A 57,671-nucleotide genomic window follows, 5' to 3' on the forward strand; every position below is an offset into this window, starting at 1 on the left:
TTTAGAGATGATTAGCAACATTTCTTTTCTTAGCGGTAGACTTAGGATACCCAAAAAGCTTATAAATTACACCTCTTTGCGTATTGAATGGTTTATTGCTATCACTTTATGGGGTTTTTCTTGATTTTGGGGTGTAGCATTCTATTACGTCTTGAAGAAGCGTTTTTCATTATCTTTTAATTTTGTTTTTTGAGTCGTTCAATCCAATATTCTGGTGGTTTACTATAGGCATTCCCTTTTTTGGGAAGTCTATATCCGGCTATGGCTATTAAAAATAGAAAATACTCCAATGAAAAATTGATTCACCGCTCTAACAGAAGTTTTCAATACCGTAACCCCAATTACACCCAATTTGCTAAAAAAAAATAATAGTGTTATAAGTATGAACGAACAGTATGATCCCTATGAAAACGTAGTTTAAGAATGTATTTACAATACCCTTTAATATAAATATAAACTAAAACAAACGATTAAAAACTCCGAATTAGCGCAGGAAATGACAGCACAAGCCGTGTATATTTACAATAACTTAAGAACACATTTTAGCCTGGATTTAAGAAAGCCAGCTCAAGTACATAAAAATTCAACAATCAAATACAGAGCCTATCGAAAAAATGATGTAAATTTATCTGAACTAATTATTTAAAAGTAATAGTTAATCAACCAAAAAAAACCGTAAAAAAGGTCAACCTATTTCAGTATAATCCAGAATTGTGAATCCTGATAAAATGACAAATTACTTTATCTCTAAAAGTAGCGGACGATTGGAAACGGGAAGTGAGGTGATTTGGAAATTTCCAGAATTTGAGGAACAATTTCCAATAACATGTTAAAACTGATAAGTATGACGCTATTTCATTTGTTTGGGATCCCGAGACCACTGTGAATATAACATTAGAAAATATGGCAGACGGAAGTACTCTAGTGAAAGTAAACGAAAATGGAAAAGAATTTAGTGAAGACAATCTGAAATGGGCCCTGGAAAATTCAGGAGGATGGGCAAATTTCTTAGCTTGCTTGAAAGCTTACCTGGAATATGGAATACAACTCAGAAAAGGAGCTTTTGACTTTATGCGAAAATAACCGAATAAAAATTAAAATAAATGAAAGTTACCGCTAAAAAGAACGAACAGATTGCCAAAATGACCTTTGCATCGGTTTACCCACATTATGTGACCAAGGTTGAAAAGAAAGGAAGAACAAAACAAGAACTTCATCAAGTAATTGAATGGCTCACCGGTTATGATGAAAATAACTTGCAGTCACTTATCGAAGAAAAAGCCACCTTTGAAGCCTTTTTTCAAAAAGCAAATTTGCATCCCAATGCACATTTAATTAAAGGTGTTATTTGCGGCTACCGAATTGAGGATATTGAGGACGAGTTCGAAATTTACAGACAAGTTCGATATTTAGACAAATTGGTTGATGAATTGGCAAAAGGACGAAAAATGGAGAAAATCTTAAGGGAAGCTTAAAATAAGCTGCGTTGTTATAAAAGTATGCTTTTAATCATGCCAAATGTTTCATTGAAAATTGAGAGATGAAAGGATAGCGTGTTTTGAGCTTGGAAAAACTATCAAGACCAACTATAAGCAATTATAAATCTGAATTACTAAAATAACTACTTGTAATTTAGTGTTATTTTTGAAAGCGTTCAAATTAATGAAATTAGTATTTAATAAATCGTACAAAATGCTAACCATAACCAATATGCTATGCGTATTGACACCAATTGTAGTATACGGTTTATAGATATATGCCTATAATTCAGGCCAAAGCCAAACCGAACGCATTCAGATATTTAAAAGTTACTTACCTCAATGGCTAAGAGGAAGGTTTAGGGCTAACTATTTAGGTTTGCTTTTCTGTACCATCGCATTAATTCTTAGCAGCCTTGCCAAAAAAAACATCAATAGGTTGTATCTTATCATTAACACTACAGTGATAATTTTGAGTATCGTATTTTTTTGCTTATTTCTTTTATCATTAATTTAAGGCTTTTGATTTATCCTAAAAAAATCAGGTTATCCCTTTAGTGTTTTTTAGCATAATTACTGAATGCGTCTACCTTCAAAATCTAATTATATGATAATAAGTGGAATTATAGGATTTTAATCGATTAGCGTTTTAAATAGTTAGGAAAGAATTAAAAAAATTCCCTATTCGCGTAAACACCAATAGGGAATTATTTTAGCACATTAATTAACCTTCAATAAGTCAATTCTTTTAAAAAGTTATCGGGTTGATAACGCTTAATTTTATCTAAACTTTTTTGCACAGCCGTATTATCTACGCGGTGATTGGTGAGCTTATTGTCTAAATAATCGCCATAAGCCGCCATATCAACAAATCCGTGACCCGATAGGTTAAACACTATTGTTTTTTGAGCGCCTTCAATTTTGGCTTGCTCTACTTCCCGAATAACTTGTGCTATAGCGTGGGTTGATTCTGGTGCAGCAACAATTCCTTCCGCTTTAGCGAATAGTATTCCAGCTTCAAAACAGGTAAGTTGATCAATAGCTTTTGCCTCAATAAAACCGTCTTTTAAAAGCTGACTACATAAAACACTAGCGCCATGGTAGCGCAAGCCACCAGCGTGAATTCCTGCCGGTACAAAATTATGACCTAAGGTATACATTGGCATTAATGGAGTATAGCCTTGATTATCACCAAAATCATACCTGAATTTCCCTTGTGTAAGCTTTGGGCAACTACTGGGTTCTACCGCTACAAATCGCGTATTGGAAGTTCCTTGCATTTTTTCCTTTAAAAAAGGAAAAGCTAAACCAGCAAAATTAGAACCTCCACCCAACGGGGCAACAATTACATCGGCTTGGGCATTGTCCATTGCCAATTGTTTTTGCGTTTCCAAACCAATTATAGTCTGGTGCAAAAGCACGTGATTTAACACCGAACCCAAAGAATATTTTGTATCATTTTCTTGCACGGCTCGCTCTACTGCCTCAGATATTGCTATACCCAAGCTTCCGGTATGATTTGGATCGTCTTCTAAAACAGCTCTTCCCGCTTGGGTGCGTTGCGACGGACTAGCGTATACATTTGCTCCAAAAGTATTCATCAAAATTTTTCGATAGGGTTTTTGTTTAAAACTTACATTCACCATATATACCTCACACTCCAAGTCAAATTGTGCACAGGCATACGCTAAGGCCGTTCCCCATTGTCCTGCTCCGGTTTCGGTGGTTAATTTTTTAATTCCCTCTTCTTTGTTGTAGTAAGCTTGGGCAAGCGCCGTGTTAGGCTTGTGCGACCCACTTGGGCTAACGCCTTCGTACTTGTAATAAATTTTACCCGAATAACCCAATGCTTTCTCTAAACCACTAGCCCGAAAAAGCGGAGAAGGCCTGTAAACACGGTATTTTTCTAAAACCTCATCGGGAATATCAATATAGCGTTCCTGACTCATTTCCTGTGCTATCAAGGCTTTAGGTAAAATGGGTTCTAAAGCTTCTGGCGCCAGTGGTTCTAAGGTTTTAGGGTCTAATGGAGGTAATGGTTTCTGTGCCATATCGGCCACAATATTATACCATTGCTTAGGCATTTCGTTTTCGGGTAGATAAATCTTTTTTGTCATAAAATAAAAAATTAAAAATTGATAAAATAAAAAAGCCCGTCTGTAAAAATTTACAGACGGGCTTTTCTCTCGAAGAGATTATAACTTTAATATATACCAATAGCAAAGTAGCACGCCTGTTTTAAGCTGTGCCACCACCACGTTGTATTTAAAGTTAGTTTTCTCATTATGTGTGCAAAGTTATTTAAACTTTTTACTTTCAAAAAATAATAAAGGAAAAAAAATTTAAGCATAATTACTATTTTCTCGTACAACTTTTTAATTATCAAATATTTAAATCATCAAAAAAATCACAGAAATCAGCAAAAATATTTCGTTCTTAAATATTTAACATGATTTTTCAGTTTGTTTTTTACAGATTTTAATTTGTTTAAATTAGCTTTGTAGCCTAAACAAAACGAAATGTACTTTATAAACTTACATCATCATCATTTTCATATTTGCTCATCAGGCGAAGTGAAAAGGGTATGTTGTATGTAAAGCAAACTATATTTTTTAAACAAACCGTCTGAGTAAATCAGGCGGTTTTTTTTTTGATTTACTCAGACCTATTTATCCAAAAAACAATGAGTAAATTAAAAATTGCTATTCAAAAAAAAGGTCGCTTGTATGAAGAATCCATTCAACTTTTAAAAGAAAGCGGCTTAAATTTTAAGGAAGGAAACAATCAGTTAAAGATTGTGGTTGAAAATTTTGCGCTAGAAATTCTACTGCTTCGCAACGCCGATATTCCAGAATATGTTGAAGATGGCATTGTTGACCTCGGTATTGTAGGCGAAAACATTTTAATAGAGCAGCAGGTCGATTATGATGTTTTAAGGAAATTGGGTTTTGCCTCCTGCAGACTCTCTTTGGCTATTCCCAAAGCTGAAAATTACAACGATATTTCTGCTTTAACTCAAAAGAGAATAGCTACCTCCTATCCCAATACCCTTCGCGCTTACTTAACCAAAAATAATATTCAAGCCGAAATTCACACCCTCTCAGGTTCAGTTGAAATTGCTCCCAACATTGGTCTAGCCGATGCAGTTTGCGACCTGGTTAGCTCTGGCACAACGCTATTTAATAATGGCTTACGTGAGGTAGAAACCATTCTTAATTCTGAAGCAGTGCTGATTAAGTCTCAAAAAATCAATTCCGTAAAACAAAAAAGCATAGATAAATTGGTCTTTAGAATGGATGCCGTTTTAAGACCTAAGAAAAGTAAATATGTCTTACTTAACGTACCCAATGATAAAATTAATGCGGTAAGCCAAATTTTACCCGTTTTAAAAAGCCCCACGGTTTTGCCTCTCGCCCAGCCAGGCTGGAGTTCGCTGCACTCTGTTATCGACGAAAATCAATTTTGGTCGGTTATAGATCAGCTAAAAGCTGCAGGTGCCGAAGATATATTAATCATCCCCATCATTAAAATGGTTTTATAATGAAAGTTTTATATACCCCCACAATAGAGGAATCGCAAAAAGCTTTACAGCGACCGTCGCAACAAACTGAACAACAAATTGAGGATACGGCAAATATTCTTCGGCAAGTTCGCGAAAAGGGAGATCAAGCCATCCAATTTTTTAATGAGAAGTATGACAATTCCCGTCAAGCGGATTTTAAAATAGAAAAATATCAAATTCAACAAGCGGCAACACAACTAGATGAACCCCTAAAACAAGCCATTCTAAAAGCTTATGCGAATATTAAAAAATTTCACGCCAGTCAGTTATCGCCAAAGAAGAAGATAATAACAAGTGCGGGAATAGTGTGTTGGCAGGAAAATAAACCTATAGAAAATGTAGGCCTTTACATACCGGGAGGTACCGCTCCCTTGTTTTCAAGTATTCTAATGCTGGGTATTCCTGCTCGTTTGGCCAATTGCCAGCGTATAGTTGTTTGCCACCCCATTAAAGGTAATGCCAGTATGCATCCCGCCGTAGCTTTCTGTCTCGATTTACTAAATATTACCGAAGTATATAATATTGGTGGTGCACAAGCTATTGCTGCCATGGGTTACGGTACCTCAAGCATTAAACGAGTAGATAAAGTCTTCGGTCCTGGAAACGCCTATGTTACGCATGCCAAGCAAATTTTACAACAAAATGGAATAGCTATTGACATGCCTGCCGGCCCCAGCGAAGTGCTTGTTATTGCAGATGAAAGCGCTAACCCAGACTTTGTAGCGTCAGATTTAATTGCCCAAGCCGAACATGGGCCAGATAGCCAGGTGGTGCTATTAACCACAAGTAGAGCAATTTTAAAGCAAACCTTAGCTGCCTTAAAAGAGCAAGTTGAAAAATTACCAAGAAAAGAAATAGCCGAAAAAGCTTTGCTTAATAGCGTGGCTATTTTAGTAAAAGATCTGCCTACGGCCTTTAAATTGAGTAATTTTTATGCCCCCGAGCACCTCATACTGGCAATTGATGAAGCGGGGCAATATTCCGACAAAATTAGCAACGCTGGCTCGGTTTTCTTGGGGCATTACAGTTGCGAATCTATGGGCGATTATGCTAGCGGCACCAACCACACGTTACCTACTTTTGGTTTTGCCCGAAGCTATAGCGGCGTATCTACTTTGAGTTTTTGCAAGCAAGTCACTTTTCAAGAGATCACTAAAAAAAGCATTGAAAATCTTGGTGATGCGGTTGCTTTAATGGCTGAGGCTGAAGGCTTGGCTGGTCACAAAAATGCAGTCGATTTAAGAATAAATAACCTTAAATTATGAATGAGATAGAGAAACTTATCAGACCCGAATTGCGTAACTTAAAACCTTACTCTTCGGCTAGGCACGAAAGCAACCAACAAGATTTAATTTTGCTCGATGCAAACGAAAATCCGTTTGGAGAACTCAACCGCTATCCAGATCCTTATCACACCCAACTTAAATCGGCTTTAGCCAACTTAAAAGGTTTGGCTACCAATCAAGTTTTTTTAGGCAACGGCAGCGACGAGGTCATTGATTTATGTTTTCGGCTTTTCTGCACCCCCAAACAAGATAGCGTTATGGTTTTTACACCCACCTATGGTATGTATGAAGTCTTAGCGCAGATCAATGATATCTCAGTAATCAGAGAGCCTCTAATTAACAATCAATTGATCGACATAAAATCCGCGAAAGCGAGTATTGAAAGATATAAGCCCAAATTGCTTTTTATCTGTTCGCCTAACAATCCAACAGGATCCTCAATACCGATTCGGGACATAGAAGCATTACTAGATTTTTATTCGGGTGTTTTGGTGATAGACGAAGCCTATATCGATTTTAGTAAAGAAGAAAGTGCTTTATCTCAATTAAGTAAAAGGAAAAATCTAATCGTCTGCCAAACCTTAAGTAAGGCTTACGGTTTAGCCGGAATTCGTTTAGGGATAGCCTATGCTTCACCAATGATAGTACAGTGGCTAAATAAAATTAAACCACCTTATAACATCAGTACTATAAACGCTCAAGCCGCTTTTAATAGGCTCGCCCAAAAACAAGATGTTCAAAATGAAATAAACTTAATTCTTCAAGAAAAAGCACATCTAGAAAATGAACTAAAAAAACTGGAATGCATCACGTATGTCTATCCTAGCCAAGCCAATTTTTTATTGATAGAAACACCCAAGGCTGAAAAATTACACGCCTTTCTTCTATCAAATAATATTCGGGTACGCGACCGCTCAAGCTTGATCAAAAATTCTTTACGGATTAGTATTGGAAGTCCACAAGAAAACAAACAATTACTCAAAACACTTAAAAGCTATGAAAAAGAAAGTATTATTTATAGATAGAGACGGCACTTTAATATTAGAACCTCAACCCGATCAACAAGTTGATAGTCTTGAGAAACTCAGTTTTTACCCCGGCGTATTTACCTATTTAGGAAAAATAGCTCGCGAATTAAATTATGAATTGGTAATGGTAACCAATCAAGACGGTTTGGGAACCTCTTCTTTTCCCGAAAACACCTTTTGGCCCGCTCATAACAAAATGTTGACCGCTTTTAAAAATGAAGGTATTGAATTTAAGGCGGTGCATATTGATTCTAGTTTACCCCAAGAAAATGCACCTACGCGCAAACCTAATACGGGTATGTTGCAGGCTTATATTTATGGTGATTACGATTTAGAAAATTCGTTTGTAATAGGCGACCGTATAAGCGATATTGAATTAGCAAAAAATTTAAATGCTCAAGCCATTTATTTAGGTGAGCCTCAAAACCAAGCAGCACTTTGCAGCACTTCTTGGGAAACTATTTATCAATTTTTAAAGAAAAAACCTAGAAAAGCTTCAAAGTCGAGAATTACCAATGAAACAAAGATTGAAATCGATTTAAATCTAGATCAACCCGATGAGACTAGCATCCAAACAGGTATAGGCTTTTTTGATCATATGCTTGAACAGATTGCAAAGCACGCTCAAATAGGTTTAAACATTCAAGTTAATGGCGATTTGGAAGTAGATGAGCACCACAGTATCGAAGACGTAGCCATTTGTTTAGGCGATTGCTTTTTAGAGGCTTTAGCCGATAAAAAAGGAATTAACCGATATGGTTTTATGTTACCTATGGACGATTGTTTGGCACAAGTGGCAATCGACTTTGGTGGTAGACCTTGGCTATTATGGAAAGCCGATTTTAAACGTGAAAAAATAGGCGATATGCCTACCGAAATGTTTATGCACTTTTTTAAATCTTTCTCAGATGCCGCCCGTTGTAACCTCAACATAAAGGCCGAAGGAGAAAATGAACACCATAAAATTGAAGCTATATTTAAAGCTTTTGCACGCGCATTACGAGCCGCTATAGATAAGAATGAAACGTTTAATATACCCAGCACAAAAGGAATTTTATGATTGTTATTTTAGATTATAATGCAGGAAACACTCAATCTGTTATGCACGCCATTAATCGATTGGGCTACAGCTGTAAGCTCAGTAAAGATTTAAACGAAATTCAACAAGCCGATAAAATAATTTTCCCTGGTGTAGGCCAAGCTAGCGTGGCGATGAATGAACTTAAGCAAACGGGAATTGACAAGCTTTTACCGCAACTAGAACAACCGGTTTTGGGCATCTGTCTAGGCCTTCAATTAATGTGTACGCATTCAGAGGAGAACAACACCCTAGGTCTTGGTATATTTCCTACTAAGGTAAAACAATTTAACACTCCATTACCGGTGCCGCATATGGGCTGGAATAAACTTCAATTTAACGACCAGCCATTATTTAGCGGTCTAGACCAACAGGCCTACTTTTATTTCGTGCACTCTTATTACGCCGAGTGGTGTGATTTCACACAGGCTACAGCCACCTATGACCTTTCGTTTAGTGCCGTTTTACAAAAAGACAATTTTTACGCCACGCAATTTCACCCCGAAAAATCGGGAATAGCGGGTGAGCAAATTTTAAAAAACTTTTTATCACTATGAAAATTATACCTGCTATTGATATCCTTAACGGAAAATGTGTCCGTTTACAAAAAGGAAATTACAGTCAATCAACCACTTATAGTGACAATCCGGTTGCTGTTGCTCAATCTTTTGAGGACCAAGGATTCACCCATTTGCATGTAGTCGATTTAGACGGCGCGAAAGCGAATAAAATCATTAATTACAAAAGCTTGGAAGCTATTTGTAAAAACACCCAATTGCAAGTCGATTTTGGAGGTGGAATCAAACGAGAAGAAGACATTCAAATGGCTTTTGACGCCGGTGCTCAGCAAATTATTGCCGGAAGTATTGCTGTAAAACAACCCGAAGTATTTTTATCTTGGCTAAAAACCTACGGCCCCGAAAGAATTATTTTAGGTGCCGATGCCAAAGACCGAAAAATTGTCAGTATGGGCTGGCAAGAATCAAGTGAATTCGATGTGGTAGATTTTATAAAATCGTTTAAAAAACAAGGTGTACAGCACGTTATTTGTACTGATATTAATAAAGACGGAATGCTCACCGGCCCCGCCTTTAATTTATATGCAGAAATTTTAAAAGAATCCTCATGCCAACTTATCGCCAGTGGCGGGGTGCATTCTATTGAAGATATTAAAAAGTTAAAAGCTTTAGGTTGCGCAGGTGTTATCGTGGGCAAAGCAATCTATGAAGGACAAATTAACCTTAAAAATCTAAGCGAATTATGTTAACTAAAAGAATTATCCCCTGTTTAGACATTAAAAATAATCGAACTGTAAAAGGGGTTCATTTTTTAAACCTTATAGATGCAGGCGATCCGCTTGATTTGGCAAAATTGTATGTGCAACAGGGAGCAGATGAACTGGTTTTTCTAGATATCACAGCCAGTAACGAAGGCCGCAAAACCTTGGTAAATCTTGTTCAAAAAATTGCTCAGGAAATTAATATTCCTTTTACCGTAGGTGGCGGCATTAGTAGTGTAGAAGATGTACGCAGTCTTTTAAAGGCGGGAGCCGACAAAGTTAGTATTAACACCGCAGCATTAAATCGACCCCATTTAATAAAAGAAATAGCCGATCAATTTGGCAATCAATGTGTGGTGGTAGCGGTTGATGTAAAAAAAATCGACGGTAATTATTTTGTCTTTAAAAATGGAGGACGAATAAACACCCACATTAAACTTGAAAAGTGGTTGCATACTGTTGAAACTTTAGGTGCGGGTGAAATTTTATTAACCTCAATGAATCAAGACGGAACCAAAGACGGATTTGATATAGAATTAATGCAACTTGCCGGCATGTGCGTCAACCTACCCTTAATTGCTTCGGGCGGTGCGGGCAGAGCATCGCATTTTGCCGAGGTATTCAAAAAAACGAAAACATCGGGAGCCTTGGCAGCGAGTATTTTTCACTTTGGAGAAGTGCCTATTCCAGAATTAAAACAAATTTTAAAACAAAAAAACTTACCTATACGATGAACAATTTAAACTTTGAAAAAACAGGCGGATTACTACCCGTTATTGTTCAAGATTACCGTAATTTACAAGTGCTAATGTTGGGGTATATGAACCAGGAAGCGCTTAATATAACACGAACTACCAAGCAAGTTACATTTTTTAGCCGCTCTAAAAATAGGATTTGGACCAAAGGAGAAACGTCTGGAAACACACTAAGCGTAAAGAAAATTATAAGCGATTGCGACCAAGACACGCTACTCATTTTAGCTAAACCCAACGGACCTACCTGCCATACAGGTAGTCAATCATGCTTTGCTACACAAGGGAATTTTTTATATGAATTGGAAACTATCCTTGAAGACCGCTTGAGATCTGACGACCAAAATTCGTACACCAAAAAACTTATGGATCAAGGCTTGAACAAAGTAATTCAGAAATTTGGTGAAGAAAGTGTAGAGCTGATTATTGAGGCTAAGGATCAAAATAAAAATTTATTTTTAAACGAAGCAGCCGATATGCTCTATCACTTTTTAGTGCTTTTGCAAGCCAAAGAAACTTCGCTAAAAGAAGTGGAAGATAAGTTGATTGAAAGAAGAAAAAAGTAATTTTTTTAGCGAAAATTTTGGCAGTTCTAACGAACTGCCAAAATGTGCTATTTGATAACCAACAAAGGCATTTTACGGTGATTGCTAAGCAGCTCATTGGTTACGCTTCCTATAAATAAACTTTTAATTGCGCTACTTCCTTTTGCTGTTACTACTAGGCAGTCACATTTTGCTTTATCTGCAAACTCCTCAATACTATCGGCTATAGAAGCATTTTCTCTATAAACATAGGTAAAAGGAACCTGAGCATCAATTTTATATTTTTTAACAAACCAATCTACCTTTTCCTTTAGATGCTTCTCGGTTTTATCAATAGCTTTTTCAGTGTTGATATACGGATAAAAGGAGGAGGGTATATTATAAACATGCAAGCCTTGAATCTTTGCTTTTACGGTTTGGCTCCAAGCCTCGCTCAATTTAAAACATTGTGCCGAAGCGGCGCTAAAATCTGTAGGTACCAAGATACGATTTAAGGTAAATGGCGTTTCCTCGGGTACCAGCATCAAATCCGCTTTAAGCATGCGTACCAGTTTTTGATTCATGGCTCCAGTACCTTGTAGTGCATTTTTATTACCCGAAATTAACAAGTCGATTGCATACTCACTAGATAAATGACTTAGGATCCCTTCTGTATAATCATCGCTAGTGAGCAAGATAGAGTAAGGTGAATCACCTGTATAATGAGTATCAACACTATTTTGCATACTCTGCTCTACAATATTATCTATAGAAATATCATCATCGAGCAAATCCTCATATAAATCATTAATTTTATAGTGCTTAATGTTGTGGGCTAAATACACATGTTTTATAGGCAACACTTGGGTTAAAAAACTCACATAGCGCAGTAATACCGCATCCATTTCGGTTAAATCGAGGGCCAACATGACCGTCATTTCTTTTTTCAACTCCTTCATGATAATAGACTTAATGCTTTAAGTTTTAATAGTGCTTTCGTGATCATCTTGGTTTTGTGTATTGTCGACTTCTAGTCGTTCTTTATTCTTCTTATCGCGCTCTTTATTGATAAGTTCAATTATATTTTTACGATAGGATTCTTTTTCTAACAATTGCTCCTTTCTCCTTGTCTTTTCATAATCTTCATTGAGGCCCTTGTATAAAGAAGCACACATCATTACCAGCATAAAAGCAAAAGGAAGACCTGATATGGTCACTACCGTTTGTAAAGCGTTCAAGCCACCACCATACATCAGTACCGAAGCGATTACACCAATGGCTACCGCCCAAATTACGCGTTGAAAAGCAGGAGTTTTTAATTTACCTCCCGATGTTATACTATCTACCACCAAAGCACCAGAATCGGCAGAGGTAATTATAAAACTACAAATGAGTACCACTCCCAAAACCTTAAGTAACATAGCTAGCGGAAATTTATCAAAAAACACATATAAGGCAGTAGAAATATTATCATTAACCGCCGCGATCATAGCCGTGTCGCCCAAAAGTATATCGCGCATAGTAGTTCCTCCAAAAGCACTAAACCATAAAAAGGTAACCAATGCTGGTAAAATAAGTACGCATAAAATAAATTCTTTAATAGTTCTTCCTTTAGATATTCGTGCAATAAAGGTACCTACAAATGGCGACCAAGAAATCCACCATCCCCAATACATTATGGTTCTTGTTTTTTGCCAATTGGTTCCTTGTAAAGACTCCGTCCAAGTTGACATATCTATAAAATTAGTGAGGTAACTACCTAAATTCTGAATATAGGATTTAAAGATAAAAGTAGTAGGCCCCAAAACCACCACCAAAATAAAAATTGCACTCGCTACCCGTACATTGAGTTTACTTAACATTTGAACTCCCTTATTTACACCACTAAAAGCAGATAAAGTAGCTGCAAGTGTAACACCTACAATAATTAATATTTGGTAAAAAAGCGAGCTTGGAATTCCAAAAACGTGGGTAAAGCCCGAGTTGATTTGCCCTACGCCAAAACCAATGGTGGTGGCTAGACCGAATAAAGTGGTAATCACAGCCATCACGTCAATAACATCTCCCATCCATCCGTAAATACGATTCCCTAAAACTGGATAAAAAATACTGCGCAAAGTAAGCGGCATTTTTCGGTTAAAGGTAAAATATGCCAGTGCCAAACCAACTACCGAGTAAATTGCCCAACCGTGAATACCGTGATGCAAGAATGAAAAATTTATCGCTTCTTGTGCTATTATCGCCGGATTTTCTCCTGCCAAACGCGGCGGATTTAAAAAATCACGTACCGGATCGGCTATACTAAAGAGAACCAAACCGTTACCTATTCCTGCGCTAAATAGCATTGCAAACCAGGCCCAAAGACTAAACTCTGGTTTGGCTTTACTACCGCCAATACGCACACTACCAAATTTACCAAACGCCATATACAAACAAAAGAAAATAAAGAGATTCACCGCCAAGGTATACATCCACCCCCCGTGCGCCGAAACCGCAGTTTGGGCAAGGTTATAATAGTAAGATGCCTTCTCTTCAAACAATAAGGTAAATCCTACGATGGCTATTAAAATTGACATCGCCGCAAAAAAAACAGTTTTGTTTACTAATAGACCCAAAAATTTGCTTGCGCTTTCTCTACGCGTTACTTTAATTGACATAGTTTTAATTTATGATTATTGATAAAAAAGTAACTGGACAATTGCAAAGTAAATTTGACATTCGATATCCCAATTAACCTAGGTAGGGTACTAAAACGCGCACAAGGAAAAAAAAATTAGTGATAAATTATTTAAATACTGCTATCATTCGTTTGTATGGCGCTCCCCTTACGGGTCAGGCTTTTCGCTTCAATCTTTTTGTATTTACAAAAAGGATTTACGCTACAATCCTTAGCGCAAAGGCGTGGCTAATCTAGATTTTCAAGTTCAAAAAGATCTTCTACTCTTACTTTAAAAACCCGCGCCAACTTTAAAGCTAAAATGGTAGAAGGCACATATTTTGATTTTTCAATTGCATTGATGCTTTGCCTGCTCACCTGCACCAATTCCGCCAATTGAGCTTGGGTTAATTCAAATTTTGCACGGTATATTTTAATTTTATTCTTCATGCTGCAAAGATTTCTGTTGGACGTATAAATTCAGGTGAAACTTAAGGTTATAAATTAGCAAAACACCCAACAAAGCAAATAAAGCAAAATAGTAGAAGGCCAAACCATACAAAAAGAAACTACCTAATATCAGTAATACATAATTGATTAAAACAGCCGAAAGTAGACTAGAAAGTCTAGTTTTTGCAATATACTCATCTTCAATTTTTTGTTTAGAAAATCCACTGAAAAGCAATCCTAAAATAAACAGCACCAGTATAATTTCATCAAAAATATTATTTTCAATAAAAGCAAAATATTGAGTATCGGCTAAAAATTCAATATCCCAAAGAGCCCATACTTTAACCGTCAAAAAACTAAACTCCCAATCAAAAACCAGTGTTCCTATAAATAATACCAGCGCCACAATAAATAAAGTAAATCCCAGTTTTTGATAAACCGATGGGAATAAATATGTTTTCATAATTATTGAATTTAAAATGTAAAGCTAAAATTACAAATTGTAAAGCAGACTTTACAAAAATAAGTATTAAATTTTATTTTAATATAAAAGCTATTCAGTTAAAACAGAAACTCAAAATTCTTAGTTACCTTAGTAAAACAAAAAGAATATTATGAATTATCAAGAAAAAATGCTACGCGATAACGCCTTAAAGGGCAAAACCATATTGGTTACAGGAGGAGGCAGCGGCTTAGGAAAAGCTATGACCCGTTACTTTTTAGAGTTGGGCGCCCAGGTTTGTATTACTTCTAGAAACTTAGAAAAATTAGAAAATGCCGCACAAGAGCTGAGTGCAGCAACCGGCGGAACTTGCCATGCAATTGCCTGTGATGTACGTCACTATGACCAAGTAGAACAAATGATACAAAAGGCCATTGCTAAAATGGGTAGCATTTCTGTTTTGCTAAACAATGCTGCGGGAAATTTTATTTCGCCTACAGAAAGGCTTTCTTCCAACGCCTTTGATACCATCATAGATATTGTCTTAAAAGGTACCAAAAACTGCACTTTGGCGCTAGGTAAACACTGGATAGACCAAGGAGAAAAAGACAAAACTGTACTAAATATTGTAACGACTTACGCCTTTACGGGCTCTGCCTATGTGGTTCCTTCGGCAACGGCCAAGGCTGGAGTTTTAGCGCTCACTAGAAGTTTAGCGGTGGAATGGGCTAAATACGGCATACGTTTTAATGGTATTGCTCCAGGCCCGTTTCCTACCAAAGGCGCTTGGGATAGGTTATTGCCTGGTGATTTAAAAGAGAAATTTGATTTAGCCAAAAAAGTACCTTTAAAGCGCGTTGGCGAACACCAAGAATTGGCCAACTTAGCCGCTTATATGGTATCTGATTTTTCTGCTTATTTAAATGGAGAAATCATCACAATAGACGGAGGAGAATGGCTAAAGGGAGCCGGGCAATTTAATTTACTCGAACAAGTACCAGACCATATGTGGGATATGCTTGAAACCATGATAAAAGCAAAAAATAAAAAATCATAGTAAAGTGTTAACAACTTCAATTTTTAAATGCTAGAATAAATTGTATTTTTACCTTCTAAAATCCGATTTTATTAATGGGTAAAATTATTGCTATTGCCAATCAAAAAGGAGGAGTGGGAAAAACCACTACCTCCGTTAATTTAGCTGCTTCTTTAGGGGTTCTAGAGAAAAAGGTTTTGTTAATCGATGCCGACCCACAAGCAAATGCTAGTTCTGGTCTAGGTATAGATATTGAAAGCATAGAGTTAGGCACCTATCAGCTATTAGAACATACCGCAAAAGCCGAGGAGGCGATTTTAAAAACCGATTCGCCCAATGTTGATATCATCCCGGCCCATATCGATTTGGTGGCTATTGAAATTGAACTGGTAGATCAAGATAAGCGTGAGTATATGTTACAAACGGCTATCAGGCATCTCAAAGAGCAATATGATTATATTATTATAGATTGCGCCCCTTCTTTGGGTTTGCTTACGCTTAATGCCTTGACTGCCGCAGATAGTGTTATCATCCCTATACAATGTGAGTATTTTGCCTTAGAAGGTTTGGGCAAACTTTTAAACACTATAAAAAGTGTGCAACGCATTCATAATCAAAACTTAGATATAGAAGGACTTTTACTTACCATGTATGATGCACGCTTGCGTTTGAGCAATCAAGTGGTAGATGAGGTTAAAAAACACTTTGACGAGATGGTGTTTAAAACCGTTATTCAACGCAACGTTCGCCTTAGTGAAGCGCCAAGTTATGGCGAAAGCATTATAAATTACGACGCTGCAAGTAGAGGAGCTAGCAATTATTTAAGCTTAGCAGAAGAAATTATCAATAAAAATAAATAGCAGTATGTTATGGCAAAGGCTACCAAGAAAAAAGCTTTAGGAAGAGGATTGTCTGCCTTACTTAACGATCCAGAAAACGATATAAAATCGGTTAAAGATAAAAATGCCGACCAGGTGGTAGGTAGTATTGTTGAACTGCCGCTAGACACTGTAGAGGTAAATCCGTTTCAACCACGAACCAGTTTTAATAAAGAAGCCCTTCAAGATTTGGCGTCTTCTATTCGTGAACTTGGCGTTATTCAACCTATCACGGTAAGAAAAATTGATTTTAATAAATACCAACTGGTTTCTGGAGAGCGTCGTTATCGCGCATCAAAGCTAGTAGGACTTAAAACCATACCAGCCTATATTCGAATTGCCAACGATCAAGAATCGTTAGAAATGGCGTTGGTAGAGAACATTCAAAGACAGGATTTAGACCCAATAGAAATTGCTTTATCCTACCAACGGCTATTAGAAGAAATCGATTTAACGCAAGAACAATTGAGCGACCGTATAGGTAAAAATAGGTCAACAATTAGTAATTATTTACGATTACTTAAACTTGACCCAATTATTCAAACCGGGATGCGTGATGGTTTTTTGAGCATGGGCCACGGTCGTGCGCTTATCAATCTAAGCGATCACGAAGTTCAGTTAGGAATTTACGAGAAAATTATCAGTGAAAACTTATCGGTACGTGAAACCGAAAAGCTAGTTAAAGAAAGTCAAAGCGGTAAAACCAAATCTAAGCCTAAGCCACCTAGTATTCCACAACATATCAAACAAGATGTAAAAGAGTTCTCTAGCTATTTTGGTGCAAAAGTAGATGTTAAAATGACAAAAAAAGGAAATGGTAAATTGATTATTCCGTTTTCTTCACAAGAAGATTTTGAGCGTTTAGCAAAACTCATTCAAGGTGAATAACAGATTGTTTTTTATACTTATCGTTTTTGTACTGGGGTCGCTCAGTGGCTTTAGTCAGACCGACAGTCTGAGTATTAATCGAGCCCAAGAATTAAAAGAATCACCAAAAGAATACGACCCATTGGCGCCATCTAAAGCCGCTTTTTATTCGGCTGTTTTGCCAGGATTGGGGCAGGCTTATAATAAAAAGTATTGGAAAATACCTTTGGTCTACGCCGGAATTGGTGGCGGTATCTATTTTTATATAGAGAACAATAAAGAATATCACCGGTACAGAGATGCCTATAAACGCAGGTTGGCAGGTTACGAAGACGATGAATTTCAAGGCGTTCTTCAAACCGAGGCTTTAATCGATGCACAAAGGCAATTTAGAAGAAATAAAGAAATATCTATATTGGTTTCGGCGGCTTTCTACATATTAAATATTATTGATGCCAATGTAGATGCCCACTTAAGTCAATTCAACGTAAGTGAAGACCTCAGCCTTAAACCTCGCTTTAATATCGATGAGTTTACAGGCAAATCGGCTTACGGACTCTCATTAAATTACAAGTTATAAATGAAAATTGCGCTATTAGGATACGGAAGAATGGGTAAAACCATCGAAAAAATAGCTACCGAACGTGGCCATGAAATCGGTTATAAAACCAATACCAAGTTAGATGAGGAGATTTTAAAGCAGCAAGATATTGCCATCGATTTTAGTATTCCAGAAGCTGCTTTTGATAATATTACTACATGCTTTAAACTGGGCGTTCCCGTAGTAAGTGGCACCACCGGATGGTTAGACCATTTAGAAGAGGCGCATAAAAGCTGCTTAAAGCATAAAAGCGCATTTATTTATGCGTCTAATTTTAGCCTGGGGGTGAATCTTTTTTTTGAGTTAAATCGAAAATTAGCTCAATTGCTCCAGCCCTACCCCAATTACAAAGCTAGCTTAACCGAAGTGCATCATACTAAAAAATTAGATCAACCTAGCGGTACGGCCATTAGTCTAGCCGAGGATCTTATGGCTCAACAAGCATATACCGGCTGGCAGCTCACCAATGACAATCAAATTAAAAGTGGCAGCCTAGCAAAGCCCTTAGCTATCACCGCTATACGAGAAGAGAATGTTCCTGGTACGCATTGGGTCAACTACAAGAGTGAAATAGATGAGATTAGCATCAAACACAAAGCGAATTCACGAGATGGCTTTGCTTTAGGCGCAGTTGTAGCCGCAGAATGGTTAGAGGGAAAACAAGGTATTTTTAATATGCAAGACGTATTAAATCTACACGAAAAAAAATAATTAGTAAAAGAATTAAAAGTTAGAATATGAGTTTATTTATGTGGTTTGTGTTTTTCTTGGTCGTACAATTGGTGCACGGCTTAGGAACTTGGAGGATGTATAAAGCTGCGGGCCAAAACCCGATTACTGCGTTTATTCCTGTTTATAATGCCGTAATACTGTTAAAAATAATCAATCGGCCTTGGTGGTGGGTGATTTTGCTATTTATCCCCATTGTAAACCTCATCATTTTCCCTGTGCTTTGGGTAGAAACACTAAGAAGTTTCGGGAAGCATCGTGTAGCAGATACTTGGTTAGCTATCTTAAGCTTGGGCTTTTACATTTACATCATCAATTACAGCGCAGATTTAAAGCATATTAAAGATAGAAGTCTTAAACCTAGAACAGAGGTAGGAGAATGGGTAAGTTCTATCCTATTCGCCGTTGTAGCCGCAACCATTGTACATACCTATTTTATACAACCTTTTACCATACCTACTTCCTCTTTAGAGAAAACACTACTGGTAGGTGATTTTCTTTTTGTTAGCAAGTTTCATTATGGAGCCAGAACTCCAAAAACTACGGTTTCATTCCCTATGGTACACGACACTATTCCTATTTTAGGCGTTAAATCCTATACCAATTGGCCTCAACTCCCCTACTTTCGTTTACCCGGATTTGAGGAAGTAGAACGAAATGATATTGTAGTTTTCAACTGGCCGGTAGACACCGTTCCTTATTTTGGTTATAAAGGGAAAGCCAGTTATTATAAACCCATCGATAAAAAATCAAATTACGTTAAGCGTGCCGTAGGTGTTCCCGGCGACAGCTTGTCTATACGAGACGGAAAAATATATATTCAAGGAGAACCGCTGCAATTACATGACCGTGCCAAGCCGCAATACTCTTATATCGTAAAAGGCAAAGGGCAAGGCTTTTCTTTGCGTTATTTATATGAACAATATGATATTACAGATCCGGTTGGCTGGTATAATCAGAACAACCGTGAATATTACTTTAGTTCATTGTCTGAAGAAGCGCTACAACGCTTTAAAAATCATCCTAATGTCGCTTCGATAAGAAGAAATATTGATCCTGCCGGTCAAGCCGAAGCTGGTATTTTCCCTCAAGACCCTAATTTCGCTTGGAATAAAGATCAGTTAGGACCAATTTATATTCCACAGGAAGGTGCCACAACTCCCATCACAACAGAAAATATAGCGCTATACAAGCGTATTATTGAAGTTTACGAAGGAAGCGAATGGGGTACTCCACAAAACATACAAGTAAAAGGCAACCAAGTTTACCTTAACGAGAATCCGATACAAGAATATACTTTTAAGCAAAACTATTATTGGATGATGGGAGACAATCGTCACAATAGTGAAGATAGCAGGTACTGGGGCTTTGTTCCTGAAACCCATATTGTAGGAAAACCGGTATTCATTTGGATGAGTTGGGATGGCAACGCACAAGGATTTATGAATAAAATTCGTTGGGAAAGGTTGTTTACTACCGTTGGCGGATCGGGCGAACCAGTTTCTTATTTCTATTACTTTGTAATAGGCCTTATTCTTGTGATTGGTTACAATACTTTTAGAAAGAAGAAAAAAAGCGAGTAAAATGGTAGAAAACGCTCTCGTACATCCGGTTTATTTTGGCTCTATCGCACAATGGAGTTTAATGCTGCAGGCAAAAAAAATAAGTTTTGAAGCTTGCGATAATTATCAAAAACAAACCTACCGGAACAGGCAGTATATTTATGGAGCTAACGGCAAGCTACTACTCAATATTCCTATAAAACATACAGGCGATAAGCACAAGCGAAAGCTAACAAAAGAAGTGGCGATAGAAAATAGTTTTGCCTGGCAAAAAAACCACTTTAAAAGTCTTGAAGCGGCCTATCGCTCTTCGCCATTTTTTGAATTTTATGAAGATGAATTTATAAATTTATATAACAAAGCTTATACTTCATTGTGGGAATTTAACCTCGATGCCATGCAAGCCATTGCCAATTGCCTGCAAATTGATTGGAACCCAGAATTCACAGCTACATATCAAATAAAACCCACGAATGCGGCTCAGTTTGACGGTCGCTATTTGGTAGATGCTAAGGGCAGCCCCCAGTTTAAACTGAATGCTTACAGCCAAGTATTTGAAGAAAAACATGGTTTTATTCCCAATCTATCGATAATTGATTTGCTATTTAATGAAGGGAATAACGCAGCTAGTTATTTGTTAGCAACCGAATTATCTAAGTAAAAAGTAGATTTAATAGGATAATGATCGGATAGCTGTTCGCTGTAGTTTTTAAAATCTATAATCTTAAAAGCGGGCGAAGTTAAAATAACATCAATACGAAGAGGTATAAAATCAAAAACAAAGGTTTTACCAAAACCTTCTCCTGCCATTTTAAATGCGTCATTAAAATTTTCTGACAAACGGCGGTAGACATAAGAAAAAGCCGAATTATTAAGATCACCAGCCACAATACTAGGGTAATGGCTCTGGTTTACCAATGCTAATATCTGTTCGGTTTGCTGCTGTTGTTTTCTAAAACTTCGCCCCACTCGGGTGATTAATTGCTCCCGATTTTCTTTTTGTAACTCTTTTACACTAGGATTGATCTTTAAACTTTCTAAGTGTATGTTAAAAACCCTGATGGTATCCTCTTTAATGACCAAATCGGCGTATAGTGCATTGTTTCCTGTATTCTTAAAATCGGCTGAAGCCCGATTAATAATAGGGTATTTTGAATAAATAGCCTGACTCGCTTTTCCTTTCAAAACAGGCAAATAACTATAGGCATATTGTGATAAGTCTGGAGCTTCCTGATGATTATACTCCTGAAACAGTAAAATGTCAGGATCTTCTTGTGCTATAAATTCTCCTATACGTGCTTTTAAATTGGGTTGAGGCAACCAATCATAAACATTAAATTGCCTTACATTAAAGGTCATAAGACTTATAGCCTTTTGCGGATCTACTTCCGCTTCAAGCGACCTGATTTTATATAAAGACAACAAGTGGTTAAAACCGATTAGAATAATAAGTAAAGAAAGGAAAACTTGACGTTTTAACCCTAACAACCAGTAAATAACAAATATAAAATTAAGAAGAAAAAGAATGGGTAGACCTAAACTGAGTACAGCCAAAAAAGGAAAAGTTACTGGCGGAATATAGGGCAATAAATAGGCAAGCAACAGTGCCAAAGCCACAAGGGTATTGATAAAAAACACCAATTTATTAAAGACACTGAGCCCTTTCATATTATTCTTTACCTACTTTAAACAGGAAATCTTTTTCTTCCTTGGATAAACTTTCATAACCATTCTCACTTATTTTATCTAAAATAGCATCTATTTTCTTTTGCTTATCCGTCTTTGATGCTTGCTTGGCTTTAGCGGTATAAGTGTTTCTCGGATTTCGGTATACTTTTTTAAATGGTGTTTTGTTGCTAGAAGATGCAGATGAAAACCATCCGGCTACAGCATCAAAAATTTTTTCAAACCATAAGCCAATATCATTGCCTTTATTCAATTGTTTGGTATAAGCATACCCCAACAAGGCACCCCCTAAGTGCGCGATATGGCCGCCCGCATTACCAAAAGGAATTCTGATCACATCTAGAACTACAAAGACCACCGCAATATGCCAGAGCTTTACATTACCAATTAACAAGAGACGAATTTGCATTTGAGGAGCTTGTGTGGCAACCCCAATCAAAATTGCCATAACCGCAGCCGACGCACCGATTAATGGCACATTGCCCAAGTTTGAAAACACCGGAAATAGATTATAGCTCAAGGCAAAAAGCAGCGCACCACTTATAGCGCCTAAAAAATAATAATTCAATAGCTTTTTCGGAGCAAAAAAGGTAAGAAAAAATCGTCCGGCAAAATGCAAAACTAGCATATTAAACAACAAGTGAAAGAAGCCAGCGTGTAAAAATGCGTAGCTAATTACACTCCATGGTTTATACAACCATGATTCTATTTGAGTAGGAAAGCTAAACCAATTAACAAAAAAGTTACCTGAGAATTGAAAAAGAAAGGCTAGGGTTTGAAATACAAATTGCAATACAAAAACCCCAATATTTAAGGCAATGAGTTTTTCAACTACATTAGCCGTCTTGTACTTTACACGCAATTGATCTCTCCAATCCATCTAATTCCACCGGTTAGCGTTAAACTGATTTTTTTTCCAATACCACATCATTATAAACCCGATCACGGCTCCCCCAATATGCGCCCAATATGCTGTATTGCTAGGCCCTAATAATGTACTACCGGTCACCGCCGAATAAACATTGATGGCAAAATAGCCCCCAATAAGATACTTGGCTTTTATAGGAATAGGTATAAAGATAATATACAAAGGTAAATTAGGATAAATCACTGCGAAGGCAGCCAGCGCTCCAAAAATAGCTCCACTAGCTCCTACCATCGGAGTATAATAATTACTGAGTAAATCGCTCGAAACATTTTGAGGCAAGGCACTAAAAACCTGTTGTGTACTGCTGTAATTGTAAATCATTTCTTGTATTTGATTTACCGAAAAACCGGCTTCTAGCGCAGCGTTAAAAGCACTGTTGTAATCGATATAACTAAACAAAATTTGAAGTCCGGCTGCTCCTAAACCGGCAGAAAAGTATAAAAACAAAAAACGTTGCTGCCCGATACTCTGTTCTAATACGCTACCAAACATATACAAAGCAAACATATTAAATAGGATATGACTTAAATCGCCGTGCATAAACATATGGGTAAGCAACTGCCAAACCTGAAAATTCACGTTTTCTGGAAACCAAAGCGCAAATAAGCGATAGGCTAAATCACCTAAAAATTGACTCCCGAAAAAAAATAAAACATTGATTATCAATAAGACTTTTACCGTCTCTGTTATTCTTCCCATTACCTGAAATTTTTCTCTAAGTCTTCAACTTCTAAACGTACGAAAACTTTTTTATTATTCGGACAAATTTGTGGTTCTTTACACGCAAACAGGCTATTGATTATAGCCAATTGTTCTTCTTTAGCCAACACACTGCCATTTTTTACTGCCATACTGCGCGCCATAGACTTGGCAAAAACATCGGTTTGTAAAAATCCGCTATCGGGGATTTCATGCTCAAAATCAGCTAAAAGCTGATCTAATAGAATAGAAACTTCACTCTCATTAATAAGCGTAGGAATACCACTAATACTCACCTCGGAGGTGTCTATACTATCAAAAATAAAACCGATTTGCTCTAGGTGTTCGCGTAAGTTACTCAGCATATCTACCTCTATAGCGTTATATTGTAAAGAAAGCGGAAATAATAGTTGCTGACTTACTGCAGCCTTTACCGTTATATTGCGCAATAACTCTTCATATAAGATACGCGTGTGAGCCCGGTTTTGATCTAAAAGCAACATACCATTCTTATAAGGACAAACAATATATTTTTTTTGCAATTGAAAAACACTATCACCGCTCAAGTCTTGCTGTTGCTGCCCGAACAGGTTACCCGTAACTTCTTCACTTTCAACCTCGATTTTGGTTTCGGGTAATTGCTCATCAATCTGTGTATATAATGCCTCCCAAGCTGCATTCTTTTTAGCCGTGTGCCGATTAAACGCCATTGCCTTGGCTGCCGATTGACTGGCCGCTTGTTTTTCGGTGTCAAACGGATTAAAGTTACGATCAACCTCTATTTGTGGAACCTGTACTTCTTTCTTAGAAAGATCATAAGGGGTGTCTAAACTCGAATCCCTTTCAAAATCGAGTATAGGTGCAACATTAAACTGCCCTAAACTATGTTTAATCGCACTGCGTAAAATTGCATACAAAGCGTGCTCATCGTCAAATTTAATTTCGGTCTTAGTAGGGTGTATATTTATATCAATGCGCTTAGGATCGATGCTTAAAAATAAAAAATAAGAAGGTTGGGCTTTATCGGGCAACAAACCTTCAAAAGCGGCGTTTACCGCATGATGCAAATACGGTGACTTGATAAAACGGTTATTGACAAAGAAAAACTGCTCGCTACGGGTGCGCTTGGCATAGGCAGGTTTTCCTACAAATCCCTCGATATTAATCAGTTCGGTTTCTTCTGAAACAGGAACTAATTTTTCATTGGTTTTACTACCAAAAATATGTACAATGCGCTGACGAGCATTTGTCGCTGGTAAATTAAACAATTCATTACCGTTGTGGTGCAAACTAAAACCTATTTGTGCATGAGCAATAGCCACGCGTTGAAACTCATCAATTACATGACGGGTTTCCACTTGGTTAGATTTTAAAAAATTACGTCTAGCAGGAATATTAAAAAACAAATTTTTAACGCCTATAATAGTCCCTTTTTGGGTAACACAAGGCTCTTGAGATTCTACCTCACTCCCTTTTATTTTAATACAAGTACCTAGCTCATCTTGCTCTTGCTTCGATTTTAACTCAACTTGCGCAATGGCCGCAATTGAAGCCAGCGCCTCACCGCGAAAGCCTTTTGTGGTTAATTGAAAAAGGTCTTCGGCACGTTTAATTTTAGAGGTGGCATGCCGTTCAAAACTCAATCGTGCATCGGTAGCACTCATACCCTTTCCGTTATCGGAAACTTGTATTAAGGTTTTACCAGCATCTTTCAAAACCAAGCTAATTTGAGTGGCTCCTGCATCGATAGCATTTTCTAATAATTCTTTTACTACAGAGGCAGGCCTTTGTACCACCTCACCTGCTGCGATTTGATTGGCCACATGGTCGGGTAGCAATTGTATTATATCTCCCATAAATTATTCGGGTAAAAATATAGATAAGTCAAATTCGATAAATAATAGAAATAGGAATATAAGAATAGCTACAATAAGCAAAATGCGTTTGCGACTGGTTTGATCTTCGTCTTTTTCTTTTAATTCAGCTAAAGCGGATTTTACATTTCCTACAAAGCCTAAAGGATTGCCCGTAGTCTTTCTAAATTGATCGTATTTAGTTTTTATTTTATACGGACTCCCCTCCCCTTTATCATCATAATAACGGGGCTTATAACTAAATTGCTTGTTCTTTCTTCGCTTTAAAATTCCCATAACCTAGTCTCTTTTCAAAGGTAAAGAAAATCAAAAACAATACCGAATTAGCCAAGCTAAACTTATAAACATAAAAAAAGCCGATTAGGGTTCTAATCGGCTATTTTCTAGGGAGAATAACCTTTAAAATTTGGCTTGTTGACGCAAAGCTGCCATTTTGATGGCTGCAATGGCCGCTTCGCTGCCTTTATTTCCGTGTTTACCGCCAGAACGGTCTATGCTTTGTTGCTTGGTATTATCGGTCAATACACAAAAAATCACCGGAATATCACTTTGAATATTCAGGTCTTTTATACCCTGTGTTACACCTTCGCAAACAAAATCAAAATGCTTGGTTTCGCCTTGAATTACATTCCCAACCGCAATAATTGCGTCTAACATATCATAGGATTGCTGCATCTTTTTGCAACCGTAAATCAATTCAAAACTACCGGGTACATTCCACCGCACAATATTTTCTTTGATGGCACCATTATCGATTAAAGCATCGAATGCTCCTTGAAAAAGATTCTCGGTGATCTCGCTATTCCACTCTGAAACAACAATCCCAAACCGAAAGTTATTCGCGTTTGGGATGCTTGCTTTGTCGTATTCAGATAAATTTTTACCTGCTGTTGCCATATAATTATTGCATTGCTTTAGCCTGACCTAAATAAATGGCCACTTCGCTAGCTTCTGCAGAATCTTGATATTCTGCATCAATTTGATTTAAATATTTTTCGGCTTTCGCACCGTCTTTTAATTCTAAGGCTGTAATGGCCGCCTTTAATAAAAACTTAGGCGTCGTAAATTCATTTTTACGTAATTTGGCTGCCTTTTCATAATAATCTAAGGCCTCTTCTGGCTGGTTCAATTGCATAAAGGCGTCACCAATGGCACCTTTAGCCAAAGGAGCTATAATCTCATCATCGCTTGAGAATTTCTCTAAATGATTAATCGCTTCTTTATACTCTCCTGTATTCAAATAAGCAATACCCGCATAATAATGTGCTAGATTTCCTGTAGCCGTACTTCCGTAATTATCAATAACATCTAGTAAACCAAATTTACCGTTTCCTCCCTGTAAAGCGAGGTTGTACAAACTATCTTGGGCTTTACCCGAAGCGTCTAAAGCGTCTTCAAAATAAATTTGTGCTTGTGCAATATCATTGGCCGCATCTAATTCTTTTGGCTCTTGTACAAACTTAGTAAATGCTAAGTAACCCAAAACAGCAACCACCACTACTCCAATTCCTATTAAAATTGGCTTTTGGTTTTCAGAAACCCACTCTTCGGTTTTGTTGGCTCCTTCGTCTAGGTTATTAAATACTTCTGCGGTTGTAGATTCTTCTTCGTTAAAATTCTCTTCTACTGCATCGCTTTCTTTTTTAGCCTTAGGCTTATATCCTCTCTTTTTGTAAGTTGCCATAAATAATAGTTAATTAAGCGCAAAAATATAATTTTTATTGATATAAAAAAGAGAATTTATTTGTATTTTTTAATTGGCTTTCCTACTTACTTTGTACTTTTAAACTTTTTTACGTTTAAGCATATAGTACAGCCTATCTTATGATTTTAAAGAAACTCGCTTTGGTCAATTACAAAAACTTTGAGCAAGAAGATTTTGAATTTAATCCGCGTATAAATTGTTTTGTGGGTTTTAACGGCGTAGGAAAAACCAACACCCTAGACAGCATCTATCATTTGGCTTATGGCAAAAGTTACTTTAATCCTGTAACCAGTCAAAACATCAAACATAAAAAAGACTTTTTTGTGATTGAGGGCGAATTTGAGCGTCTGGAGCGCAAAGAACATATTGTGGTAAGCGCTAAGAAAGGACAGAAAAAGGTAATTAAACGCAATGCAAAAAATTACGAGAAATTTAGTGAGCATATCGGGCTTATTCCTGTGGTGATAATTTCACCAGCCGATAGAGACTTGATTACTGAAGGTAGTGAGATTCGCCGTAAATTCATCGATGGCATCATTGCGCAAAGCGACAAAACCTACCTCAACGATTTATTGGCCTACAACAAGTTGCTGAGTCAGCGTAACTCTTTACTCAAATATTTTGCAGCCAACCAACATTACGATCAAGAAACGCTGAGTGTTTACAATGAACAGCTGAGTCCGCTGGCCGAGTCAATTTTTCAAAAACGCAGCGAATTCCTTTCGGTTTTCACCCCTATTTTTAAAGACCGTTACCATCACATCAGTAAAGGAAAAGAGGCTGTAGATTTACACTATCGCAGTCAGTTAAAAGAAGAAAGTCCGCTTGCCTTATTCGATAGTTATTTACAAAAAGACCTACAACGCCAGTACACGGGAGCAGGAACGCATAAAGACGATTTAAGTTTTAAAATAAAAAACTATTCCATAAAGAAATTTGGTAGCCAAGGCCAACAAAAATCGTATCTTATAGCTTTAAAATTGGCGCAATATGACTTTTTACAACAACATACTGGAGTAAAACCCATACTTTTGCTCGACGATGTTTTTGACAAATTAGACGAAGAGCGTGTAGGGCAAATTGTGCAATGGGTAACCCAAGGCAATTTAGGCCAATTGTTTATAAGCGATACCCACGCCCAGCGTACAGAAGAGGTAGTCAAGAAATACGCATCAGATTATAAAATAATAAAGTTATGATTCTAAAAAAAACGCTACAATATAGTCTATATTTGGTTTTGTTTTGGGTGCTTTTGGCCTGCAACAATCAACCTAAACTTGAAGACACTCAATTGCTCAATGGCTATTGGGAAATCGAAGAGGTTAAAAAACCCAACGGACAAATAGTTGCGTTTAAGTTTAATGAAAACGTAGATTATATTGAGTTAGAAAACGGCGAAGGCTTTCGGCAAAAAACCCGTCCGCAATTTACCGGCGGTTACCAATCAAATGGCGTGCAAGAAGCTATAAAAGTTCTACAACAAGGAGACAGTCTAGTGTTACAATATAGCACCCCACAAGATTCTTGGCAAGAAACCCTACTACAGGTAGCGCCCGAGCAGTTTAAAGTACGCAACCCCCAAGGAATTATTTACACCTATAAAAAATTTGAAGGATACGATTATGGCGAGAAATAGCGAAGAGCAAGACATAGGCAGCGTGTTAAAGGCCTTTGTAAAAGAAAATAAATTAGATCAAGGTCTCAATCACGTGAATGTAAAAGAAGTATGGTACAGCCAAATGGGGCCAGCCATAAAAAAATACACCAATACTATTCGGTTAAAAGAAGACACACTCATTGTAAGTTTGAGCTCCTCTGTTTTACGTGAAGAACTCAGCTATGGAAAAGAAAAAATCATACGCATGCTTAATGAATCTTTAGGACAAGATTTAATCAAAAAGCTGATTTTACGCTAATAAAAAAACCCAAAAAATAAACTTTTTTGGGTTTTTAATAAGCTATTAAGCTTAGCAGTTATTTTAAAAACAAGCCATTAAAACATCTCTCTGCCAGCAAAATGAAAATCGCCTTCAATTTTGGCATTCTCATCGCTATCACTACCGTGTACTGCGTTTTCACCAATTGAAGTAGCATATTTCTTTCTTATAGTACCTTCTGCAGCCTCGGCTGGATTGGTTGCACCAATAAGCGTTCTAAAGTCTTCTACCGCGTTATCTTTCTCTAAAATAGCTGCAACAATAGGTCCGCTAGTCATAAACTCAACCAACTCACCAAAAAATGGACGCTCGCTATGTACACCGTAAAAAGTTTCGGCATCACGCTTGGTCATTTGCGTTAATTTCATTGCAACAATTCTAAAACCAGAAGCGTTGATTTGTTCTAATATTGCACCAATATGCCCGTTTTTTACAGCATCTGGCTTAATCATGGTAAATGTTCTGTTTCCTGCCATGGATTTTATTTTTAATTTGCTGCAAAAGTAATCTTTTCTTACGATTCTGCAAACAAACTTATTGGGAGTACTCACCTCTGGCTAAAAGCTTTTATTTGGGCGTGCCTTTTGGCTTTCGGCATAGCCTCTTCCAAAAGTCGGGTTATCGCTACTCGCTTTAAAAGTGTGCCACACTTTTAAGAGCTTAAACAGGCCGCTCTACCCCTCACGCAAAAAAAAAAGAATTGAATCCGCGCAAGCTACTAGTAATCCCATTTGCACCACTATTTTTTAGCACTTAGAAAAATAGTTTTATGACTGGCTTCTAATAGCGTCAAATACTATAACCGCTATCATTAGTAAAACCACAATCAAAGCGACCAATAGGTAAATCTTCATTATTTTTTTGTGGGTAGTAAAATCGGGCATATTATTCGATTCTATCTGTGCGATAAGTTGGTGTTTAATTAACAGTGCATCAATTTTAGACCGGTCTGCTTCTAGCAGAAAATACCGAATACCCATGTCTAAAAAAGCCTGTTCTTTTATGTTGCTAAAAAAATCGATATTGTTTTCTTGTAAAATTGACTCAAAAACAAGCTGATCGCGTTGCCGAACATACAATTTATAATGTGGTGAAAACCGTATATAAAAATTAGTAAAAGACATTATAAGACAGCAAAATTAAGTGAAAGATGAACGCAAAGCCTTTATGGTCTCTCCTTTTTTTGGTTTCGATAATGTTGCACCTTTAGTACGCAGCACATGCCGGCAATAACAAAAACTTGTGGCAAAACATCTAACCAAAACCTAAGATTAAAGGCTTGAGCCGTCAAAAAGTTAACCAGTATAAGTACTGTACTAATGAAAATAATAATTAGCGCTAGCGTTTTTAACATCCTTTAGAAATTTTTAAAAAAGAGATTCCAATCCCCTAAAAGTAACAGTATTTTGATTATACACAAAGCGGCGGAGATCTTTCCATAAAAAACCAGCCTAAAGTATCCTTTAAACTTCTAGGAGATTATTGTATTAACTTTTGAGGGCAATAAACATTCAGGCATACAGCCAAAAGGCTATTATTGTATTCAATACCCCAGCGGCTAACCACATATAAATCCGTAAACCTGAAGTAATACGATAACTAAGAAAAAACGCAATTAAAATTATGCAAAAGCACAAAACACAAGTTAGTAACCAAGAGAAAAAACCGTCCAAACCTATATTTGGATAAAGATAGTCTAAGATTTCAAATTTAATCAATAGTAAGAACATAAGTCCTGTAGCCGGTGCAATACTATTATTATTGGTGGTTTTTCGGGGTGGTGAAGTAATTATTGAAAAGTTGAAAACCTAATTTATGATATTGACTTAATTCCCAATCCATTAGCTATCTAAAATAAAAAAGAGCTTATAAGGTCCTAAGTTAGATAAAACCTAATGGTATTCTTTATACTTATTTAACTCAAAAAATATTCCTATTTTGCAAACGAAATCAAGTAATTCCAATTTTGAACTAAATTAACGAGGGTTTAGAAGTGAATGGAATTAAAAATATCTGGTTATCTTAAAAATTAGGAAAGAGCATAAGATGGTAAACTCTTACGCCTAAAACGGACGACCTCCTAGTATTGAATGCTTATATGAAATAGCTGAAATTTTAAAATTAGGCGTAAAAGAACTTTAGTAGCGAATAATAAATAATACTTTAAAATGGGATATGGTGAACAATTAGAGTTGTTTCTGAAACAGGCTAAAACAAACAATTTAAAAACTAAGCACTTTAAATCGGATTATTTAAATACTAAGGTAAAAGTTAGTTTCGGACAGGGTAATACAGCAAGAATCCCTTGGATTTCTTTTTTAATCGAGCCAAATACTACAAGTAAGGGTATTTATCCTGTATTTTTATATTATAAAGAATTTGAATTACTAATCCTTGCATATGGAATTAGTGAATCGAATGAACCAGAAATGAATTGGAAACTAAATTCTAATGAGACTATAAACGAATTCTTTAAAAAAAAATTCAAAAAAAAACCCGATAGATATGGAACTTCGTATGTTGCTGAAGTGTATGATCTCAATAAGAAATTAAATATTAATAGAATTGAAGAAGATTTAAAGGATATAATAAAAGAATATAGACTAACCATTAATTCAGCACCGGTTATAAAAAAAGCCAGTGCGATAAACCATCCTCCATTTAACGTTAAGAACTTTAAAGTAGATTGTAAAAACGCTGGTTTAATCTACTCTGACATACTCATCACTCGTTTTGTAAGTTCCCTTTTAACAAAACCATTTGTCATTTTAACAGGTTTATCAGGCTCAGGTAAAACTAAGTTAGCTCAGGCTTTTGTGCAATGGATTTGTCAGGAAGAAAGTCAATACCGTATTATCCCTGTTGGTGCAGATTGGACCAATCGAGAACCATTACTAGGCTATCCAAACGCATTAAAACCGGAAGAGTATGTGAAGCCTGATAATGGCGTAATAGACCTCATTTTACAAGCAAACTCAAATCCTAAACTTCCACATTTTCTGATTTTAGATGAAATGAATTTGAGCCATGTAGAACGATATTTTGCAGATTTTTTAAGCGTGATGGAATCCAACGAAGAAATTCCACTTTATGCAGAAGGAACTGTGGATAATGGAGTCCCTTCAAAACTTAAAGTTCCAGCAAACTTATTTATCATAGGTACGGTAAATATTGATGAAACAACCAATATGTTTAGTCCAAAAGTTTTAGATAGAGCAAACACCATAGAGTTTCGCATTAACAAAACCGAAATGGATGATTTTCTTAGTACATCAAACGATTTAAATATGAGAGCTTTGTTGGCTAAAGGAACAAATATGGCTGAAAGCTTTATAAGTTTTTCTAACAACAAATCATTTACAACCAAGGACTTGAATGAAATTAATAAAACACTACTTAATTTCTTTGGTGAATTACAAAGGACTGGTGCGGAGTTTGGTTACAGAACCGCTTCTGAGATTCTGAGGTTGATTCATAAATTAGATACTTTGGATAGTAATTTAACAACTGCTGAAAAGGTTGATATTGCTTTAATGCAAAAATTACTACCAAAGCTTCATGGTTCAAGAAGAAAGTTATGTCCTATTTTAGAGACATTAGGTGGTTTTTGTCTAAAAGAAGACCTAAAAATAATTAAGGATGTTTTCGAGAAAGATAATTTCGAGTTTTACAAAAAAGAGGGTAAAAAATTAGTGCCGACCGATGGAGTTCTGTATCCCCTGTCTTTAGAAAAAATTGCAAGGATGTATAAAGGCGCAATAGATAATGGATTCGCAAGTTATGCTGAGGCCTAATAAATGAAAGCATTATCTGAAATAGAAATAAAATTGGACTCGGTTCAAGAAGGATTGAAACTTTGGATAAGTTCCAAAAGAGATGAAACCTTATTTGATCGAATCGACTCTGCTGCTGAAAATAATGAAGCACGTTATCAATTAAGAGAAGGTTGTTATTATGATTATGAAATTAGTGATGACCATTACCAGCTAGACGACATTGGAGAGAATATCATTCAAGAACATAAGCGACACTCAAATATTGGTACAATCTCACCAAATATATTCGTAGGAACATTAGAGATTCCTTTACTTAAAAAGGAGAGTCAGGAAAAGTGCTACTCAATTTATTTAGAAGTTCAATCAATTAAGTCCAACTATCGAGAGGATTACAGAGACATGCTTGAACTGATTACTGAGAAATGTACCGATTTACTATTACAATCTAATTCGCCAGTATCTCATCATTTTGATGTGGACTATTCAAAAGACAGTCAAACCTTATATCAAAAATTTGCCTTTATTAAATCCATAATCAACTCTTCAGAGTTTAAGGATGCTATTCATAGAATAGTTACAGCGCCAGTAACCAAATGGTCTGAAACACAGGAAGAAAAAGATGTTAGAAGTGTAAGAAGATTTACAAATTCCAACATAAAAGAATTAGTTAAAGGAGGGAAAAGGACAAATCTACCCAGCGGTCATTATTTGGAAAGTTATGGTTTAAAAACACTTCCAGAAAGAATAACTAGTGTTCGTAAAACCGATTCTGTAGATACGCACGAAAATCGTTTTATAAAACATGCTTTAGAAACATTCCTCAAGTTCTGTGCTGACATCCATAAGGCTGCTGCTCCAGAATCTAAGCTCTATTTCGAGTCAAAACTATTAATCAGTGAGCTAGAGTCTCAATTGCATCATTCTGTTTTTAGTGCTATTTCCAGACCAAGTACTTTAAAATTGAATAGCCCCATTTTACAGAGAAAAGAGGGTTACAGAGAGGTTTTGAGAACTTGGCTAATGTTTGAATTAGCTGCTAAATTAATTTGGCGAGGGGGTGAAGATGTGTATGGTGCAGGTAAAAAAGACATTGCTATACTTTATGAATATTGGCTTTTCTTTAAACTTTTAGACCTATTTCAAGAGCTCTTCGAAATAGACGCAAAAGACATTTCAGAACTTATTAAGCCTACAAAAGATGGACTAAACCTTCAAATTAAGCAAGGTAAATTTACCGCCTTGAAAGGTGTTTTTGAAACAGATACCAGAAAATTAAACATTCAATTTAACTATAATCGACAATTTAGTGGTAAGAAAAATTATCCTGATTCAGGTAGTTGGACGACGACATTAAGGCCAGATTACACCCTTTCTTTTTGGCCTTTCGGAATTACAGAAAACGAAGCTGAAAGGCAGGAATTGATTGTGCATGTTCACTTTGATGCGAAATATAAAATAACTAATTTAACTGATATTATAGAACAAAGTACTACAATAGATTTAAATAAAGAAAAAACTGCAAATAAGAAGGGTATTTACAAAAATGCTGATTTACTAAAAATGCATGCCTACAAAGATGCCATTAGAAGAACGGGAGGAGCCTACGTTTTATATCCCGGTAATAAATCTTTAAATCGAAAAGGGTTTCACGAGATTATACCAGGATTAGGTGCATTCCCAGTTCGTCCATCCAAAAACGATAGTGGCATTGGTGAACTTAAGGCTTTCATTTTAGAAGTAATTGACCACTTCGTTAATAGAGCCTCACAACGTGAAAAAATTGCATTCAGGACCTATGATGTTTATAAAAATGAACCTAGCAAAAATAACAAAATAAACGAAATTTTACCCGAGACCTATGGTGCAAACAGAGGTTTGATACCAGATGACACTTATGTGCTGGTTGGCTACTGTAGTGATACAGCAAATATATCGTGGTATAAAAAAGAAGGTATATATAATTTCCGAATGAATAATGACAAGGGGTCTTTAGTATTAAACAACAAAGTGGTAAGTGCAAAATATTTGTTGTTGAGAGTACCTGGCAAGGAAAATGCAAATTTGTTTTTTGAAATAAAAAGTGAAGGTCCAAAAGTTATTGAAGGTAAAAAACTAAAGGGTTATAAAACTAAACGTTTGAAGGATTACTACCTTGTAATAGAAATAGAAAATAAAGAGTCGTTAGATTTTGGAAATAGTGAATTTAAATTTAAGGATCTAAAAGCCTACAAAGACATAATAAACAAAGAACCAAACAAAATAATAGCCGCCGGAATTCCCTTTGCTGTGACCTTGACTGAGTTAATGAATGTAAAAGTGAATGTTTAACCAAAGATGAACATTGATACTCCTATATTCTATTTATATGTTTTATTCTTAATTCAGATGTTTATCTTTTGATACAACCTTTAAGAAAATAAACAATTGCATAAACCCAAAGATTCGAGCCTCAGCAGACAACAAACAATACAAACCCCCAATTCAAAAGTTTCGATAATCTAATTTAAATTTAATTTGTCTAAACAGATTGTATTTCAAAGCGCTACGGCTAAAACCCATTATATTAGCTTCTTATTTAATGTAACCCTACTCCCAAACCAATTTCTCCTTTGCTTTTGAACACCCCCTTTCCCCCCCACCAACAAACCAAAATTATTTTTCTACGCGCTTAACCCCATAATTACCGCCCGTTCAAGGCGGAGCAATCGTATACGTTCACTGGAGATAATACTATGCTGGTTCGAAGCTAATTCGATACTCCTTCGGTACTTATGCGATAAATCCTTATATTTCGAGGGATTACCGAAGAAACATCGAAGGAGTAACGAACTAGCATAACTTTAACTTACCTTGTTTTCTTTGCTAAAAATGCTTTTAATGAACCATAAAACCACGCTAAAGCACTATACACAGTGGCACAATCATACTTTTAATCAGATTTAAACGAGGTTTAATCTTACTTTTCCTAGCGTTTTACTCGCTTTTTGAGCGGAAAACTGCGATTTTGGGACTTATTTTGAGGTATTTATGAGTCAAAAAAGTGTGTTTTTTGAGTAAAAAGTACCTTTTTCTTGCGTTTTAGCGTTTTTAAATTTCATGCCTATGGCGCATGCAAATGATCAGCATGATTTTTAAAAAGTTCAGCATGTTTTTCATGAATCATAGGCATGATTTTCATGAAACATAGGCATGGTTTTTCTAAATCATGGGCATGATTTTCGGCTTTTTGAAGCCAAAAAAGCCTCTCGCTAAACGAGAGGCTTAAGCCAAACCAATAAGAAAATTAACTAGCTTCAGTCGCTTTTTAGAACGGGTAGTTTTGAAAAATAAAAATAATTTGAAATTGTGGGGTTTAAGATGGGGTATAGAGTCAACTGGCTCCCTCTTATCAAACTACCAAATCGCTTATGTTTTCTATTAAATAAAAAAGAGAACTTGATTTCCCATTGCATAAGTAAAATTAAAGCATGCTTTTGCGGACTGCTATTATGCGTCTTTGGGCCAAACGCATTGTGCATAAAACCATCGATACAAGTCTGCAGACGAATAAAAGCTAGGCTTAAAACGTAATGTTGTTTCAAAAAATTGATTAATTCCATCAGGTTCATGGCAATAAGAATTGAGCTTAGCTCAAGGCAGAGAAAAGTTGACAAGATGAGCGAATTAGGATTGATAGGCATAGCTTACTGGGTTAAAATGGTTCATACCGGTTGTCATCTGATTTTTTAAGGATAATGGTCAGTTTTTTCATCGCTTTAATTCCTCTTAAAGGTCTATAAAAACATAGAGCAAGATAGCCCTTAATACCCATAATGCAGCGACAAAAGCTACGGGTTTGCCTACAAATTGTACGAGTTTATCAGAAAATTTTTCGAGTAGGTGAAAGAATAAGCTGAGTTGGCCGAAAAACTTACGAGTAGCACTTAATATTGAATGCCTCGGCGGCCTTAAATGGATTATAATTAAAAAAGAATTAACTTTGTTAAAGATGCGCAGGTGAACCTTACTTCCGCAAAAGCGAATAAAAAAAAACTTTCAACTTAAAAACCAAACTTATGAACCCAAGCACCACCAAACAAAAAGCCCCTAAATGGTTTATAGCCTTGGCCGTATTTCTATTAGTATGGAATTTGATGGGAGTACTCGCATTTATCAATCAAATAAGTATGGGTACAGAGGAGGTTGCGCTACTCCCCGAAGATCAACAAGCATTGTACGCTAATTATCCCACTTGGGCACTAATTGCCTTCGCCATGGCAGTTGGTGGCGGATTTTTAGGTAGTTTATTACTGCTTTTAAAAAATAAATGGGCTAAAACGCTGTTCATTTTATCTTTGGTGGGTATCGTGGTACAGATGACTCACAGCCTTTTCATTGCTAAAGCTACCGAGGTTTACGGTCCGGGTGCCGCAATTATGCCTGTAATGGTTTTGGTCATTGGCGTATTTTGTATTTATATCGCCCAACGAGCGATTCAAAAAAAATGGATTGCCTAAATTTTTAGATCCATTTCCAATTTACTTGAAGCTAGCTAATAAATTTTAAGCATTTCCTTTTCGGTTAAACCGATTTGATTTCAGCAATAAAATAAAGGCAGAACGCAATAAAATTGAACGACAACCTTTCCATAAAGAGAAAAAATTCACCTCATTACAATTTTGAACAAGTCACAAAAACCCATAGCCTTTAGTTAAAAGCTTTATTGTTTAGTATAGCTTTAAAGCGGATTTGATTAGAGTAGCCGAGCACACGCAGAACTTACTTATAGAATTAGGCATGAAAAACAACCTCTTCTTAGCACAAGTCTAGGCTTTAAAAGAAAATACAAAACTTAGGTTTTCTAAATCTACAGAAATTGTATCTTTATCCCCTATGACAGCAGAACAAATCAGTGAAATAAAATCGCTTTTGGCTCAACCCCAAAGCATTAGCATCATTCCGCACAGGAATCCAGACGGAGATGCCTTAGGGTCTACACTAGCCTTGAAATTATATTTAGAACAGCTAGGGCACAGCGTGCATTTAATCGCACCTAACCCCTACCCCGAATTCTTGAGCTGGTTACCGCATCAAGAAGAGATTATTTTCTTTTGCGAGCAAAAGCAAAAAGCTACTCAATGTCTACAAGAGTCCTCTATGGTGTTTACTTTAGATTTTAACGATTTTAGTCGGACGGGTGAGGCTATGCAGCAGGTCTTAGCTGGTTTAGAAACTACTTTTGTGATGATTGATCATCACCAAGCACCGGCAGATTACGCCCGTTTTACCTATTCTGATGTAAACTGCTCCTCTACTTGTGAGATGGTTTTCAATTTCTTGGAATTTTTAGGCGATACGCATTTGATTACCGAAGATATGGCTACTTGTTTGTATACGGGCATTATGACCGATACAGGCTCTTTTCGTTTTTCTTCAACCAGTAGCCGAACCCATAAAATTATAGCACGACTGATTGATGCTGGTGCGAATAATACGGCCATACACAATGCCATTTATGACAGTAGCAGTAGCAACCGTATGCAATTACTGGGAGTAGCCTTAAGCAATATGAAAATCTTACCGGCCTACAAAACGGCTTATATAAGCCTGTCTCAGGAAGAGTTAGACCAAAACAATTTTAAAAAGGGAGATACAGAAGGTTTTGTAAATTATGGCCTGGCGATTAAAGGAATCATATTTGCTGCTATTTTCATTGAAAACAAAGAAGAAAACATCGTAAAAATCTCTTTGCGTTCTAAAGGAGATTTTGACGTTAACCAAATTGCAAGAAAACATTTTCAAGGTGGTGGACACATCAATGCAGCCGGAGGAAAAAGTGATTTATCACTTAGCGCAACCTTAGAAAAGTTTGAACAATTGTTACCCCAACTAACCCATGAATAATATATACCGTATTTTTTTACAGTCTTTTTGCATAGGATTATTGCTTTTTAGTTGCAAAACTCCAGAAGCTAGACGTCCAGTGAGTCAACAATCCGGTTCTTTTATTCGGGAATCGGTTGCGCGCAACAAAAAATTAGTAGCCTACGAAGAAGCTTTAATCGATTCGATTATTAAGCAGGATACAATCAATACCTACCACGCTTCGCCCAACGGTTTCTGGTACCGCTACGATACCAAAATCGGTAAAGACACCCTCACTCCTCAATTTGGCGATTTGGTAAACTTTGATTATGACATTAGCACCTTAATAGGGCAGCCCATATATACTAGAGAAGAATTAGGCACACGCGAGTATGCCATAGACCAAGAAAGCGTTTTTATTGGCTTACGCCAAGCTTTAAAAATGATGAAACCTGGCGAGACCCTTACTTTTTATTTTCCTTCACATAAGGCTTTTGGCTATTATGGTGATAACCAGAAAATAGGAAGAAATCTCCCTATTCGGTCTACCATAACCTTAAACTCAATTGAATTAAATAAAGAAAAACAATTAAATGACTAAATTTATGAAATTAAAAAGTGCATTTTTATGCTTATTTGTAGCGCTAAGCCTGTATGCTTGCAATGAGAAATATCCCGACTTAAACGATGGGCTTTATGCCGAATTTGTTACCAACAAAGGAACTTTTGTAAGTCAGCTGCATTTTGAAAAGACACCACTTACCGTGGCTAATTTTGTGGCTTTGGCCGAAGGTACGCACCCACAGGTAGACACTAGTTATGCCAACAAGAAGTTCTACAATGGGTTAAAATTTCATCGTATTATTGATAACTTTATGATTCAAGGCGGTGATCCCGAAGGTACCGGAGCTGGCGGACCAGGTTATAAGTTTCCCGATGAGTTCGACGAATCTTTAAAGCACAGTAAAAAAGGTATACTCTCTATGGCTAACGCCGGACCTGGCACCAATGGAAGTCAGTTTTTTATTACCTTAAAAGAAACCCCACATTTAGATAACCGACACAGTGTTTTTGGAGAGATTGTATTGGGGCAAGAAGTGGTTGATAGCATAGGAAAAGTAGAGACCACTAAGCCAGGAGATAAGCCAGTAAATCCTGTGATTATTCAAGAAGTTAATATCATAAGAAAAGGAAAAGCTGCCAAGTCTTTTGATGCTGTAGAAAAATTTGATAGCGCTATGAAAGACGTAATCGAGCAACAAAAAATTGAAGCCGCTAAAGCTGAAGAGCGTAAGGCCGAAATGAAAAAGAAAATCGATGAGGAGTTGAATAGTATGGCCGATGGTTATGAAAAAACCGATAGCGGATTATGGTATAAAATCATTAAAAAAGGAAATGGTACCAAAAAACCAAAGGCGGGTCAAATGGTAAAAGTTCACTATACCGGAATGCTAACAGACGGCACCAAATTTGATTCTTCGTACGACCGTAATCAGCCTATCGAATTTCCAGTAGGAACAGGTAAAGTTATTCCTGGTTGGGACGAAGGGATTATGCTTTTGAACGAAGGCGATCAAGCTAAATTAATGATTCCACCTTACTTAGGGTACGGTGAGCGTGGTATAGGCCCCATTCCTCCTAATTCTATATTAATTTTTGATGTAGAATTGGTTGAAATCAACTAATACAAAAAATATAAGCATTAAAAAAGGTAGCATTTTAAATGCTACCTTTTTTATTTCGTTTAAACGCTCCTAGCTCAATCTATAATTTATTGATTTCTTCTTTAAGTTCTGCTTTGGTTTTTCCTGTTTTTTCCTCTAGTTTACCTAACATCTCATCAAATTTACCTTCAGAATATGTGGTATCTTCATCGGTAATTTCACCATATTTTTGTTTGAATTTTCCTTTTACTTGTTTCCACTTTCCTTCTAATTCTTGCTCGTTCATAATATTTAAGTTTTTTAATTTATTTAAAAGTACAGTTATTTGCAGTTTTAAGTTATTAATGAAATCTTATCTTTATCCTAATACTATGTTATTTAAGACTTTTTATAGAATTTGCTTAGTCGTTGTGGCAATGATTTACCTCAATAGCTGCTCTAGTCTAAAATCCTATCCGCGAAGCAAAATAGAACTTGAGTTATTAGATGAGTACATCATCGCTAAAGACGCAAAATTTAATGCTGAGCCAATTGGCGGATTATCGGGTATAGACTATCGTGACGGATACTTTTACTGGGTAGTTGATGTACCTAGCAATCCGCGTATTTATAAAACGACAATCGAATTTGATGCCGATAAAATTAAACAAATTAACTTTATAGAAGCGATAAAGATAAATACCGATAATACAGACCTGTGGTTTGATTTAGAATCGGTATTAGCACATCCCAATCAACTTGGATTTCTCGTTTCGAGTGAGGGTTCTATCCAAAACAAAAAACAATCGGGTATCTATCAAATTGACGAGCAAGGAAAAATACAAAAAACCTATTCCCTACCCGATTATATCGATGTAAATAAAGGCAACCAAGCACATCATAATGGCGTTTGGGAAAGTTTGTGCTTTACCCCCGACCAATCCCAGTTTTTTGCAGCCTTAGAATTACCAGCCAGCCCCTGGGGAAAACCGAAGCTTTACGACACTCCTGCCCTGGTAAGTGTTTTGCGCTATGATTTAGCGGCCGAGAATTACCAAAAAGAATATTTTTATCCGCTAGAGCGCATACGCACATGGCCGCTAAAACCTTTTGCTATTAATGGGCTAACCGCTATGCTGGCCTTTGACGAAAGCCGTTATATTATGCTTGAACGCGCCTATTCTGCCGGCCGTGGTAATAAGGCTAATCGCGCAATTCTTTTTGAATATAAGTTTACGGATTTAAACTCAGACCAAAACCTAAAACAATTGAACCGAGAAGCCAAAACACATAAAAAACTGATTCTAGATCTAAAGAAGATAAGAAAATCATTAGCTTCTAAACGGTTAGACAATCTTGAAGGCATGTGTTTTGGTCCCACATCGCCCAACGGCAACCCCACCTTATTGCTAATAGCGGACAATAATTTTAATAGTTTCGACGAACAAATAAACCAAGTATTATGGTTTGAAATTAAAAAGCATTAAACGATTATTCGCAGTTAGAAGGTGTTAATAATACACTGGCTTGCTCAAATTTTAAACTATCGGTTAATTTCCATTCTTGGCTAGCTTGAACAAATTCATCGGCAGCATAATGCAAAGGAACAGCATTAGGTATAGTATAAGCGAAAACCTGATTAAGGTGGACACCTTCTTGCGTAAAACTAGGGTCGATTTTAAGCAAACGCGCCGATTCATCTCCGTTAGCTCGGGCAACAAAATATACCAAGTGATCTTTGGTATTTACCCACCAAATTTCCTTAGGCTCCCCCTCATTTTCAATGGCTATTTTATGGTAGTTAGCTTCATCGGTTTGTAATTCTCCTATTAGGTAAAAACTTTGCTCTTGATATCCGAAAGGAAATTGCACCCAATTTACGCTTTGCTGTAATGCCGCCTTAGCTTCTTGAAGCTGATTGCTAGTTAATTCTTCTAAATGTTTGTTTATTTTACGTTCAAAACCTTGATTATCCAGTACATCTTCAATTGCATCTTTACCAGTAGTATTTTGCTTTCGGTACATAAACATACCACAATTGCGCAGCGCCATATAATGTTCGCCTTGGTGTTTAAATTTAATCACAGCCGATTCCTGCAAAGCTACCCCTGTTTTAGCGAAGGTTTGTTGAATGATAGTATTGGCTTTTTCTCGGTTAGCCGCATTGGCTGATTCTAAAGGTTTATATTCAATAGATTGTTGACAACTGGTCAGGCCTAGCACTATGGCAAGCGCTAAAATAGTAAGTCTCATGAGGTGTTTTATTTGGTTAAGCTGTAAAGCTATATTATTTTTAACAAATTAAGTGAATTATAAAGAAAAACAGCAACATCTAGAACGGTAAAATTTGTTTAAAAAAGCAGCTTAGTTTAAAAAAGCACCTTATTTTAGCACTATGAGTAAAAACAACATCAACATACAGAATAGAAAGGCGCGATTTCAGTATGAAATCATAGATAAATACATTGCTGGAATCAGTTTAGCCGGAACCGAAATAAAATCTATCCGTCAAGGAAAAGCAAGTATTGCCGAAAGTTTTTGCGAATTTCACCGTAATGAGTTGTATGTCATCAATATGCATATAGAAGAGTATTCGCACGCTTCGCATTTTAACCACAACCCTAAAAGCGAACGCAAATTGTTACTGCAGCGCAAAGAATTAAGAAAGCTACATAAAGAGGTGAGCAATACTGGCTTAACCATTATACCCCTGCGCTTGTTTATTAATGAGCGCGGTTTAGCAAAATTGCAAATTGGTTTGGCAAAAGGTAAAAAAATGCACGATAAGCGTGAAACCATAAAAGACCGAGAGAATAAACGTAAATTAGACCGAATTAAAAAATCTTATAATGCCTAGGTATGCGCCAAAAGCTTTTTGGTTTAATCTTTTTATTAGCTTGTAGTTTACAGACTCAGGCTCAAATTACCGGTCGGGTAATCAACACCCAGCAAGAAGAGCTTGCGCAAGTTAACATCTTTATTGAAAACTCCTACCAAGGTAGCGTGAGTAACGAATCGGGTTATTTTGAATTACCCGTTGTAAATACAGACAGCTTAACTTTAGTTTTTCGGTATTTGGGTTATAAAACACTAAAACGAAAAATTATTATAGACGCCCCGCAGCATGATTGCGGTACTATTGTCTTAGAAGAAGAGCCTACCTCACTTGACCAAATAGTGCTGAACAACCAGCAAAATAAAGGGCTTATTCTCATTAAAAAAGCCATTGCGAACCGAGAAAAAAACCTTAATCTAACCAAGGCATACACGGCCAATTTCTACTCTAAAGGAATCTGGAAAATTCAAAATGCTCCCGAAAAAATTTTGGGTAACGATTTATCTGATTTACGCTCCAAGCTAGATTCTACCGGTAGCGGTATTGCCTATTTATCTGAAACCGTATCTCAAATTAAATTCCAAGCTCCCGATAATTTCCACGAAAAAATAATCGCCTCAAAACTTAGTGGCGATGACAACGGATTTAGTTTTAACAGCGCTCAAGAAGCCGAATTCAATTTTTATAAAAACAATATTGATCTGCGGCAAAATTTGATCTCCCCCATAGCTGACTATGCGTTGAATCACTACGACTATCAATTAGCCGACCTATTTTATGACGAACAGAATCACTTAATTTATAAAATACAAGTACAGCCTAAAAACCCTAAAGGACGTGTGTTTTCGGGATTTGTTTATATTGTAGATGATACTTGGCAACTTTACGGAATTGATTTGCAGACCACCGGTGAGGCGATACAATTTGAAGCTATTGAAACCATACACTTTAAACAAAATTTCAGTTTTAATGCCTTAGATCAGCGATGGGTGAAGCAAACACAAACCATAGATTTTAGCTGGTCGATCTTAGGTGTCTCTGGCGATGGTCGTTTTTCTGCGGTGTACACGAACTATGATTTTAATCCGCAGTTTACCTCAGCAAGCTTCGGAAGAGAAATTTTGGCTTTTGCCACAAAAGCCAATGACAAAGACAGTATGTTTTGGCAAGGCCAACGTCCTATACCCTTAACCGATGAAGAACAACAGGATTATTTAAAAAAACAACAATTAGCTAACCTACAAAACAGAAAACGCTACCAAGATTCTGTCGACGCTATAAATAATCGCTTTAAAGTTAGTAATTTAATAAGTGGATACACCTACAAGCAAAGCTATCAAAACCAGCGTTGGCAGATAGAGGCTCCCTTAAAAAACTTGCACTTTAACATGGTGCAAGGCTACAATTTAAGCTTACCGCTGCGTTTTGTAAAAACCGAGCCCCAAAAAAACACTTTCTATAGTTTTGCAGCCACTCCGCAATACGGCTTTTCTGATAAAACTTGGCGAGGTAGCTTCACCTACACCCAAAAGTTTAATAACTTTAGCAAGCCGTTTTTAAGTATCAGTCTTGGATCTGAAGCAAAAGAAATAAATAATAAGTCGAGTACCCCTTTACATTTATACGATTTGGCTTTAATCGGTTTCCAAAAAAATTACCTCAAGCTCTATGCAAATCAATTTGCGCGTATAAGCTATTCGAATGAATTGGCAAACGGACTCCGATTTTATTCCGCTTTAAGCTTCAACAAAAGGGATGTACTTAAAAATAGAGCTCATCATGGCTTTTTTAAATCAAGCTCACAATTTTACACGCCCAACAATCCGCTTGACAGTAACAATCGACCAGCGTCGGCTTTATTTACCCCACACCAGATGCTGCAGTACGAAGTAGGATTGCGGATTGACTTTGACCAGTCTTACTACCTGTACCCCGATGGTAAATATGCAGTCAGCTCCTCTAAATACCCTCGATTTTTCTTGTATTATAACCAAGGCTGGGCGACTGATTTGGATACCTATAATTTTTCTAAAATCAGTTTAAGAACTAATCAAAACCTAAATTGGAATCAAAGGGGGACTTTCTCTTATTTTGCTCGAGGCGGATTTTTTATCGGCAAAGACAAAACTAGTTTTATCGATTACCAACATTTTGATAGCACACCTACCCAAATACGCTTAAAACCAGGTTTAGACCGATTTTATTTACTTGATTTGTATAGTCATAGCACAACCAATACATTTGCCGAGGTGCATTTACAACATAATTTCAAGGGTTGGATTTTAGGGAAAATTCCGGGCATAAGAGCACTAAATTTAAATTTAGTTGCTACTGGAAAAGCTTTGTACACCCAAGAACATACCCCTTTTATAGAAGTTGGCTTAGGCCTAGACAATTTAGGTTGGGGTAAATACAGAATTTTACGCCTTGATTTTGTAAAGAACCTGCAATCAGGTAATCAAAATGATTTTGGCGTATTTGTGGGACTCTCGCTTTAATTTTTATCTTCTAACAGCGGTACAAATCTGAATTCACCAAACTCTTCGCGCTCAAACTCGGTTGCCGATTTTCGGGTAAAGAGCGTCATAATTTGCGGGTCATCGCCTACGGGAATAACCAATTTTCCTCCTATTTTTAATTGGGCCAACAATGGCTTAGGAACATAGGGTGCTCCTGCTGTTACAATAGCCCGATCAAAAGGAGCATATAGCGGTAGGCCTTTATAACCGTCGCCAAAACTAAGGTATTTCGGGCGGTAGCCCAGTTTTTGCAAAAAGAGTTTAGTCTTTTTAAATAATTCTTGTTGGCGTTCGATGCTATAAACCCTTGCCCCCAGTTCACAAAGCACAGCCGTTTGATAGCCGCTTCCTGTACCAATTTCTAAAACTTGATGTCCAGGCTCCACCGCTAACAACTCCGTTTGAAAAGCTACGGTGTAGGGTTGCGAAATAGTTTGATCTGCCGCAATAGGAAAAGCTTTATCTTGGTAGGCGTGATCTTCAAAACTACTATCCATAAACAAATGACGGGGTATTTTGCCAATCGCCGTTAATACACGTTGGTCTGCAATTCCTTTTTCTTTGAGAATTTCAACCAAATGTTGTCGCTTACCTTGATGTCTGAATGTATCTTTCAACGCCTTGAAATTTTTGCTAAAATTAGCTAATTTTTAAGGAATTTCAGCTGATTTACACAAAGAAATACACCGCATTTATACGCGTAGGCCGTAGGGTATTTATAACCAAATAACTAAAAATACGCTAAAATCGGTAAAATAGCCAATAACAATGGACGCGACTGACGAAAGAGATGAAAATCTAAAAAAAATTGATGCCACTTCTCTAAAAGAAATAGTATTTTTGTGCAAAACCACGATATATGCTAAAAATAGGAGTTATAGGCGCAGGCCATCTAGGTAAAATACATTTGCGCTTACTCAACCAATCCAAAAAATATGAGCTTGTAGGATTTTACGATAGCAATCGGGAGTATGCTCAAAAAGTAGCCGATGAATTTGGGTATACTTTGTATGAAGAGATTGACGATCTTTTGCAGGATGTGGCTGTAATCGATATTGTAACCCCTACCCTTTCACATTATGATATTGCTAAAAAAGCAGTGCTATTAAACAAGCATTTCTTTATAGAAAAACCAATTACTCATACTGTTGAAGAAGCAGATGAATTGGTAGCATTGGCAGCAGAACATAAGGTTAAGGGCCAGGTAGGCCACGTAGAGCGGTTTAATCCAGCCTTTAAAGCAGTACAAGACAAAATTGACCAACCCATGTTTATCGAAGCCCATCGATTGGCAGAATTTAATCCGCGTGGTACCGATGTTCCCGTAGTTTTAGATTTAATGATTCACGATATCGATGCTGTTTTGAGCGTGGTACCCTCTCCTGTAAAGAATATTAATGCTAGTGGTGTTTCGGTAATTAGTGAAACACCAGATATTTGCAATGCCCGTATAGAATTTGAAAACGGTTGTGTAGCCAATTTAACCGCAAGTCGTATTTCACTTAAGCAAATGCGCAAAGCGCGCTTCTTTCAACGCGATGCTTATATCTCTGTAGATTTTCTAGAAAAGAAATGTGAGGTAGTTAGAATGAAAGATGCTCCCCAGCAACCAGGAGAATTTGATATGATTTTGCAAAACGCAGAAGGAGTTAAAAAGCAAATCTATTTTGACAATCCAGATGTAGATGAAAACAATGCTATTTTGGAAGAATTGGAAACCTTTGCTGAGGCGATTACCCAAGATCTCACTCCGAAGGTAACTTTAGAACAAGGTGCACGTGCCTTACGCGTAGCCAAACAAATAATAAATAGTTTTTCAAAAAAATAAAAATTAGAATTATGAAGAATATTGCCGTAATAGGAGCCGGTACAATGGGTAACGGAATTGCCCATACTTTTGCTCAGTTTAATTACAAAGTACATTTAATTGATATAGCTCAAGAGAATTTAGATCGAGGAATGGCTACCATTACAAAAAATCTAGATCGTATGCTTGCTAAGGAAAAAATTAGCGAGCAAGATAAAGATCAGACTTTAGCCAATATCACCACTTTTACCGATTTAAAAGAGGGAGTGCAGCAAGTTGACTTAGTGGTTGAAGCTGCCACCGAAAACGAAGACTTAAAATTAAAAATATTCAAGCAATTGGATGAGTTTTGCGCTAAAGAAACTATTTTGGCATCCAATACCAGTTCAATTTCAATTACAAAAATTGCATCGGTAACTAGACGACCTGAGCAGGTAATCGGGATGCACTTTATGAATCCTGTACCCATTATGAAGTTGGTTGAAATTATTAAAGGTTATAGTACTTCGCAGGAAGTAACTCAAAAAATAATGGATTTATCGGTAGCCTTAAAAAAAACACCAACAGAAGTAAATGATTATCCTGGTTTTGTAGCCAATCGTATCTTGATGCCTATGCTTAATGAAGCCATTGAAACACTTTATAATCAAGTGGGCGGCGTTAAAGAAATAGACACCGTGATGAAATTGGGTATGGCACATCCTATGGGGCCACTACAATTAGCCGATTTTATTGGTTTAGACGTTTGTTTGAGTATTTTAGAAGTAATGTACGACGGATTTAAAAATCCGAAATATGCTCCTTGCCCATTATTGGTGAATATGGTACAAGCTGGAAAACTAGGCGTTAAATCGGGCGAAGGTTTTTACGACTATAGCGAATCTAAAAAAGCCGAAGTTGTGGCTGCTCAATTCAAATAAATTACTATGCCAGAAGTTGTTCCTTTTCGGGCTGTGAGACCCACCCGTGACAAAGTTGGTTTAATTTCATCTCGACCTTACCATCACTATACACAGGCCGAAAGGGAAGCTCGGCTAGACAACAATCCGTTTTCATTTTTACATATTGTGAATCCGGGTTATAAATACCACAAAGAGGTATCGGGACCAGATCGGTATGAATTGGTACGCAATCGCTATCAAGAATTTCGAGAAGACCATATTTTTATCAAAGATGAGCATCCTTGTTTTTATATTTATGAACGCAAAGATGCAGACGGTCACGTTTTTACTGGTATTGTTGCCGCCACGGGCCTTAATAGTTACAAAAGTAATTTAATAAAAAGGCACGAAGAAACCATCGCTTACCGCGAAGAAGATTTTAAAAAATACTTGCAAACTGTTGGCTTTAATGCAGAGCCAGTTTTGTTAACGCACCCCGATAATTCAGATTTATCTGCGATCATCAATAATGCGAAAAGCATACGTCCAGAATACGAATTTACCACCACCTACAGAGACACCCATTATTTGTGGTTGATTGACGATGCTCAAACCTGCCAACAAATCACTCAGATTTTTAAGTCTATGGATCATCTTTATATTGCCGATGGTCATCACCGCAGTGCCAGCGCTCATCAACTTTGCGAAGAATTAAAAAAAAGCAATAAAGAGCATACCGGTAAAGAGCCTTATAATTTTTTTATGAGTTACATCATACCAGAGAGTAACCTTAAAATTTTAGAATTTAATCGGCTGGTAAAAGATTTAAATGGCTTAAGCAAAGAAGAGTTTCTCATTCGGTTAGATAATTTTTTTAAAATAGAAAACCGCAAGAATACCTATTATAAGCCTCAAGAAAAGCATTCTTTTAGTATGTACCTTGACGGTGATTTTTATAGTCTACACTTACGAAAGTTAAACTATAAAACCGAAAATGCATTATCTCATCTCGATGCGCAAGTCTTATATAAAACCGTTTTAAATCCTATTTTGGGTATTGGCGATGCACGCTCAGACAAACGTTTGGACTACGCCCATGGTAAAAAAGGCATGGCGTATGTCAAAGGACTAGTAGACCGTGGAGAGTTTAAAGTAGGATTTGGTATGCTGCCAGCATCGGTTGCTGAAATGAAACAAATCGCCAATGAAGGTTTAACCATGCCGCCTAAATCGACCTACATAGAACCCAAATTACGCAGCGGTATCACCATATATGAATATTAAACTATGAGTAACATTTCGACAAATTTAAACCAAGTTTTAAGCGAGTTGCCAAAACACGTGCAACTTGTGGCGGTTTCTAAAACCAAAAGCGAGCAAGAAATTTTACAAGCCTACGAGGCCGGGCAGCGAGTGTTTGGTGAAAATAAAATTCAAGAAATGACCGATAAGCAAGCCAATCTGCCTTCAGATATTCAATGGCATATGATTGGTCACGTGCAAACCAACAAGGTCAAATACATGGCACCCTATGTGCAATTGATTCACGGGGTACATAAAATGAAATTGCTGAAAGAAATCAACAAAGAGGCCAAAAAAAACGAACGTGTTATCGATTGTTTACTTCAAATAAAAATTGCCGAGGAAGATACCAAATACGGAATGGATCTGGCTACGGCGAAAGAAATTCTATCGGGTGATGTATATACCCAAATGAAAAATGTAAAAATTGTAGGTTTAATGGGTATGGCAACCTTTACGGAAGATACCCAGCAAATTCATAAAGAATTCGAATATTTATCTCAAGCCTTTAATCAATTAAAATTACAACATCCTGAATTAGAAATACTTTCTATGGGAATGAGCGGAGATTATAAAATAGCACTCGAACATCAAAGTAATATGCTGCGAATAGGAAGCGCCATATTCGGTGCACGTAACTATTAAAACGCCTTACAGCATGTATGCCATTGTAGACATAGAAACCACCGGAGGTAAATACAACGAAGAAGGCGTTACTGAGATTGCTATTTATAAGCATGACGGAGAACAAATCGTTGATCAATTCATCAGTTTAGTAAATCCTGAACGTCCCATTCAAGCTTTTGTAGTAGGACTTACCGGTATCAACAATGAAATGCTACGCCAGGCACCTAAATTTTATGAAGTAGCCAAAAGAATAATTGAAATTACCGAAGATTGCGTACTGGTAGCTCACAATGCAAAATTCGACTACCGTATATTAAGGCTAGAATACAAGCGTTTAGGCTATAGTTATGAACGCAACACCTTATGTAGTCTTGAATTGTCAAAAAAACTTATACCCGATTTACCCTCCTATAGCTTAGGAAAGCTAGTAAAAAGTCTAGGAATCCCTATAACCAATAGGCATAGGGCAAGCGGAGATGCTTTGGCAACTGTTAAATTGTTTGAACTGCTTTTACAAAAAGATGCTAATAAAGAAATAGTAAAAAAAGCGGTACGCAGTTTACCCAAGAATAGTTTAGATAAAAAATTAATACGATTAATCGAAGAAATGCCTGCTACTGTTGGCGTTTATTATATGCATAACACGGCTGGAGATATTATTTATGTGGGTAAAAGCAAAAACATAAGAAAACGTATAAACCAGCATTTTACCAATACGAGTCACAAGGCTAAGAAAATGCAGATTGAAGTGCAACGCATTAGTATTGAGACCACTGGCACAGAGTTACTCGCTTTGATTAAAGAAAATGAAGCGATAAAAAAACTAAAACCTAAATACAATCGAGCTTTAAAAAAAGATATATTCAATTACGCTATTGAAATCCGTGAAAACGAAATGGGTTACAAAACTATGCGAATCGCCGAAGCCAAATTGGCTGATCAGCCCCTTACTACCTTTACCAGTTTGCGACAAGCCAAGTCGTTTTTAGAACGGGTGACAGAAGATTATAGTTTATGTGCTAAGTTTACTGGTTTGCATAAAACTTCGGGTAACTGTTTTAACTATACTATAAAAAAATGCAACGGGGCATGTATTGGCGAAGAAACACCTGATAGTTACAACTCCCGTATAGCGGAACTGGAAGAAAAGTACAATTACAAAAATCAAAATATGATTATTGTAGATCGGGGTAGAAAACCCGATGAAAAAAGTATTTTATTGATTGAAGACGGTACTTATCTAGGTTATGCATTTGTTACCCTCAATCATCAGTTTGAAGACATTAAACTATTGAAAAAACGCCTCACCTATGCACAAGAAAACCGGGATACTCGGCATATTATTCAAAGTTATTTACGCCGCAAAAAAAATCTATCGGTAAAAAGTTTTTAATCCCTTATTTTATTAATAATTTAGGCTGCTTAACCGGCTACTTGTATTTTGAACAAAAATAAGCATACCGATATCACCTGGCGTGAAAAATTGCACGACATTATTTACGAAGCAGAGACCCCTGCTGGTAAAGCTTTTGATGTTGTTCTATTGGTTTTTATTTTTTTGAGCGTAATTTTTGTGATGCTCGAAAGTGTACCCGGTCTTGAGCCGTGGGTTTATGAGTATTTAATATATGCCGAATGGATTATTACTATTTTATTTACCATAGAGTATATTTTGAGAATTATAAGTATTCGCCGACCTTCACGCTATATCTTCAGCTTTTATGGTATCATTGATTTTCTATCGACCATACCCTTATACCTATCCTTTTTTATTACCGGAAGCTCAGCACTCATTACCTTTAGAGCCTTAAGGCTTTTGCGCGTTTTTCGGGTACTTAAAATTTCGCGCTATATGGGCGAAGGTAATCGACTATTAGGCGCCTTGCGCAATAGCCGAGCCAAAATTTTTGTATTTTTATTTGCCGTGGTAGTCCTTTCAATCATCGCCGGTACTTTGATGTACATGATAGAGGGCGAAAAAGCCGGATTTACGAGTATTCCCGTTGGTGTTTATTGGACAATTGTAACCTTAACTACAGTAGGATTTGGAGATATTCACCCTATAACTTCGATGGGTAGATTTTTGGCATCTCTAATTATGATATTGGGTTATGGTATTATTGCGGTACCAACGGGTATAGTAAGCGCAGAATACAGTGCTAGAAGCAGAAATGACCAATCGTTTAATTCTTTATCTTGTTATAATTGTAACGAAAAAACGCATTTAGACCGGGCAAAATATTGCCATCGTTGCGGCTATTCTTTACGGAATGAAATAAGAAAAAAAAATGAATAATCTAATTCATATTTTAGGGCCAACGGCTATAGGCAAAACCGCTTTGGCAATAAAAGTAGCCCAGCACTTTAATACCGAAATCATCTCGGCCGATTCTAGACAATTTTATAAAGAAATGAATATTGGAACAGCCGTGCCGAGTCTGAGCGAATTAAAGGCTGCAAAACACCATTACATTCAGAATAAAAGCATACACCAGGAGTTCTCTGTTGGTGATTTTGAGAAGGAGGTCATTCCGCTAATAGATAAATTGTTTCAAGACAAAAACCCATTAGTAATGGTAGGTGGTAGCGGCTTATATATAAAAGCCATCACCGATGGCTTAGATCAATTTCCGGATATTGACCCGCATATCCGTGAAAATTTAAATCAGCGTTATGCCGAAGAGGGTTTAGAAAAACTAGCTGAAGAACTAAGAGAATTGGACCCAGAGTATGCCGCAAAAGCCGACTTACAAAACAAGCAGCGCGTTATTCGAGCCTTGGAGATTTGTTTAGGCGCGCCACAAAATTTTTCATTTTACAGAACCCAAAACAAGAAGGAAAGAAATTTTAAAAATATAAAAATAGGTTTAGAAGCCGATCGTGCTATTCTTTACGAGCGTATCGAAAAACGCGTAGATTTGATGCTAGAAATGGGGTTGTTGGAAGAGGCAAGAAACTTATATTCTAACCGTGAATTAAACGCTTTAAATACGGTAGGTTACAAGGAGTTGTTTGCCTATTTTGACGGAAAATGGACTCTCGATTTTGCGATAGCCGAAATTAAAAAAAACACTAGGAGGTTTGCCAAAAGGCAACTGACTTGGTTTAAAAAAGACCCCGAAATAAAGTGGTTTGATTATACCCAAGATAGCAAAACTATAATTCACTATATAGAACAAAAAACACTTGCCAAATAGTTGCCCATTTGGCAAGTAATTTTTGGAAACTAGAAATTTTTATCTTGAGCTGTTATTCTTCTTGATTTCTAATCACAAGTCTAAATCCTTCACCGTGAATATTTAAAATTTCAACGTTTTCATCCTTTTTAAGGTACTTACGCAATTTTGCAATATAAACATCCATACTTCTAGAAGTAAAGTAATTGTCGTCTCTCCAAATTTTAGTAAGCGCTAATTCTCTAGGCATTAAATCATTTTCATGTAATGCCAATAACCTAAGTAGTTCATTTTCTTTAGGTGAAAGCTTTTGTGGCTCTTCTTCTCTAAAAGTTAAGAAACGTAATTTAGAATTTAAATGAAAATCACCAATTTCAAATTCAAATTGTTTGCTATCGGCTACACTGTCAGTAGCTTTACGCTGCATAATAGCCTGAATTTTCATCAGTAGCACTTCGCTGTCAAAAGGTTTATTTAAATAATCATCGGCACCAACCTTATACCCTTTTAAAACATCCTCTTTCATAGCTTTTGCCGTTAAAAAGATAATGGGTATATCTTCATTTTTCTCTCTTATTTCTTTGGCTAAAGTAAAACCATCTTTGTAAGGCATCATCACATCTAGAATGCATAAATTAAAATCGTCTTTCTTAAATTTTTCAAAGCCTTCCATTCCGTTTTTAGCGTGTGTAACTTCATAGTCATTCATCGCTAAATAATCTTTTAAAACAATCCCGAAGTTCGGGTCATCTTCAACTAATAAAATCTTTTTGTTTTCAGTTTCCATATTTTATGATATTAAAGGTAATTTAATAATAAAAGTACTTCCCTTCCCCTTTTCACTGGTTAAAGTGACAGTACCGTGATGGTCTTCTACTATTTTCTTGACATAGGCAAGACCAAGCCCGTGTCCTTTAACGTTATGAATATCGCCTGTATGCGCTCTAAAAAATTTCTCAAAGACCTTTTTTTGCACAATACGATTCATTCCTTGCCCTTGATCTCTTATTTTTAAAACAATATAATTTTTTACATTTTCGGTGTACACATCGATTCTTGGTTGTTCGGTAGAATACTTAATAGCATTATCTAGCATATTTACTACAACATTGGTAAAATGTGTCTCATTGGCTAGTATCGTTGATTTTAATGCACCAAAATGTGTTTGTATATATCCACCGCGATCTTCAATTATCAACTCAACGTGGGTAATCGCTTCTTCAATAATATCATGAAGCTTAAGGCGTTCTTTTTTTATGTTGAGCTCATTTTTCTCCAACTTAGAAATACGTAATACATTCTCTACTTGAGCATGCATACGCTTATTCTCCTCACGAATCATTCCTAAATAACGGTTTACCCGATCTTGATTTTGCGCAATCTTTGGGTTTCTTATAGAGTCTAATGCTAAATTTATAGTAGCAATTGGCGTTTTGAACTCATGCGTCATATTGTTTATAAAATCTGTCTTGATTTGTGAAATTTGCCTTTGCTTCACCAGCTGTGAAATTGCACTGTAATATGCGATTATAATAATCAAGGTAAACACAATGCTCAAGAAAGTCATTACTGCAATAGACGAAAGCACTTCCTTTTTCTTTTCGGTAAAATTGATGTATAACCGATAACTATTATTATTCATTTTAAACAATGGTGTACCGTAAGTGGCAGGAGAATCAAGATCGAAGTTGGCGGTTCGAACTTTTGTTGCTAGGTCTTTGCTATAAATAGCGAATTCGAAGCCAGATTGAATTCGGCGCGCCGCTAACTCATTTTGAATTAATGTTTTCACCCTTTCGGTATCTACGCGTTTGTGGATAGGCAAGTTGGCTGCTTTTTCCTTAATTGCCTCTACCAATAAATATTTCTCATTATCCTCTAGTCTTGATATTTTCTCAAAACGTTCCTCTGCACTCAGATTTTGATTGTCTCGAAGCTTATCGTCATGAATTAGGCGCGTAATTTTTCTATTTACTAATTTTTTAAAAGCGATAGAATCTTTTTCTTCGCTTAAAAAAGAAGAAGATAATTTGTAATCTTCTTGCAAGATACTGTTGGTATAGAAAAAAGTTTCGTTGGTAAGCTCGTCTTGTTTAATTTGAAAAAGTTCGCTCAGCCTCGCGGTGGTAGGTTTTGTCGAGTCGGCTACCCGTGTGTATTGAATGTAGTATTTGTCTATTTCTTCACGTTCAATTCTATCGGCTACGCGAAACAAGACTTGGCGTGCATTAAAAGAAAACTGCTCCTCATTTGTTTCAACCGTATTTTTAATCCAATACCCCTGAACAAAGATTATTCCGATAAGCGAAAGGCTCATGAGCAACACCAAAAAGACAAAAACTTTCTTTTTCATGTCTCCAAAAGTAAGGTTTTAACATTTACTTTTTTAAGGGTTTAACCAAATGTTAACACTAGCAAAAGCCTACTTACTTACTAGGCTTAGCAAGTATTTATGAATTTCTTGCACCCGAGCTTTGGTAGCCGATAAGACTTTATTTTCTATCACCAAATCGGCCAACAATTTTTTGCGCTCATCACTCCATTGTTTATTGATTCTATCAAGCACTGCTTGCCGATTGGTTTGGTCTCGTTGCATAACGCGTTTTATTCGCTCTTCGAGTGGTGCGGTAACCAAAATCGTATAATCTACTTGGTCTTGCCTGTTTTGCTCAAATAAAATGGCGGCTTCATAAATAATATAATCGGTTTTTTGATTTGATTTCCATTGCTTAAAATCCGCATGGACGGCAGGATGAATTATGGCATTTAATCTTGTGAGAAGTTTGGGGTCTGCAAATACTAAACTACTCACATAAGCAGTATTATACTTGCCGTTGACGAACGCCTCTTCTCCTAGCAGCGCTATGATTTCTTTTTGTAAATGTTCATCTCGGTGTAAAAGCTCCTTTGCTTTTAAATCGGCAATATAAAGCGGAACCCCTAATTCTTGAAAAAATCTTGCTACAGTGGTTTTACCACTACCAATTCCACCTGTTAATCCTACTACAATCATTTTTTTATCACAAAATTTACTTTATTTAAACTCAAGCGTACATGGGTAACTTGCTCTGGTTTTTGCTTTAGTTTGGCAATCATAAAATTATCGTTTTCACCAATTTTTGCATAATCACAAATCACCTGAAAGTCTTGCGCATTTACTTGATCAAAATTGCGCAAACTCACTTGATAGATCACTTCTATTTTTTTTGGAAAAATACTCAGCGTTCCTTCTTGAGGTTTGTTAATAATTTCTATAGGAACCTCTGCTCTACCCTCTGTAAATTTTTCGGCGAAAGCCTTGTAAGTTATAGCATCCTTGTAAAGTATTACTTCTTCATGTGGCTTTGCTAATTGTACTTTTCCTTGCGTTGTTTTATCTAAATTTTTTAGGTTAAGTTCTTGGGTATTTATATAATCAATATCTTTCAAAAGATGGTCGGGCCCACTTACTTTTACTTTTTCAGGAAAAACAACCAAAGGATTGTAAGCCCCGTAACCTCTGGCATAATTTATATTTATTTGCGGTTTAACTGGTAATTCACGAATGGTTTTAAGCGAAAAAGGAAGTTTTATGCTAGGAGTAAGGAATTCCACATTGCTAATGTCCAGGCTGAGTTCTTTGGCGATTTCCTTTTTAAAGTAACCTGTATTGTAGAGCAAGTAGTTTTTTTCTTCGGGTAAATTAGAGGCATCTTGCCGCAGACTAAGATTCTTAAAGCCAATCCAAAATAACCTAAAACCTGTTGTTTGCACCCGAATTTCGACTGTTTTTTCTCGCTCATCAACCAATTTATCTTTAGGGAAATTTTCAAAAATAACTTTCAATTTAAATTCTTGAGTATAGGTTTTTGAAAACTGAATAAGCAACCAAGTACAAAACGAAAATGAAGCGAAAATGGCAAAAGCTTTGAAGTTGCTTTTGTTTAATATACTATTTCTTTTATTCGAAAAACTAAATCCTCTCATGAGTTAAAAAATAAATTAGGAAAAAGTTGCTCTGGAGTTTTACTTTTGTTTTTTAAAAGAAAGCTTGCTTTTATAAACCCTAAACCATATCCGTAAAACTGTATAAATACTGCACATAAAACATAAGTCCCAACGCGCACACTCTTTTCAAGAAAACTCGCATGCAGAAATAAAATCAGCAAATAAAATCCCAACAACAGTATTGGAACATATAGACCGACTAGTGTCAAAATTAAACTTAATAATGATGCTGCTAC

At 36.6% G+C, this 57,671-nt stretch carries 59 protein-coding genes (1 of these 59 cut by a window edge); 36 read left to right on the forward strand and 23 right to left on the reverse strand.

The genetic code is table 11. The features are described 5' to 3' along the window. Positions 1–903 precede the first annotated feature (903 nt). The gene (locus tag ACFSQ0_RS05650) at positions 904–1,083 is read left to right on the forward strand and encodes a hypothetical protein (RefSeq protein WP_379045396.1); all 180 of its coding nucleotides are present in this window, start codon (positions 904–906) and stop codon (positions 1,081–1,083) included. 20 nt (positions 1,084–1,103) lie between these two features. Then, on the forward strand, positions 1,104–1,475 hold the full coding sequence (locus ACFSQ0_RS05655; protein ID WP_379045399.1) for a DUF2200 domain-containing protein: 372 nt from the start codon (positions 1,104–1,106) through the stop codon (positions 1,473–1,475). Positions 1,476–2,209: 734 nt separating this feature from the next. Here the strand turns inward: ACFSQ0_RS05655 and ACFSQ0_RS05660 are convergent. Beyond that, on the reverse strand, positions 2,210–3,595 hold the full coding sequence (locus ACFSQ0_RS05660; RefSeq protein WP_379045402.1) for a TrpB-like pyridoxal phosphate-dependent enzyme: 1,386 nt from the start codon (positions 3,593–3,595) through the stop codon (positions 2,210–2,212). 566 nt (positions 3,596–4,161) lie between these two features. Here ACFSQ0_RS05660 and hisG point away from each other — a divergent pair. The 8 genes from hisG to hisIE are packed head-to-tail and all read left to right on the forward strand — an operon-like array spanning position 4,162 to position 11,029. After that, the gene (gene hisG / locus ACFSQ0_RS05665; RefSeq protein WP_379045405.1) at positions 4,162–5,019 is read left to right on the forward strand and encodes an ATP phosphoribosyltransferase; all 858 of its coding nucleotides are present in this window, start codon (positions 4,162–4,164) and stop codon (positions 5,017–5,019) included. Next, positions 5,019–6,305, forward strand: coding sequence for a histidinol dehydrogenase (hisD, locus tag ACFSQ0_RS05670; protein ID WP_379045408.1), 1,287 nt, complete (start codon positions 5,019–5,021; stop codon positions 6,303–6,305). The genes hisG and hisD overlap by 1 nt, the downstream gene beginning before the upstream one ends. Further along, on the forward strand, positions 6,302–7,351 hold the full coding sequence (hisC, locus tag ACFSQ0_RS05675; RefSeq protein WP_379045410.1) for a histidinol-phosphate transaminase: 1,050 nt from the start codon (positions 6,302–6,304) through the stop codon (positions 7,349–7,351). Before hisD ends, hisC begins: the two co-directional genes overlap by 4 nt. Beyond that, a complete protein-coding gene (gene hisB / locus ACFSQ0_RS05680; protein WP_379045413.1) occupies positions 7,323–8,414 on the forward strand; it encodes a bifunctional histidinol-phosphatase/imidazoleglycerol-phosphate dehydratase HisB in 1,092 nt (363 codons plus the stop codon). Before hisC ends, hisB begins: the two co-directional genes overlap by 29 nt. Beyond that, positions 8,411–8,989: an imidazole glycerol phosphate synthase subunit HisH gene (gene hisH / locus ACFSQ0_RS05685; RefSeq protein WP_379045416.1), complete on the forward strand. Its 579-nt coding sequence runs from the start codon at positions 8,411–8,413 to the stop codon at positions 8,987–8,989. The genes hisB and hisH overlap by 4 nt, the downstream gene beginning before the upstream one ends. Continuing rightward, a complete protein-coding gene (gene hisA / locus ACFSQ0_RS05690; protein WP_379045419.1) occupies positions 8,986–9,699 on the forward strand; it encodes a 1-(5-phosphoribosyl)-5-[(5-phosphoribosylamino)methylideneamino]imidazole-4-carboxamide isomerase in 714 nt (237 codons plus the stop codon). The genes hisH and hisA overlap by 4 nt, the downstream gene beginning before the upstream one ends. Next, a complete protein-coding gene (hisF, locus tag ACFSQ0_RS05695; RefSeq protein ID WP_379045421.1) occupies positions 9,693–10,445 on the forward strand; it encodes an imidazole glycerol phosphate synthase subunit HisF in 753 nt (250 codons plus the stop codon). The genes hisA and hisF overlap by 7 nt, the downstream gene beginning before the upstream one ends. Further along, positions 10,442–11,029: a bifunctional phosphoribosyl-AMP cyclohydrolase/phosphoribosyl-ATP diphosphatase HisIE gene (gene hisIE, locus ACFSQ0_RS05700; RefSeq protein ID WP_379045424.1), complete on the forward strand. Its 588-nt coding sequence runs from the start codon at positions 10,442–10,444 to the stop codon at positions 11,027–11,029. Before hisF ends, hisIE begins: the two co-directional genes overlap by 4 nt. A 47-nt stretch (positions 11,030–11,076) precedes the next feature. On the opposite strand, the gene ACFSQ0_RS05705 is transcribed toward hisIE, so the two are convergent. The 4 genes from ACFSQ0_RS05705 to ACFSQ0_RS05720 form a co-directional block, all read right to left on the reverse strand. Continuing rightward, positions 11,077–11,946, reverse strand: a complete 870-nt coding sequence (locus ACFSQ0_RS05705; protein WP_379045427.1) for a universal stress protein — start codon at positions 11,944–11,946, stop codon at positions 11,077–11,079. A gap of 18 nt (positions 11,947–11,964) precedes the next feature. After that, positions 11,965–13,644 carry a BCCT family transporter gene (locus ACFSQ0_RS05710; protein WP_379045430.1) on the reverse strand — a complete coding sequence of 560 codons (1,680 nt, stop codon included), beginning with the start codon at positions 13,642–13,644 and terminating at the stop codon, positions 11,965–11,967. 248 nt (positions 13,645–13,892) lie between these two features. Continuing rightward, on the reverse strand, positions 13,893–14,093 hold the full coding sequence (locus tag ACFSQ0_RS05715; protein WP_379045433.1) for a helix-turn-helix transcriptional regulator: 201 nt from the start codon (positions 14,091–14,093) through the stop codon (positions 13,893–13,895). Then, entirely contained in the window at positions 14,083–14,556 is a 474-nt protein-coding gene (locus ACFSQ0_RS05720; protein WP_379045436.1) for a hypothetical protein, read from the reverse strand. Before ACFSQ0_RS05720 ends, ACFSQ0_RS05715 begins: the two co-directional genes overlap by 11 nt. Before the next feature lie 151 nt (positions 14,557–14,707). Here ACFSQ0_RS05720 and ACFSQ0_RS05725 point away from each other — a divergent pair, with 151 nt between their 5' ends. The 7 genes from ACFSQ0_RS05725 (at position 14,708) to ACFSQ0_RS05755 (ending at position 20,869) form a co-directional block, all read left to right on the forward strand. After that, positions 14,708–15,592: an SDR family oxidoreductase gene (locus tag ACFSQ0_RS05725; RefSeq protein WP_379045439.1), complete on the forward strand. Its 885-nt coding sequence runs from the start codon at positions 14,708–14,710 to the stop codon at positions 15,590–15,592. Between the two features lie 74 nt (positions 15,593–15,666). After that, a complete protein-coding gene (locus tag ACFSQ0_RS05730) occupies positions 15,667–16,431 on the forward strand; it encodes a ParA family protein (RefSeq protein ID WP_379045442.1) in 765 nt (254 codons plus the stop codon). A gap of 9 nt (positions 16,432–16,440) precedes the next feature. Next, positions 16,441–17,337 (forward strand): ParB/RepB/Spo0J family partition protein, encoded by an 897-nt coding sequence (locus ACFSQ0_RS05735; RefSeq protein ID WP_379045445.1) that lies wholly within the window; start codon positions 16,441–16,443, stop codon positions 17,335–17,337. Beyond that, the gene (locus tag ACFSQ0_RS05740; RefSeq protein WP_379045448.1) at positions 17,330–17,896 is read left to right on the forward strand and encodes a DUF5683 domain-containing protein; all 567 of its coding nucleotides are present in this window, start codon (positions 17,330–17,332) and stop codon (positions 17,894–17,896) included. Before ACFSQ0_RS05735 ends, ACFSQ0_RS05740 begins: the two co-directional genes overlap by 8 nt. After that, positions 17,897–18,628 (forward strand): 4-hydroxy-tetrahydrodipicolinate reductase, encoded by a 732-nt coding sequence (gene dapB, locus ACFSQ0_RS05745; protein WP_379045451.1) that lies wholly within the window; start codon positions 17,897–17,899, stop codon positions 18,626–18,628. It begins immediately after the preceding gene. Positions 18,629–18,654: 26 nt separating this feature from the next. After that, entirely contained in the window at positions 18,655–20,229 is a 1,575-nt protein-coding gene (gene lepB, locus ACFSQ0_RS05750; protein WP_379045454.1) for a signal peptidase I, read from the forward strand. 1 nt (position 20,230) lies between these two features. Beyond that, positions 20,231–20,869, forward strand: a complete 639-nt coding sequence (locus ACFSQ0_RS05755) for a WbqC family protein (protein ID WP_379045457.1) — start codon at positions 20,231–20,233, stop codon at positions 20,867–20,869. On the opposite strand, the gene ACFSQ0_RS05760 is transcribed toward ACFSQ0_RS05755, so the two are convergent. The 7 genes from ACFSQ0_RS05760 to ACFSQ0_RS05790 all read right to left on the reverse strand — a co-directional run bounded on the left by ACFSQ0_RS05760 (position 20,839) and on the right by ACFSQ0_RS05790 (position 27,079). Beyond that, positions 20,839–21,876 carry an endonuclease/exonuclease/phosphatase family protein gene (locus ACFSQ0_RS05760; protein WP_379045460.1) on the reverse strand — a complete coding sequence of 346 codons (1,038 nt, stop codon included), beginning with the start codon at positions 21,874–21,876 and terminating at the stop codon, positions 20,839–20,841. The genes ACFSQ0_RS05755 and ACFSQ0_RS05760 overlap by 31 nt on opposite strands. Before the next feature lies 1 nt (position 21,877). Then, positions 21,878–22,774, reverse strand: a complete 897-nt coding sequence (locus tag ACFSQ0_RS05765) for a rhomboid family intramembrane serine protease (protein WP_379045463.1) — start codon at positions 22,772–22,774, stop codon at positions 21,878–21,880. Further along, a complete protein-coding gene (locus ACFSQ0_RS05770; protein ID WP_379045466.1) occupies positions 22,775–23,521 on the reverse strand; it encodes a rhomboid family intramembrane serine protease in 747 nt (248 codons plus the stop codon). Further along, positions 23,521–25,377, reverse strand: a complete 1,857-nt coding sequence (gene mutL, locus ACFSQ0_RS05775) for a DNA mismatch repair endonuclease MutL (protein WP_379045469.1) — start codon at positions 25,375–25,377, stop codon at positions 23,521–23,523. Before mutL ends, ACFSQ0_RS05770 begins: the two co-directional genes overlap by 1 nt. A 3-nt stretch (positions 25,378–25,380) precedes the next feature. Next, positions 25,381–25,671: a riboflavin synthase subunit beta gene (locus tag ACFSQ0_RS05780; RefSeq protein ID WP_147861038.1), complete on the reverse strand. Its 291-nt coding sequence runs from the start codon at positions 25,669–25,671 to the stop codon at positions 25,381–25,383. Positions 25,672–25,794: 123 nt separating this feature from the next. Beyond that, positions 25,795–26,292 (reverse strand): 6,7-dimethyl-8-ribityllumazine synthase, encoded by a 498-nt coding sequence (gene ribH / locus ACFSQ0_RS05785; protein ID WP_379045472.1) that lies wholly within the window; start codon positions 26,290–26,292, stop codon positions 25,795–25,797. Positions 26,293–26,296: 4 nt separating this feature from the next. Further along, positions 26,297–27,079: a tetratricopeptide repeat protein gene (locus ACFSQ0_RS05790; protein WP_379045475.1), complete on the reverse strand. Its 783-nt coding sequence runs from the start codon at positions 27,077–27,079 to the stop codon at positions 26,297–26,299. Between the two features lie 140 nt (positions 27,080–27,219). On the opposite strand from ACFSQ0_RS05790, the gene recF reads away from it, so the two are divergent. The 3 genes from recF to ACFSQ0_RS05805 are packed head-to-tail and all read left to right on the forward strand — an operon-like array spanning position 27,220 to position 29,016. Beyond that, positions 27,220–28,299 carry a DNA replication/repair protein RecF gene (recF, locus tag ACFSQ0_RS05795; RefSeq protein ID WP_379045478.1) on the forward strand — a complete coding sequence of 360 codons (1,080 nt, stop codon included), beginning with the start codon at positions 27,220–27,222 and terminating at the stop codon, positions 28,297–28,299. Further along, positions 28,296–28,736 (forward strand): hypothetical protein, encoded by a 441-nt coding sequence (locus ACFSQ0_RS05800; RefSeq protein ID WP_379045481.1) that lies wholly within the window; start codon positions 28,296–28,298, stop codon positions 28,734–28,736. Before recF ends, ACFSQ0_RS05800 begins: the two co-directional genes overlap by 4 nt. Further along, a complete protein-coding gene (locus ACFSQ0_RS05805) occupies positions 28,720–29,016 on the forward strand; it encodes a DUF721 domain-containing protein (protein ID WP_379046191.1) in 297 nt (98 codons plus the stop codon). Before ACFSQ0_RS05800 ends, ACFSQ0_RS05805 begins: the two co-directional genes overlap by 17 nt. A gap of 77 nt (positions 29,017–29,093) precedes the next feature. Here ACFSQ0_RS05805 and ACFSQ0_RS05810 read toward each other — a convergent pair whose 3' ends face one another. Then, positions 29,094–29,513: a nucleoside-diphosphate kinase gene (locus ACFSQ0_RS05810; protein ID WP_147861033.1), complete on the reverse strand. Its 420-nt coding sequence runs from the start codon at positions 29,511–29,513 to the stop codon at positions 29,094–29,096. A gap of 291 nt (positions 29,514–29,804) precedes the next feature. Next, on the reverse strand, positions 29,805–30,161 hold the full coding sequence (locus tag ACFSQ0_RS05815; protein WP_379045484.1) for a hypothetical protein: 357 nt from the start codon (positions 30,159–30,161) through the stop codon (positions 29,805–29,807). A gap of 1,044 nt (positions 30,162–31,205) precedes the next feature. Here ACFSQ0_RS05815 and ACFSQ0_RS05820 point away from each other — a divergent pair. Together ACFSQ0_RS05820 and ACFSQ0_RS05825 are read left to right on the forward strand one after the other, a co-directional pair. Next, positions 31,206–32,831: an McrB family protein gene (locus ACFSQ0_RS05820; RefSeq protein ID WP_379045487.1), complete on the forward strand. Its 1,626-nt coding sequence runs from the start codon at positions 31,206–31,208 to the stop codon at positions 32,829–32,831. 3 nt (positions 32,832–32,834) lie between these two features. Further along, positions 32,835–35,141, forward strand: a complete 2,307-nt coding sequence (locus ACFSQ0_RS05825) for a DUF2357 domain-containing protein (RefSeq protein ID WP_379045490.1) — start codon at positions 32,835–32,837, stop codon at positions 35,139–35,141. Between the two features lie 965 nt (positions 35,142–36,106). Here ACFSQ0_RS05825 and ACFSQ0_RS05830 read toward each other — a convergent pair. Further along, complete coding sequence (locus ACFSQ0_RS05830) at positions 36,107–36,493, reverse strand: hypothetical protein (protein WP_379045493.1); 387 nt, start codon at positions 36,491–36,493, stop codon at positions 36,107–36,109. A 375-nt stretch (positions 36,494–36,868) separates the two neighbouring features. Here ACFSQ0_RS05830 and ACFSQ0_RS05835 point away from each other — a divergent pair, with 375 nt between their 5' ends. The 4 genes from ACFSQ0_RS05835 to ACFSQ0_RS05850 all read left to right on the forward strand — a co-directional run bounded on the left by ACFSQ0_RS05835 (position 36,869) and on the right by ACFSQ0_RS05850 (position 40,342). After that, positions 36,869–37,309, forward strand: a complete 441-nt coding sequence (locus ACFSQ0_RS05835) for a hypothetical protein (RefSeq protein ID WP_379045495.1) — start codon at positions 36,869–36,871, stop codon at positions 37,307–37,309. A 376-nt stretch (positions 37,310–37,685) separates the two neighbouring features. Then, on the forward strand, positions 37,686–38,696 hold the full coding sequence (locus ACFSQ0_RS05840) for a DHH family phosphoesterase (protein ID WP_379045498.1): 1,011 nt from the start codon (positions 37,686–37,688) through the stop codon (positions 38,694–38,696). After that, positions 38,689–39,258, forward strand: coding sequence for a gliding motility-associated peptidyl-prolyl isomerase GldI (gldI, locus tag ACFSQ0_RS05845; protein ID WP_379045501.1), 570 nt, complete (start codon positions 38,689–38,691; stop codon positions 39,256–39,258). The genes ACFSQ0_RS05840 and gldI overlap by 8 nt, the downstream gene beginning before the upstream one ends. Positions 39,259–39,262: 4 nt before the next feature. After that, positions 39,263–40,342: a peptidylprolyl isomerase gene (locus tag ACFSQ0_RS05850; RefSeq protein WP_379045504.1), complete on the forward strand. Its 1,080-nt coding sequence runs from the start codon at positions 39,263–39,265 to the stop codon at positions 40,340–40,342. A gap of 79 nt (positions 40,343–40,421) precedes the next feature. Here ACFSQ0_RS05850 and ACFSQ0_RS05855 read toward each other — a convergent pair whose 3' ends face one another. Next, positions 40,422–40,607 (reverse strand): CsbD family protein, encoded by a 186-nt coding sequence (locus ACFSQ0_RS05855; protein ID WP_379045507.1) that lies wholly within the window; start codon positions 40,605–40,607, stop codon positions 40,422–40,424. A gap of 58 nt (positions 40,608–40,665) precedes the next feature. Here ACFSQ0_RS05855 and ACFSQ0_RS05860 point away from each other — a divergent pair, with 58 nt between their 5' ends. After that, a complete protein-coding gene (locus ACFSQ0_RS05860) occupies positions 40,666–41,787 on the forward strand; it encodes an esterase-like activity of phytase family protein (protein ID WP_379045510.1) in 1,122 nt (373 codons plus the stop codon). Positions 41,788–41,791: 4 nt separating this feature from the next. On the opposite strand, the gene ACFSQ0_RS05865 is transcribed toward ACFSQ0_RS05860, so the two are convergent. Further along, positions 41,792–42,553, reverse strand: coding sequence for a hypothetical protein (locus ACFSQ0_RS05865; RefSeq protein WP_379045513.1), 762 nt, complete (start codon positions 42,551–42,553; stop codon positions 41,792–41,794). A 142-nt stretch (positions 42,554–42,695) separates the two neighbouring features. Here ACFSQ0_RS05865 and smpB point away from each other — a divergent pair, with 142 nt between their 5' ends. Further along, positions 42,696–43,157, forward strand: a complete 462-nt coding sequence (gene smpB, locus ACFSQ0_RS05870; RefSeq protein ID WP_147861024.1) for an SsrA-binding protein SmpB — start codon at positions 42,696–42,698, stop codon at positions 43,155–43,157. A 2-nt stretch (positions 43,158–43,159) separates the two neighbouring features. After that, entirely contained in the window at positions 43,160–45,634 is a 2,475-nt protein-coding gene (locus ACFSQ0_RS05875) for a DUF5686 and carboxypeptidase regulatory-like domain-containing protein (RefSeq protein ID WP_379045516.1), read from the forward strand. Here the strand turns inward: ACFSQ0_RS05875 and ACFSQ0_RS05880 are convergent. Beyond that, the gene (locus tag ACFSQ0_RS05880) at positions 45,631–46,272 is read right to left on the reverse strand and encodes a protein-L-isoaspartate(D-aspartate) O-methyltransferase (RefSeq protein ID WP_379045519.1); all 642 of its coding nucleotides are present in this window, start codon (positions 46,270–46,272) and stop codon (positions 45,631–45,633) included. The genes ACFSQ0_RS05875 and ACFSQ0_RS05880 overlap by 4 nt on opposite strands. A 242-nt stretch (positions 46,273–46,514) precedes the next feature. Between ACFSQ0_RS05880 and ACFSQ0_RS05885 the strand changes: the two genes are divergently transcribed. From ACFSQ0_RS05885 to miaA, 7 genes are read left to right on the forward strand one after another with little or no spacing between them, the layout of a single operon-like run. Further along, complete coding sequence (locus ACFSQ0_RS05885) at positions 46,515–47,483, forward strand: Gfo/Idh/MocA family protein (protein ID WP_379045522.1); 969 nt, start codon at positions 46,515–46,517, stop codon at positions 47,481–47,483. An 11-nt stretch (positions 47,484–47,494) separates the two neighbouring features. Beyond that, entirely contained in the window at positions 47,495–48,382 is an 888-nt protein-coding gene (locus tag ACFSQ0_RS05890; RefSeq protein WP_379045525.1) for a 3-hydroxyacyl-CoA dehydrogenase family protein, read from the forward strand. Between the two features lie 6 nt (positions 48,383–48,388). Further along, entirely contained in the window at positions 48,389–49,627 is a 1,239-nt protein-coding gene (locus tag ACFSQ0_RS05895) for a DUF1015 domain-containing protein (protein ID WP_379045528.1), read from the forward strand. Positions 49,628–49,630: 3 nt separating this feature from the next. Beyond that, a complete protein-coding gene (locus ACFSQ0_RS05900; protein WP_379045531.1) occupies positions 49,631–50,290 on the forward strand; it encodes a YggS family pyridoxal phosphate-dependent enzyme in 660 nt (219 codons plus the stop codon). A gap of 13 nt (positions 50,291–50,303) precedes the next feature. Continuing rightward, positions 50,304–51,665, forward strand: a complete 1,362-nt coding sequence (locus ACFSQ0_RS05905) for an exonuclease domain-containing protein (RefSeq protein WP_379045534.1) — start codon at positions 50,304–50,306, stop codon at positions 51,663–51,665. 48 nt (positions 51,666–51,713) lie between these two features. Then, entirely contained in the window at positions 51,714–52,568 is an 855-nt protein-coding gene (locus ACFSQ0_RS05910) for an ion transporter (protein ID WP_379045537.1), read from the forward strand. After that, positions 52,561–53,469, forward strand: coding sequence for a tRNA (adenosine(37)-N6)-dimethylallyltransferase MiaA (gene miaA, locus ACFSQ0_RS05915; RefSeq protein ID WP_379045540.1), 909 nt, complete (start codon positions 52,561–52,563; stop codon positions 53,467–53,469). Before ACFSQ0_RS05910 ends, miaA begins: the two co-directional genes overlap by 8 nt. Before the next feature lie 52 nt (positions 53,470–53,521). Here the strand turns inward: miaA and ACFSQ0_RS05920 are convergent, their stop codons facing one another. From ACFSQ0_RS05920 to ACFSQ0_RS05940, 5 genes are all read right to left on the reverse strand, one after another. Further along, positions 53,522–54,235, reverse strand: coding sequence for a response regulator transcription factor (locus tag ACFSQ0_RS05920; RefSeq protein WP_379045543.1), 714 nt, complete (start codon positions 54,233–54,235; stop codon positions 53,522–53,524). Between the two features lie 3 nt (positions 54,236–54,238). Further along, positions 54,239–55,801 (reverse strand): sensor histidine kinase, encoded by a 1,563-nt coding sequence (locus ACFSQ0_RS05925; protein ID WP_379045546.1) that lies wholly within the window; start codon positions 55,799–55,801, stop codon positions 54,239–54,241. Positions 55,802–55,870: 69 nt separating this feature from the next. Continuing rightward, entirely contained in the window at positions 55,871–56,461 is a 591-nt protein-coding gene (gene coaE / locus ACFSQ0_RS05930) for a dephospho-CoA kinase (RefSeq protein ID WP_379045549.1), read from the reverse strand. Beyond that, positions 56,458–57,414 (reverse strand): CdaR family protein, encoded by a 957-nt coding sequence (locus tag ACFSQ0_RS05935; RefSeq protein WP_379045552.1) that lies wholly within the window; start codon positions 57,412–57,414, stop codon positions 56,458–56,460. The genes coaE and ACFSQ0_RS05935 overlap by 4 nt, the downstream gene beginning before the upstream one ends. Next, on the reverse strand, positions 57,411–57,671 hold the final stretch of the coding sequence (locus tag ACFSQ0_RS05940) for a glycosyltransferase (RefSeq protein ID WP_379045555.1). 744 nt of this gene lie beyond the right edge of the window; 261 of the gene's 1,005 nt are visible here — the last part of the coding sequence; the start codon falls outside the window, past its right edge; its stop codon occupies positions 57,411–57,413. The genes ACFSQ0_RS05935 and ACFSQ0_RS05940 overlap by 4 nt, the downstream gene beginning before the upstream one ends.

The sequence above is a fragment of the Mesonia sediminis genome, from assembly GCF_042684705.1.
GTDB classification, from domain to species: Bacteria; Bacteroidota; Bacteroidia; order Flavobacteriales; family Flavobacteriaceae; genus Mesonia; species Mesonia sediminis.

Bases quoted from the DNA above. Each gene is read 5' to 3' on its own strand.
- ACFSQ0_RS05650 (WP_379045396.1), top strand. From the start codon at position 904: ATGGCAGACGGAAGTACTCTAGTGAAAGTAAACGAAAATGGAAAAGAA.
- ACFSQ0_RS05655 (WP_379045399.1), top strand. From the start codon at position 1,104: ATGAAAGTTACCGCTAAAAAGAACGAACAGATTGCCAAAATGACCTTT.
- ACFSQ0_RS05660 (WP_379045402.1), bottom strand. From the start codon at position 3,595: ATGACAAAAAAGATTTATCTACCCGAAAACGAAATGCCTAAGCAATGG.
- hisG (WP_379045405.1), top strand. From the start codon at position 4,162: ATGAGTAAATTAAAAATTGCTATTCAAAAAAAAGGTCGCTTGTATGAA.
- hisD (WP_379045408.1), top strand. From the start codon at position 5,019: ATGAAAGTTTTATATACCCCCACAATAGAGGAATCGCAAAAAGCTTTA.
- hisC (WP_379045410.1), top strand. From the start codon at position 6,302: ATGAATGAGATAGAGAAACTTATCAGACCCGAATTGCGTAACTTAAAA.
- hisB (WP_379045413.1), top strand. From the start codon at position 7,323: ATGAAAAAGAAAGTATTATTTATAGATAGAGACGGCACTTTAATATTA.
- hisH (WP_379045416.1), top strand. From the start codon at position 8,411: ATGATTGTTATTTTAGATTATAATGCAGGAAACACTCAATCTGTTATG.
- hisA (WP_379045419.1), top strand. From the start codon at position 8,986: ATGAAAATTATACCTGCTATTGATATCCTTAACGGAAAATGTGTCCGT.
- hisF (WP_379045421.1), top strand. From the start codon at position 9,693: ATGTTAACTAAAAGAATTATCCCCTGTTTAGACATTAAAAATAATCGA.
- hisIE (WP_379045424.1), top strand. From the start codon at position 10,442: ATGAACAATTTAAACTTTGAAAAAACAGGCGGATTACTACCCGTTATT.
- ACFSQ0_RS05705 (WP_379045427.1), bottom strand. From the start codon at position 11,946: ATGAAGGAGTTGAAAAAAGAAATGACGGTCATGTTGGCCCTCGATTTA.
- ACFSQ0_RS05710 (WP_379045430.1), bottom strand. From the start codon at position 13,644: ATGTCAATTAAAGTAACGCGTAGAGAAAGCGCAAGCAAATTTTTGGGT.
- ACFSQ0_RS05715 (WP_379045433.1), bottom strand. From the start codon at position 14,093: ATGAAGAATAAAATTAAAATATACCGTGCAAAATTTGAATTAACCCAA.
- ACFSQ0_RS05720 (WP_379045436.1), bottom strand. From the start codon at position 14,556: ATGAAAACATATTTATTCCCATCGGTTTATCAAAAACTGGGATTTACT.
- ACFSQ0_RS05725 (WP_379045439.1), top strand. From the start codon at position 14,708: ATGAATTATCAAGAAAAAATGCTACGCGATAACGCCTTAAAGGGCAAA.
- ACFSQ0_RS05730 (WP_379045442.1), top strand. From the start codon at position 15,667: ATGGGTAAAATTATTGCTATTGCCAATCAAAAAGGAGGAGTGGGAAAA.
- ACFSQ0_RS05735 (WP_379045445.1), top strand. From the start codon at position 16,441: ATGGCAAAGGCTACCAAGAAAAAAGCTTTAGGAAGAGGATTGTCTGCC.
- dapB (WP_379045451.1), top strand. From the start codon at position 17,897: ATGAAAATTGCGCTATTAGGATACGGAAGAATGGGTAAAACCATCGAA.
- lepB (WP_379045454.1), top strand. From the start codon at position 18,655: ATGAGTTTATTTATGTGGTTTGTGTTTTTCTTGGTCGTACAATTGGTG.
- ACFSQ0_RS05755 (WP_379045457.1), top strand. From the start codon at position 20,231: ATGGTAGAAAACGCTCTCGTACATCCGGTTTATTTTGGCTCTATCGCA.
- ACFSQ0_RS05760 (WP_379045460.1), bottom strand. From the start codon at position 21,876: ATGAAAGGGCTCAGTGTCTTTAATAAATTGGTGTTTTTTATCAATACC.
- ACFSQ0_RS05765 (WP_379045463.1), bottom strand. From the start codon at position 22,774: ATGGATTGGAGAGATCAATTGCGTGTAAAGTACAAGACGGCTAATGTA.
- ACFSQ0_RS05770 (WP_379045466.1), bottom strand. From the start codon at position 23,521: ATGGGAAGAATAACAGAGACGGTAAAAGTCTTATTGATAATCAATGTT.
- mutL (WP_379045469.1), bottom strand. From the start codon at position 25,377: ATGGGAGATATAATACAATTGCTACCCGACCATGTGGCCAATCAAATC.
- ACFSQ0_RS05780 (WP_147861038.1), bottom strand. From the start codon at position 25,671: ATGGGAATTTTAAAGCGAAGAAAGAACAAGCAATTTAGTTATAAGCCC.
- ribH (WP_379045472.1), bottom strand. From the start codon at position 26,292: ATGGCAACAGCAGGTAAAAATTTATCTGAATACGACAAAGCAAGCATC.
- ACFSQ0_RS05790 (WP_379045475.1), bottom strand. From the start codon at position 27,079: ATGGCAACTTACAAAAAGAGAGGATATAAGCCTAAGGCTAAAAAAGAA.
- recF (WP_379045478.1), top strand. From the start codon at position 27,220: ATGATTTTAAAGAAACTCGCTTTGGTCAATTACAAAAACTTTGAGCAA.
- ACFSQ0_RS05800 (WP_379045481.1), top strand. From the start codon at position 28,296: ATGATTCTAAAAAAAACGCTACAATATAGTCTATATTTGGTTTTGTTT.
- ACFSQ0_RS05810 (WP_147861033.1), bottom strand. From the start codon at position 29,513: ATGGCAGGAAACAGAACATTTACCATGATTAAGCCAGATGCTGTAAAA.
- ACFSQ0_RS05815 (WP_379045484.1), bottom strand. From the start codon at position 30,161: ATGTCTTTTACTAATTTTTATATACGGTTTTCACCACATTATAAATTG.
- ACFSQ0_RS05820 (WP_379045487.1), top strand. From the start codon at position 31,206: ATGGGATATGGTGAACAATTAGAGTTGTTTCTGAAACAGGCTAAAACA.
- ACFSQ0_RS05825 (WP_379045490.1), top strand. From the start codon at position 32,835: ATGAAAGCATTATCTGAAATAGAAATAAAATTGGACTCGGTTCAAGAA.
- ACFSQ0_RS05830 (WP_379045493.1), bottom strand. From the start codon at position 36,493: ATGCCTATCAATCCTAATTCGCTCATCTTGTCAACTTTTCTCTGCCTT.
- ACFSQ0_RS05835 (WP_379045495.1), top strand. From the start codon at position 36,869: ATGAACCCAAGCACCACCAAACAAAAAGCCCCTAAATGGTTTATAGCC.
- ACFSQ0_RS05840 (WP_379045498.1), top strand. From the start codon at position 37,686: ATGACAGCAGAACAAATCAGTGAAATAAAATCGCTTTTGGCTCAACCC.
- gldI (WP_379045501.1), top strand. From the start codon at position 38,689: ATGAATAATATATACCGTATTTTTTTACAGTCTTTTTGCATAGGATTA.
- ACFSQ0_RS05850 (WP_379045504.1), top strand. From the start codon at position 39,263: ATGAAATTAAAAAGTGCATTTTTATGCTTATTTGTAGCGCTAAGCCTG.
- ACFSQ0_RS05855 (WP_379045507.1), bottom strand. From the start codon at position 40,607: ATGAACGAGCAAGAATTAGAAGGAAAGTGGAAACAAGTAAAAGGAAAA.
- ACFSQ0_RS05860 (WP_379045510.1), top strand. From the start codon at position 40,666: ATGAAATCTTATCTTTATCCTAATACTATGTTATTTAAGACTTTTTAT.
- ACFSQ0_RS05865 (WP_379045513.1), bottom strand. From the start codon at position 42,553: ATGAGACTTACTATTTTAGCGCTTGCCATAGTGCTAGGCCTGACCAGT.
- smpB (WP_147861024.1), top strand. From the start codon at position 42,696: ATGAGTAAAAACAACATCAACATACAGAATAGAAAGGCGCGATTTCAG.
- ACFSQ0_RS05875 (WP_379045516.1), top strand. From the start codon at position 43,160: ATGCGCCAAAAGCTTTTTGGTTTAATCTTTTTATTAGCTTGTAGTTTA.
- ACFSQ0_RS05885 (WP_379045522.1), top strand. From the start codon at position 46,515: ATGCTAAAAATAGGAGTTATAGGCGCAGGCCATCTAGGTAAAATACAT.
- ACFSQ0_RS05890 (WP_379045525.1), top strand. From the start codon at position 47,495: ATGAAGAATATTGCCGTAATAGGAGCCGGTACAATGGGTAACGGAATT.
- ACFSQ0_RS05895 (WP_379045528.1), top strand. From the start codon at position 48,389: ATGCCAGAAGTTGTTCCTTTTCGGGCTGTGAGACCCACCCGTGACAAA.
- ACFSQ0_RS05900 (WP_379045531.1), top strand. From the start codon at position 49,631: ATGAGTAACATTTCGACAAATTTAAACCAAGTTTTAAGCGAGTTGCCA.
- ACFSQ0_RS05905 (WP_379045534.1), top strand. From the start codon at position 50,304: ATGTATGCCATTGTAGACATAGAAACCACCGGAGGTAAATACAACGAA.
- miaA (WP_379045540.1), top strand. From the start codon at position 52,561: ATGAATAATCTAATTCATATTTTAGGGCCAACGGCTATAGGCAAAACC.
- ACFSQ0_RS05920 (WP_379045543.1), bottom strand. From the start codon at position 54,235: ATGGAAACTGAAAACAAAAAGATTTTATTAGTTGAAGATGACCCGAAC.
- ACFSQ0_RS05925 (WP_379045546.1), bottom strand. From the start codon at position 55,801: ATGAAAAAGAAAGTTTTTGTCTTTTTGGTGTTGCTCATGAGCCTTTCG.
- coaE (WP_379045549.1), bottom strand. From the start codon at position 56,461: ATGATTGTAGTAGGATTAACAGGTGGAATTGGTAGTGGTAAAACCACT.
- ACFSQ0_RS05935 (WP_379045552.1), bottom strand. From the start codon at position 57,414: ATGAGAGGATTTAGTTTTTCGAATAAAAGAAATAGTATATTAAACAAA.